Raw genomic sequence first — 55,086 nt, 5'->3', positions numbered from 1 at the left:
CAACCTGACCGCGCTGCGCGAGCTGGCGCTGCTGTGGCTCGCCGACCGCGTGGACGACGCGCTCGGTGCCTACCGTCGCCAGCACGACATCGCAGCGCCCTGGCCGACCAAGGAGCGGATCGTGGTCGCGGTCACCGGCGGCGAGGAGTCCGAGACGCTCGTACGCCGCGGGGCGCGGCTGGCACAGCGGGCGGCCGGAGCCGAGCTGATGGCGGTCCACGTGATCGCCACGGATGGCCTGCGCCGGGTCGACGAGTCGCGGATCGCGCGGGTCCAGCAGCTGGTCGCCTCGCTCGGCGGCAGCTTCCACTCGGTCGTCGGGGAGGACGTCTCGGGTGCCGTGGTCGACTTCGCCACCGGCGCCAACGCGACCATGATCGTCGTCGGCGTCTCGCGGCACGGCCGGATCAACCGGCTCTTCACCGGCAGCACCGGCGACCGGATCGCTTCGCTGGCTGGCTCGATCGACGTCCACCTGGTCACCCACGAGGAGGCAGCGCGGTCCGGACGGCGGCGTCCGCTGTTCTCCCCGCTGAGCCGGTCGCGCCAGACGGCCGGCTGGGTGATGGCGCTGCTGCTGCCCGCCGTGGTCACGGCGCTGCTGCTGCTCTCGACCGAGACCGACCAGCTGCCCCTCGTCGAGCTGTTGCTGCTGGCGGCGACGGTGCTGGTCGCGCTGGTCGGGGGGCTGCTGCCGGCCCTGACCGCGGCGCTGGTCAGCTTCCTCCTGCTCAACTGGTACTTCACGCCGCCGGTCGGACGGTTCACCATCGCGGAACCGACCAACCTGCTCGCGCTCCTGGTGTACGTCGCGGTGGCCGCGGGTGTCGCGACCGTCGTCGACCTCGCGTCGCGCCGGGCCGCCGACGCGACGCGGGCCCGCACGGAGGCGGCCACCATGGGGTCGCTCTCCCGCTCGGTGCTGACGGGGCAGGACACCGCGGAGGCCATCACCGAGCGACTGCGCGAGGTCTTCGCGCAGCGCGCGGTGTCGCTGCTCGCGAACACCGACGGCGGCTGGGTGGTGTTGGCCTCGAGCGGCGAGACCCCGGCGTGCTCGCCCGACGAGGGCGACACCCGGGTCACCGTCGACGACAGGCACGTGCTGGCGCTCTGCGGCGACCCGCTGCGGGCCAGCGACCAGCGGGTGCTGGAGGCCTTCGCCGTGCAGACCAGCCTGGTGCTGGAGTACCGGAGGCTCCGAGAGCGCGAGGACCGCGCGGCCGCCCTGGAGAGCGCCGACGCGACCCGCACCGCGATCCTGCGCGCGGTCTCCCACGACCTGCGCACCCCCCTGGCCACGCTGCGCACCGCCGTCGACGGGCTGGTCGGCGACCGCGGGCTCGACGACGAGGACCGCGCCGCACTGGTCGAGGCGGTCGGCTCCTCGGCCGAGCAGCTCGAGCGCCTCATCGACAACCTGCTCGACCTGTCCCGGCTGCAGACCGGGCTGCTCCACCCGGTCTTCCGCGAGCGCAGCCTCGACGAGGTGCTGCCGCTCGCAGTCGCGGGCCAGCCTCCCGGCGCGGTCACGCTCGAGGTCGAGGAGTCGACGCCCTTGGTGCACACCGACGCGGGCCTGCTCGAGCGGGTCGTGGCCAACCTGGTGTCCAACGCCGTGCGTGCCTCGGCCGGCAAGCCCGTGCGGGTGCTCGCCCACGTGCTGCCCGGCACCGTCGACATCATGGTGGTCGACCGCGGACCCGGCGTCCCCCCGGAGGAACGCGGACGGATGTTCGAGCCGTTCCAGCGCCTCTCCGACCGGTCGGCCGGTGGCCTCGGCCTCGGGCTCGCGGTCGCGCGCGGGCTGACCGAGGCGCTCGGCGGCACCCTGTCGGCCGAGGACACCCCCGGCGGCGGGCTCACCATGGTGCTCTCGCTGCCGCGGACCCGGCCCTCGCAGGACGCCGCATGAGCACACCCGGGGGCACCGGACGCCGGAAGTACCGCGTGCTCGTCGTCGACGACGAGCCCGCGCTGGCCCGCGCCCTCGCGATCAACCTGCGCGCGCACGGTTGGGAGGTCGTCACCGCCGCTGACGGGCGCTCGGCGCTCGACGCCGCCGCGACCACCCACCCCGACGTCGTCGTGCTCGACCTCGGGCTGCCCGACCTCGACGGCACCGAGGTGATCGCCGGCCTGCGCGGGTGGACGAGCGTGCCGATCGTCGTGCTGTCCGCGCGGCAGCACGGCGAGGACAAGGTGGAGGCGCTCGACCTCGGCGCCGACGACTACGTCACCAAGCCCTTCGCGATGAACGAGCTGATGGCCCGGCTCCGCGCCGCCGTACGACGGGGCGCGGCCGCCGCCCCCGAGGAGTCGGTCGTCGAGGTCGGCGACCTCTCGATCGACCTCGCCCGCAAGCGGGTCGCCCGGGCCGGCGAGGACGTCCGCCTGACCCCGACCGAGTGGGCCTTCCTCGAGCTGCTCGCCCGCAACGTCGGCAGGCTGGTCTCGCGCGAGCAGGTGCTGCGCGAGGTCTGGGGCCCGGCGTACGAGCACGAGACGCACTACCTCCGGGTGTACGCCGCGCAGCTGCGCCGCAAGCTCGAGGCCGACCCCTCCCACCCGCGGTACATCGTCACCACCAGCGGCCTGGGCTACACCCTCGAGCCCTGAACGCGTCGAACCGTCACTCAGATCGCTCGAACCGTCAGTTCGGGCAGCCCCACTGACGGCTCGACTGATCTGAGTGACGGTTCGGCTAGGAGGGGGTGAGGTGGAAGACGGGGATCTCGCGGTCGGTGAGGGAGGCGTAGTGGACGTAGTTGGGCCAGGTGGCGGTCATCACCGACCAGGCGCGGGTGCGGTCGTCGCCGGTGAGCAGGCGGGGGGTGACGGTGTGGGTGCGCCCGCGGAAGACGACACGGGCCCGGTCGGCGTCGCGGAGGTTGAGCACCCAGGCCGGCAGGTCGGGGGCGCCCCAGTTGGAGCCGGCGACCAGCCAGCCGCCCTCGTGGGGGACGCACAGCAGCGGGGTGGTCCGGTCGATCCCGGACCTCCTCCCGGGCACCGTGAGCGTCACCTCGGGCAGGCCGGCCAGCGTGAGCAGGTTGAACCGACCACGCGTCAGCCGCTGGATCAGCAGGTCGCCGCGCACGATCACCCCGGCGAACCGGTGCAGCCACGGCTGGCGGCCGACCACCACCGCCAGCCGGGTCATCGGGTTCATGGCCGGAGGCTACCGGCCGCCCGTGACCACCGAGGCTGCCTTCCCGGTCCCCCTTCTCAGTACCGGACCGGACCGGGGATGACCGGCGGCCCACCGGCGCCCACACTGACGAGGTGGTGTTCGACGAGACCGAGATCCGGATGGCCGAGCGGCGCATGGTCGCGGCGCTGGAGTCCGACGACCGCTTCGCGTGGGTCGCGGAGTACACCGACGACGCGGTCTTCGACGCCGGCGAGCCGGTGCGCGGCCGCGAGGCGCTGCTGGAGATGGCGGCGCACATGACCCCGCTGCGCGACGTCTCGATCACGCCGCTGCACACCGAGGGCAGCGGCGACCGGGCGGCCGTCTGGTGCGAGGCGACGTGGACCAGCGGGCCGGAGGACGCACGGCGCGAGGTGCAGATGCGCGGCATCCTGGTCTGGCGCCGCGAGCCCGACGGCGTGTGGCGCGTGGCGATCGAGCACCTGGCCTGACCCCGGCGGCGCCGCCTCACGGGCGCGCATGGGCGATCGCCTCCTCCTCCTCGGGGGAGAGTTGCTGCTCGCACTGCCACGACGCGACGCTCTTGGCGTAGGTGCGGGCCTCGCTGCGGCCGTGGATCGAGGTGAGCACGACCCCGTGGCCGGCGTCGTCGAGCAGCGCCAGCGACCACGAGAGGTGCCCGCCCATGTCGCCGAAGGCGTCGTAGCGCACCAGCGCGAGGTGGCGCAGCGCGTCCTGCGCCTCGAGCCGCAGCGCCGCGACCTCCTGGCGCAGCCCGTGCACGTCCTCGGGCAGGTCGTCGCCCGACGCCCGGCGCGCGGTGGACCCCCGCCAGGCCAGGAACGCGAGCACCGCGGCTACGGCGGCGAGCAGCAGGGCGAGGACGTCGAGCACCACGGTCGTGAGCCTATGACCGTCGGGTGGTCGTACGACGGCGGCGCGAGCGGGCGCGTGGGAAAATGCCGGGGTGAGCCCCGCAACCGCCCGCCGCATCGCCTACCAGGGCGAGCCGGGCGCCAACTCCCACCTCGTGTGCCGCGAGCAGTACCCCCACCTCGAGGCCGTCGCCTGCGCGTCGTTCGAGGACGTCTTCGCGACCGTGGAGAGCGGTGAGGCGGACCTCGCGATGATCCCGATCGACAACTCGATCGCCGGCCGGGTGGCCGACATCCACCACTTCCTGCCGCAGTCCGACCTGCACATCGTCGCCGAGCACTTCCTGCGCATCCAGTTCACGCTGATGGCGGTGCCGGGCGCGACGCTCGACACGATCAAGACCGTGCACAGCCACGTGCACGCGCTCGGGCAGTGCCGCAAGGTGATCCGCGAGCTCGGCCTCACCTCGGTCGTCTCCGGCGACACCGCCGGCGCCGCGCGCGAGATCGCCGAGGCACAGGACCCCACCCAGGCCGCGATCGCGCCGCCGCTGGCCGCCGAGATCTACGGCCTCGACATCCTGCGCGACGACGTCGAGGACGAGGAGCACAACACCACCCGCTTCGTCGTGCTGTCCCGCGACTACGTCGAGGCGCCGGCCGGGCAGGGCCCCGTCGTCACGTCGTTCGTCTTCAACGTGCGCAACCTGCCGGCCGCGCTCTACAAGGCGCTGGGCGGCTTCGCCACCAACGGCGTGAACATGACCAAGCTCGAGAGCTACATGGTCGGCGGGGAGTTCACCGCGACCCAGTTCCTCGCCGAGGTCGACGGCCACCCGAGCGACCCCGGCGTGGCCCGGGCGCTCGAGGAGCTCGCGTTCTTCACCACCGATGTCAAGGTGCTCGGGGTCTACCCGGCCGACCCGGAGCGCCGCGGCTGAGTAGATTCGCCGCGTGACCCACGACGGCGACCCCCGCACCGAGGACCTCGGCTTCGCGCGCGTCGACCTCGACCGCGCGGCGCGCACCGGCGACGCCGAGGTCGTGTACGGCGCCGGCAAGACCCCCGAGCAGGTCGTCGCGATCCTGCGCACCCTGCACGACCGGCACCCCGAGCGCGCGGTGCTGGCAACCCGTCTCTCCGACGAGGCGATGCAGGCCGCGGCCGGCACGGGCGCCGACGTCGACGAGGTGGCCCGGGCCGCCGTGCTCGGCCCGCTGCCGACCACGCAGGGGCTGGTGCGGGTGGTGAGTGCCGGCACCTCCGACGCGCCCGTCGCCCGCGAGGCCGCCCTGGCCGCCCGCGTGCACGGGGCCGAGGTCGACGAGGTGCGCGACGTCGGCGTGGCCGGCCTCCACCGCCTGCTCGCCGTCCACGACAAGCTCCACGACGCCGACTGCCTCGTCGTCGTCGCCGGCATGGAGGGGGCGCTGCCCTCGGTCGTCGGCGGGCTGACCGGCGTGCCGATGGTCGCGGTGCCCACGAGCGTCGGGTACGGCGCGTCGTTCGGCGGGCTGGCCGCGCTGCTGGCGATGCTCAACTCCTGCGCTCCCGGCGTGGTGGTGGTCAACATCGACAACGGCTACGGCGCCGGTGTGCACGCCGCCCGCGTCGCCCGCCGGGCCGCGCCCCGCGGGAGCGCGGGGTGACGCTCTGGGTCGACGCCTCCTCCGGCGCCAGCGGCGACATGCTGCTCGGCGCGCTGGTGGGCGCCGGGGTCCCGCTCGAGGTGCTGCAGACCGCCGTCGACGCGATCGCCCCCGAGCCGGTCGGCCTCCGGGCCGAGCAGGTACGCCGCGGCGCGCTGGCCGCCACCCGGGTGCACGTGGACGTCGACGACTCCGTCCACCACCGCACCTGGCGCGACGTCCGGGCCCTGCTCGAGGCGGCCGACCTGGCCGACGGCGTGCGCGCCACCGCCCTGGCGGCGTTCGGGCGGCTGGCGGTCGCCGAGGCGCGGGTGCACGGCACCGATCCCGAGGACGTCCACTTCCACGAGGTCGGCGCGCTCGACGCGATCGCCGACGTGGTGGGCGCCGCCGCCGGCTTCGAGCACCTCGGCCACCGCGACCGCGCGGTCGTGGTCTCACCGGTCGCGGTCGGCTCCGGGTCGGTGCGCTCCGCCCACGGCACCCTGCCCGTGCCCCCGCCCGCGGTCGCGGAGCTGCTCCGCGGCGTCCCGTCGTACGCCGGCCCGCCGGGCTCGCCCGCGATGGAGCTGTGCACCCCGACCGGCGCGGCCCTGCTCACCACCGTCGCGACCGGGTGGGGCCCGCAGCCGCCCCTGGTGACCACGGCGATCGGCGTCGGCGCCGGCGGACGCGACCCCGAGGGCCACGCCAACGTGCTGCGGCTGCTCGTCGGCGAGACCGCGCCGCACCACGCCCACCCCCACGGCACCGACGACCCCCTGCTGCTCGAGACCAACGTCGACGACCTCGACCCGCGGGTCTGGCCGGCCGTGATCGCGGCGCTGCTCGCGGCCGGCGCCTCCGACGCGTGGCTGACGCCGATCCTGATGAAGAAGGGGCGTCCCGCCCACACCCTCAGCGTGCTGGTCAGTGGGAGCCGTGCCGGGGCCGTGCGGGCGGTGGTGTTCCGCGAGACCTCGGCGATCGGGCTGCGCGAGCAGCCGGTGACCAAGCACGCCCTCGACCGCGAGATCGTGTCGGTCGAGGTCGGCGGGCAGCCGGTCGCGGTCAAGCTCGCCCGCCACGAGGGCGTCGTGGTCAACGCCCAGCCGGAGTACGACGACGTCGCCCGCGCCGCGGCCGCCCTCGGTCGTCCGGTCGCCGAGGTGCTGGCCGACGCCGCGGCGGCCAGCCGGCGCTTCGTCACCGGCTGACCGGAGCACGCGCCGGGCCGGCCAGTGGCGACGTGGCGAGCGCCACGCTGGACACCCGAGCCCACCCGGGAGGAGGCCGTGGCCGCACGGGAGTGAGCGACGTGGCTAGGCTGCGCGCATGGTCACCCCAGAGGTCCCGGGCGGGGAGGCGCCGCTCGGCGCCGACAGCGAGGTCGGTCGGCTGCGCACGGTCATGCTCCACCGGCCGGGCCCCGAGCTCAAGCGGCTCACGCCCCGCAACAACGACCGCCTGCTCTTCGACGGCATCCCCTGGGTCAGCCGCGCGCAGGACGAGCACGACGGCTTCGCCGAGGCGCTGCGGTCCCGCGGGGTCGAGGTCCTCTACCTGACCGAGCTGCTCACCGAGACCTTCGCCTCCGACCTCGCCCGCCACCACGCGATCACCACCACGCTCAACGGGCTGCACCTCGGCGACACGCTGCGCGACTACCTCGCGCGCTTCCTCGGCGAGTGCTCCCCCGCCGACCTCACCGGCTACCTCACCGCTGGCATCCGCAACGACGAGGTGCGCGGCGGCCAGGGCATCGTGACCGCGCTGCTGCCCAGCGACGACTTCCTGATCGACCCCCTGCCCAACCTGCTGTTCACCCGCGACTCCAGCGTGTGGGTGCGCGACCGGGTCGCGGTCACCTCGCTGGCCATGCCCGCGCGGCGCCGCGAGACGCAGCTGACCGAGCTGATCTACACCGAGCACCCACGCTTCGCCGGCACCCGGCGGATCCACGGCTGGCACCACGAGCACGTCGAGGGCGGCGACGTCCTGCTGCTCGCCCCGGGCGTGATCGCGGTCGGCGTCGGCGAGCGCACCACCCCGGCCGGTGTCGAACGGCTGGCGCGGCAGGCCTTCCACGCCGACCTCGCGCACACGGTGCTCGCCGTACCGATCGCGCAGGAGCGGGCCACGATGCACCTCGACACCGTCTGCACGATGGTCGACGTCGACAAGATCGTGATGTACCCCAACGTCGCCGACTCGCTGCGCGCGCACGCCGTCACCGTCGCCGACCGCAGCGGCGAGGGCGCCCACGAGCTGGTGCTCGACGTGGCGCCCGCCGAGCCGTTCCTGGTCGCCGCGGCGAAGGCGATGGAGATCGACACGCTCCACCAGATCGACACCGGCCTCGACCCCGTCACCGCCGAGCGCGAGCAGTGGGACGACGGCAACAACACCCTGGCCCTCGCGCCCCGGGTGGCCGTCGCCTACGAGCGCAACGTCGAGACCAACGACCGCCTCGAGGACGCCGGCATCGAGGTCGTGCGGATCGCCGGCTCCGAGCTCGGCTCCGGCCGCGGCGGGCCCCGCTGCATGTCGTGCCCGGTGTCGCGTGAACCCCTGCCCGTCGACTGACCGCGGACCTTCGCAGCGTCATACGCCCAGCCGGTCAGGACCGGCAAGGCGTATGACGTCCGCCCGGGCGCTCATCGCGACTTCCGGGCAAAGAAAGACCCGGCCGCTGTTGACGGGGGACACAACAACGACCGGGTGAAACCCAAAGTACAGGCCCGCCTCGGACAGACACAACCCGGGACCGCAGACTCGTCGCGGGCGCAAGACCTGGTCTAGGCCGAAACCTGTTCTACCGGTCTACTGGCGCAGCGTGACCTGCCGGTTGGCCAGCCCGGAGCGGGCGGAGCGCTCCTCGGGGGTCAACGGCGCGTCGCTGGTGAGGGCGTCGGCGAGCGCGGCGGCGAAGGCCTCGGCCGGCTCCTCCAGCGCCTCCGCACCGGTGCCGGGCTCGAGGTCCCACACCGGCACCAGCAGCCCGTGCGCGCGGAACATGCCGACCAGGCGCGAGTCGGGCACCAGCACGTCGCGTCCCGCCGCGTGCAGCCGGGCGAGGGCGTCGAGCAGCGGTCCCTCGGGCTCGGGCATCACCCAGCGCAGGTGCTCCTTGGCGCCCATGGCCGTCCAGTACGCCGAGGGGACCGAGGTCAGCTTGTCGGTCGGGGCCGCGGCGGCGTTGGCCTGCTCGAGCGCGGCGGCGACGCTGTCCTGGTCCTCGATGTCGGCGACCCAGAAGTCGAAGCCGCGGTGCACGGTCACCGCGAGCTCGTCGCCGGTCACGAGGTCCTGCAGGCGCGGGCCGTCGCCGGGCGGGTCGGTGAGGCCGACCGCGCCGGCCTCCCCGGCCTCCGCGGCCTCGAGCGCCCTGAGCAGCACGGCGCCGAGGTCGCGGGCGGGGTCGCCGAAGGCGTGCTGGACCTGCAGCCCGAGCCAGACCTCACCGCTCTCGCGCACCATCGCGGGCGCGGCCATCGGCAGCAGGGTGCACAGCTGCACCGTGCGCTCGGCGTACGCCGGGTCGGCGAGCGTCAGCGGGGCGGTGGCCGACGGCACGAGCTCGCGCATCGCGACGACGTCGCACTCCGACGGCATCCCCTCGAAGGGCCGCGACACGAACACGGCCGGCGCTCCCCCGGCCGCACCGTGGCACGCCTTGTAGCGCCGCCCGGAGCCGCAGGGGCACGGTTGGCGGGGGCCGACCTCACCGGGTGCGGTGGCGGCCTGCACCTGGTCGCGGGTCCTGGTCCGTGACTTCTTGCCCATGCCCGCACGCTATCCGTCGAGCAGGTCCCGCACGTACGCCGGGCGGTCGGTGATCACCGCGGTCACCCCCAGGCCGAGGCACAGGTCGAGCTCGGTCTCGGTGTTCACCGTCCACACGTGGATCGGCCGACCGGTGCGGACCAGGCTCTCGCCGAGCCGCGGGTGGTCGCGCAGCTCCTGGACGCCGGGGCCGAGCATCCAGTCGTCGCCGATCACCGGGCGCAGCATCGGCCAGTGGTGCGCCCGCTCGATCAGCTGGACCAGCGGGACGTCGGGGGCCAGGCGCTGCACCCGCTGCAGGGCGGTCCACGAGAAGCTCATCACCCGCACCGGGGTGCCGGACCGGTCCCAGCCGAACTCGCGGAGCAGCTCGAGCAGGCGGCGCTCGACCAGCCCGCCGTACCGTGTCGGGTGCTTGGTCTCGATCGCCAGCTCGACGCGCCGGTCGTGGTCGGCGACGGTCTCGAGCAGCCGGCGCAGCGTGAGCACCTTGTCGAGATCGGGGTCCTTGTCGGGGGCATCGTCGTCGAGCTCGGCCCACGGGTTCTTCCACGAGGCGAAGTCGAGCTGGTCGAGCTCGGCGAGGTCCATGGTCGAGACGACACCGGGGCGCGAAGCCGTGCGGCGCAGGTCGCGGTCGTGCACGCACACCAGATGGCCGTCGGCCGTGAGCCGGACGTCGCACTCGAGCGCGTCGGCGCCCTCGTCCAGCGCGGTGAGGTAGGCGCCGAGGGTGTGCTCGGCCCGGGTGTGGCTGGCTCCCCGGTGCGCCACGACCTGCGGCCGACGCGCGGCACCGCTGCTCATGACGGCATTGTGCCGCCCCGCCGGGTCAGCCGCGCGGACGCTGCTCGACGAGTCCGACCAGGTTGCCCTCGCTGTCGCGCACGAACGCCTGCCACTCGTCGGTGCCGGCCGGCCCCAGGGTGTCGTCGTCGTGCCCGAAGATCACGTGGGGCTCGCTCTCCACCTCGACCCCGGCGCCGCGCAGCCGCGCGACCGTGGCGTCGATGTCGTCGACGTCGAGGTAGAGCAGCGCGCTCGGTGCGACCCGGTCGAGCAGCAACCGGGTGCCGTCGAGGTCGAAGAAGACCAGGCCGGGAGGGTCGAACGACGCGCTCGGTGCCGCGCCGAGCAGGTCGGCGTAGAACGTCGCCGCCCGCTCGAGGTCCACCGCCCGCTGGGCCACCTGCACCATCCGCATGACACGCTCCTTCTTTGTGAGCATCCCTAACTGTTAGGGATGCTATACATAGGGCATGGCACCTCGCAAGCAGTCGCTCGCCGGCACTGCCGCCGACCTCAACTCGGCGGCGATCCACCTGCTGCGCGGCATGCGCGCCGCCGACCGGGCCTCGGGCCTCACGGCGGCCCGGCTCAGCGCCCTGTCGGTGCTGGTCTTCGGAGGGCCCACGACGCTCGGGCGACTGGCCGCGGCCGAGGACGTCACCCCACCGACCATGACCCGGATCGTGGACGGTCTCGTCGCGCTGGGCCTGGCCGAGCGAGCCGAGCACCCGGACAGCGCACGGTCGGTGCTCGTCGTCGCGACCGACGCCGGCACGGAGCTGATGCAGGCTGCGGCCGCCCGCCGGGTCGAGGTCATCGTCGCCGCGCTGCGCGCGCTGCCGACCGACGAGCGCCGGGCCGTGGTCGACGCCGCGCCGGCCCTGCGTGCGCTCGCGGACGACGTACCGCAGCGGGCACGGGCGCTGTTCCGGTCCTGAGCGCGGGGGTGCGACGATGACCCCGTGACGACCCGGGGATTCACGCTGGCCGCGCACGTGCCGGCGGCAGGGGTCGATGTCATCGACTTCCTGGCGGCGATCGAGGGGCACCGCGGGCTGCACCCGTTCCTCGAGTCCGCCGAGGTCGTCGACCGCGGCGTCGGCTCCGACGGGCCGTGGCAGGAGTATCGCGTGGTCGAGCGACCGTCGCTCGGCCCGTTCCGCTACCGGGTGCGGTTCCCGGCGACCGTCGTCCGCACCTCCCCCACCGCGCTGCGCAGCGAGGTGCGGCTCACCGGCTGCCACCTCGCCTCGACCACCACCGCGACCGACGAGCCGGGCGGGTGCCGGGTCGAGGAGCACACGGTGGTCACCTCGCCGCAGCTGCTGGTCGGGTACGTCGCGCGCCAGGCCCGGCGCGCCCACGCCCGCACGCTCGCGGGGCTGGCAGATCAGCCCTGGGTGCGCAGGTAGCGCCCGAAGTGCGGCACGGTGAAGGCGATCCGGCCGCGCTCCCCGGAGTAGATCAGCCCCTTCTTCAGCAGCGAGTCGCGCGCCGGCGAGAGCGACTGCGGCTTCTTGCCGAGCGCCGCGGCCACCTCGGCGGTCGGCACGCTGGCGACGTCGTCGAGCGGCTCACCGCCGGCGTCGGCGATGGCCACCGCGGTGTCGGCCATCGCCCGCAGGTAGTCGCGCTCGCCCGGGGTCGCCCGCTCGAACCGGCTGCCGAAGAAGCCGACCGCCAGCTCGGCCTCCGCCTCGGGTGAGGCGACCGCGACGTCCTCGGCGGTGATGGGGGCACGCGGCGCGAGGTCCCAGACGACCTTGCCGTAGGCCTGGATGAAGTAGGGGTAGCCGCCGGTCGCGGCGTACATCGCCGCCAGCGCGTCGTCGGTGTACGACGCGTCCTCCTCGGCCGCCGGGGCGGCCAGCGCGCGGTCGGCGGCCTCGCGCCCCAGCCGGTCGATGCGCGCGTAGCGGAAGAGCCGCTCGGAGTAGGACTTGCTCGCCGAGAGCACCGCCGGCAGGTGGGGCAGGCCGGCGCCGACCACGATCACCGGGAGCCCCGACTGGCTGAGCTCGTGGCAGGCCGCGCAGAGAGCCGAGACGTCGTCGGGGCCGAGGTCCTGCATCTCGTCGATGAACACCGCGACTCCCTTGCCGACGTCGGCCGCGAGCCCGCCGAGGTCGGTGAACAGCTCGACCAGGTCGATCTCGACGTCACCGGAGTCGGCCCGGCCGCGCACCGCCGGGGCGTCGATGCCCGGGCTCCACTGGTCGCGCAGCTTCGCCCCCGGCCCGGCCTCGCGCTGGGCGAAGGAGCGGACGACGCCGAGCACGTGGTCGACGGCGTCCTCCTGCGGGTGCCCGAGCTCGCGCACCGCCTGGTGCAGGGCGCTCGACAGCGGGCGCCGGAGGCGCTGGTCTGGCCGCGCCTCGAGCTTGCCGGTGCCCCAGCCGCGCCGTACGGCCGAGGAGCGCAGGGCGTTGAGCAGCACGGTCTTGCCGACCCCGCGCAGCCCGGTCAGCACCAGGCTCCGCTCGGGGCGCCCGCGTGCGACCCGCTCGAGCACCACGTCGAACGCCGCGAGCTGCTCGTCGCGTCCGGCCAGCTCCGGCGGGCGCTGCCCTGCCCCCGGCGCGTACGGGTTGCGGATCGGGTCCATGATCGAACCGTATCTGGCTCTCTAGCGCCCACCGTAGATTTCGGGAGCCGTGTCTGCGCTGACCCGCCGTTAGTTAACGGCGGGTCAGCATGGAATGTCGACAAACCACGGTGACCCGCCGTTAGTTGACGGCGGGTCAGCGTCAGGCGGGGGCGGCGGAGGCCGGGGGACGCTCGCCGTACCCGGTGTGGCCGGGGTTGGCCGGTCCGAGGCCGGTGCGCTCGGCGTACACGGTGGCGTAGGCGCGGTCGAGGCCGGCGCGGAGCATCGCGATCAGCTCGGGCACCTCGTCGACGGTGAGCCGGAACGACCCGGCGCACACGTTGTCGCGCCACAGCGAGAGGACCACCATGCCGGAGTCGTCGTGCCAGGAGACCCGGAGCGCGCGGTCGCCACCACGGGAGTCGAGGAAGATCGATCCCGTCGCCGGCAGCGGGCGGGTGGCCATGCTCCAGTCTGCCTCCGGTGTGGTGAGGCTGTCACGAGTTCACGAGCGGCTTCACCCACATCGGTCATGCCTAGACTGACCGCGTGCCCGAGCTGCCCGAGGTGGAAGCCCTGGCCCTCGACCTGCGGGGCCGGCTGCACGACCGCGCGATCGTGAAGCTCCACCTCGCCGCCTTCAGCGCCCTGAAGACCTTCGACCCGCCCGTCACCGCGCTCGAGGGCACCCTGGTCGAGGACGTCACCCGGCACGGCAAGTTCCTCGACATCGCCACCTCCGGGCTGCACCTGGTCATGCACCTCGCCCGCGCCGGCTGGGTGCGCTGGCGCGACGAGGTGCCGCCGGTGCCGCCGCGCCCGTCCACGAAGTCGCCCCTGGCCGCGCGGGTGGTGCTCGACTCGGGCGCCGGGCTCGACATCACCGAGGCCGGCACCCGCAAGAGCCTCGCGCTGTACGTCGTGCGCGACCCGCTCGACGTCCCCGGCATCGCCAGCCTCGGGCCCGACCCGCTCACCGAGGAGTTCACGCCCGCGGTGTTCCGCGAGATCCTCGAGCGCGAGGGGCGCAAGCAGCTCAAGGGCGTGCTGCGCCACCAGGGCACGATCGCCGGCATCGGCAACGCCTACTCCGACGAGATCCTGCACGCCGCGAGGATGTCGCCGTTCAAGCCGGCCGGCACGCTCACCGACGACGAGCTGACCACGCTGTACGACGCGCTGCGCACCACGCTGGGGGACGCCGTCGACCGCTCGCGCGGCCTGGCCGCCAGCGAGCTGAAGGGCGAGAAGAAGTCCCACCTCGCGGTGCACGGGCGCACCGGCCAGACCTGCCCCGTGTGCGGCGACGTGGTCCGGGAGGTCTCGTTCGCCGACTCGAGCCTCCAGTACTGTGCCACGTGCCAGACCGGCGGCAAGCCGCTCGCCGACCGGCGCATGTCCAAGCTGCTGAAGTGAGGTCAGGGGGACCATGCAGATCCCGGGGATCAAGGTCGAGGACCTCGCCGACCCGCTGCCGGAGGGGACGGTGCTCCTCGACGTGCGCGAGCCGGTCGAGTGGGAGCACGGGCACATCGAGGGCGCCGTCAACGTGCCCCTGATGCAGCTGCCGGCGCGCCTCGAGGAGCTGCCCGAGGGGCACCTGGTCGTCGTCTGCGCGGTGGGCGGGCGCTCGGGCCAGGCGGTCGCCTGGCTGGCGGTGCAGGGCCGCGAGGCCACCAACCTCGAGGGCGGCATGGTCGAGTGGGTGGCCGCCGGCCGCCCGATCGTCAGCGCGGTCACCGACACCCCCCACGTGCTCTGACCGCGGCCGGCACCCCCACGGCGTCCGCGCGGTTCGGGGCGGGGAGGCCTCAGACCGGGCCGCCGACGGCGTCGGTCGACGTGCCGCAGGTGAGCGCGAGGTAGGTGTCGAAGGCCTGGGTGTCGCGGCGCTCGTCGAGGCTCAGGTCGGCGTCGATGGCCTCGACCTCCGCCGTCGAGGCGTCGTCGGGGAGGTCGTGGATCGCGTCGAGGGTGAGCTCGAAGCCCTGGCGGGCGTCGGTGGGGATGTCGCCGGGGGTGCCGACGTCGGCGAGGCGCCGGGCCAGCTGCTTCACCAGTCCGGCGACCTCATGGTTGCTGGCCCCGCCCCCGAGCCGGTCGACACCGGAGTAGAAGTCGTGGACCTGCGCGCAGAACGTGTCGGGCGACGCGTCGGTCGGCGGCCGGCCGGCGTTGCACGCCACGGAGGTGACGGAGATGACGGCGAGGACGGCGAGGGTGAGCAGGGCCTGCTTCATCGGGTGCTCCTGGGGGACGGGTGGACACCCGGGTCATTCCCCGCGGGGGCGCGCTCCATGCCTGCCGGCCGCTCACCCGCCGGCGAACGCCTCCGGCAGCGGGAGGGCGAGCGCGTCGCGCAGCCGCGCGAGGTAGGTCTCCCGCGGCACCTCGACGACGCCGAGCGAGGCGAGGTGGGGGGTCTGCCACTGGGTGTCCAGCAGCCGCGCACCCGCGTGGTCGTCGCGCATCAGGTCGACGAGCCCGAGCAGCGCCACCTTCGAGGCGTCACGCTCGCGGTGGAACATCGACTCGCCCGCGAACAGCCCGCCGATGGCGACGCCGTACAGCCCTCCCACGAGCCGGTCGCCGCGCCACGCCTCGACCGAGTGCACCCAGCCGAGGCGGTGCAGCTCGACGTACGCCGCGTGGACCCGGTCGTCGATCCAGCCGGCGGCGCGGCGCGGGTCGCCGCAGGCCCGGATCACCTCGTCGCACGCGGTGTCGACCCGGATCTCGAGGTCGCGCGTCGAGCGGCGCAGCGAGCGGGTGACGCGCACGCCGTCCAGCGGCAGCACGCCACGCTCGACGGGGCTGAACCACCCCATCGGGTCGCGACGGCCCCCGGTCGGCATCGGGAACAGCCCGCGCCGGTAGGCGCTCAGCAGCGTGCCGGGGGCGAGGTCGGCGCCGAGACCGACCAGGTCGCTGTCGGGGTCCCAGGCCACCGGCGCGGGGAACTCCCACGGCGACGGCGGCGGCTCGGTGGGCACGCCCCGACGGTAGTGCCGGAGCGGTGGGTGCGGGTCCGTAGGATCGCGCCATGGGCCTGAAGGACACCGTCAGCCGGCAGCTGGCGCCGCACGTGCCGCGACTGGCGCCCGAGCTCACGACGACGTTCGTCCGTGAGGCGCTGTCGCGGGCGATCGCGGGCGTCGGTCCGTTCCCGCCCGCGGCGAAGGCCGCGGAGAAGCAGCTCGCCGAGCAGCACGGCGACGTCGACCGCGGCATCCACGAGGTGATCGAGAACCACGTGCGCTACGCCGGCGCCCAGGGCTTCGTGACCAACATCGGCGGCCTGGTGACCGCGGCGGTCGCGATCCCGACCAACGTCTCGGGTCTCGCGCTCATCGAGTGCCGCATGGTCGCGGGCATCGCCCACCTGCGCGGCTACGACCTCGACCACCCCAACGTGCGCGACGCGATCCTGCTCTGCATGCTCGGCGAGGACACCGTCGGCGACCTGCTGAAGAAGCGCAAGATCCCCGGCACCCCGCACACCCTGGCCACCCTCCCCGACTACGACCCCGAGCTCGACCGGCTGATCTCCGGCGAGGTCGCGAGCAACCTGCTGGCCAAGGTCGCCGGCAAGCGGGTGGCGGTCGCCGTGGCCCGGCGCACGCCCGTGGTCGGTGGGCTGGTCGGCGCGGGCGCCGACGGCTTCACGACCTGGCGGGTCGGCCGCTACGCCGACCGCGAGCTCCTGCCCCGCGCCCAGCGGTAGAGGCGCAGCAGGCCGCGGCCGGGCCGGCTGCGCTGCAGCCGCTTCACGATGCGGTGGCGCGCGCGGTACGTCGGGCGCAGGTGCGCCCGCTCGAGCTGGTGGAGGGCGTCGGCGAGCTCGGCCTGCAACCGGTCGCGCTCGCCGGTGAGCCGCGCGCTCTCGAGCAGCAGTGCCCGGATCGCGTCGACCCCGGCATCGGCCACGGCCGCCTCGTCGGGGTGATCGGGATCGACCCAGTCCGCCGACGGCTCGGCGCCGACGAGGTCGTCGAGGTCGCCGTGCACGTCGTACCCGCGCGGCTCGAGCTCCTCGACCCAGCTGCGCGACAGCTCGGTCACCCAGCCGCGGAGGTCGGGCGGCAGGGTCAGCCGCGCGGTGTCGGAGCGCAGCGACAGCGTCTGGTGGGCGAGCAGCTCGCGCACCAGCGGCCGGTAGTCGGGGGGCTCGAGCACCGAGTTGACCTTGAGGTTGATCCGCCGCACCAGCGCGGTCTCGGCGGCCCCGAGGGAGGCGTTCGTGCGCTCGCCCTCGAGGTCGAGGTCGATGCCGCGCAGGTCGAAGACGTCGAGGAAGCGCTCCCACAGCAGGTTCGGGGGCAGGCCCGGGGCCGGCACGATGACCAGGTGCACCCGCTCGGGCGGCAGGTCGGCGCCCCAGCGGTCGAGGATCTCCGGGATCTCCTGCACGCCCCAGAACCAGCTGGCGATCCGGCTCTTGCGCTCGGGGTCGCGCAGCTGCTCGAGGAAGCGGGCGTAGCTCAGCTCGCGGCGGTGCTTGACGTTCTCCTGCCACTCGGCCGGGATCTGCCGGGCCAGGTCACGCACCGAGAGCACCAGGTGCACCTCGGTGTCGGGGTCGAGCGAGGAGAGCGCGCGGTCGACCTGCGCGCGCGAGGCGTTGGCCAGGACCTCGTGGCTGATCACCGCGGTGCCGTCCCAGCGGTTGACCCGCCCCGCGAGGCGGTCCCACGCGCCGACGGCCTCGTGCTCGAGGCCGCCCCAGGGCAGCCGCATCAGGTCGAGCGCGGCGAGGAAGTGCGCGTCGTGGCGCTTGGCGGGGTAGAGCATCCCGTGCCGGCGCAGCAGCCGCTGGTTGCGGAACAGCACGTCCTGCAGGTACGACGTGCCGGTCTTGGGGGTCCCGACGTGGAGCAACACACGCCTGCTCACGTCCCCACCTCCGTCCCGTGCTCGTCGTGCTCGTCCAGCTCGTCGTCCTCCGGGTCCTCGCCGACGTCCCAGTCGGGCAGGCGCTCCGGGGCGGCTCCGGGCCGGCCGTGGCCCGCGCGCAGCGTGCGCAGCGCGAGGTCGAGCGCGGACTCCCGGCGCACCGGGCCGGTCATCGTCGACCCGGACGCCGCGGCGCCGGCGGGGGGGACCAGCGCCTGCGGATCGCCGTGCACAGCGTAGCCAGCACCGGCGAGGTCGGCGGCGAGGGCCTCCGCCCGTGCGCGGAGCCACGCCTGCCGCGGCGCCGGCACGGCGAGACCCGGGCCGGGGTCGTCGGCGATCCACGGGCGCAGCGTGCGCCGGAGCAGGTCACCGGCCTCCTCGGCCGGCACGAAGAGCCCGAGGAACGACGCCACCCAGCGCGCGAGCTCGGCCACGTGGGCCGCGGGGCGCTCGGGCCCCGGCAGGTCGCGGCGTACGCCGAGCAGCGCGGGGAGGGCCGACCGGTCGATGACGACGTGCAGGTCGCCGTGGAAGCCCGCCTCGTGCAGGCGCGCGCGGAGGGCACCCGGGTCGACCTGCGGCGGCAGCTCGTCACGGCGTTCGAGCGCGCGCAGCCAGTGCTCCCAGACCATGGTGCCACGCGCGAAGCAGCGCGCCCGCCACACGTCGGCCAGCGTGGTCGCGAGGTCGTCGAGCAGCACCACGACGGTCTCGCCGCGGCCGCGCGGCGGTCGCCCCATCTCCACGAGCCGGCGCTGCACCGGGTCGGTGAGCTCAGGGTCCCCCAGCAGGCGGTAGCCGCGCCGCCAGGGTCGGGGCCGGGCGGCCGTCCCGTCCGGGGGCAGCCCGGCCGAGGCGACGTCCTCGGCAAGCAGGCTGGCCGCCACCCGGAGCAGCTCGGGCGCGGGCAGCTCGGCGGGCTCGACCGGTCGCGGACCGAACCGCGAGCCGCGGTCGGCGCCGACCAGCTCGAGGTCGGGCTGGCCGCGGCCCGGGGCGCTCTGGCCGAGCACGCGGTCGGCGAGCACGCGGTCGGTGGGGCCGAGCTGGTTGAGCCGGCGCAGCACCTCGAGCTGCTGGGCGCCGGGCAGCACGTGGAGGTCGCCGGGAGCGCCCTCGGGGCCCTCCCAGGCGTGCCAGGGCTCGGTGCCGCCCGCGCGCAGGTGGGCGACCCAGCCCCAGGCGCGGGCCTCGCCCGCGGTGCTCCGGGCGGCCATGCTCACGACCCGCGCAGCCGCGCGGCGCGCTGCTTGATCCGCCTGCTCAGCTGCCGGTCCGGGTCGGGCCGGTCGGCGGCCTCCTGCGTCATCGTGGCCAGGGCGTCGAGGGCGACGCGCAGCCGCTTGCGGGCGGCCACCTTGTCGGGGTCGTCCCACTCCGCCCCGGGGTCCACCGGGGGCGGGCGCAGGTCCTCGGGGTCGCCGACGACGTCGACGCCGCTCTGCTCGAGGTACTCCAGCCAGCGCTCCGCGGCCTCGGTCACCCAGCCGTACGCGCGCGGGGGCAGCCGCACGGGCGGGGACGGCTTCTCCACCAGTCGCTCCTGGGCCAGCAGCTGCCGGATCAGCACGTCGTACTCGGCCTGGTGGTCGGTGCCGCGGTCGAGGCGGCTGTTGAGCTGGCGGATCACCTGGCTCTCGGCGACGCCGAGCGACTGGTTGGTGCGGGTGCTCTCGTGCGGCGCCCACGCGGGGTCGATGCCGACGACCGAGCAGAAGCGGCCCCACAGCGGGTCGGTGCCGCCGGGGGTGGCGTCGCGGCTCTTCGGCACCGTGACGACGTGCACCCGCTCGGGCGGCAGGCCGGCGCCCCAGGTGCCGAGCACCGACGGCAGGTCGAAGGCGCGGGAGAACCAGGTCTTGCCGCGGCGCGACTTGCGGAGGAACTTCGAGTAGGGCCAGCGGCGTCCCTGCTTGATGCTCTCCTGCCAGGCGGCGGGCAGCACGCGGGAGTAGTCGCGGGCGGTGTAGACGACGTGGAGCTCGGCGCCGGCGAGGTCGTCCATCGCGCGGGCCACCTGCTCGGGGCGCGCGGGCGCGAGGATCTCGTGGCTGATCACGACCGTGCCGGTGCGGCGGCGCACGCGCTTGACGAGCGCCTCCCAGCTGCCCGTGGTGTCGCCCGCGGCCGCGCCCCACTCGCGCCCGAGCAGGTCGAGCGCGGCGCGGAACTGGAAGAGCGCGGGGCTCACCAGTGGCGAGCGGGTGGGGAAGTGCACCCCGTGCCCGGCGAGGGTGTCGGCGTTGAGGGTGAGCCGGTCCTGGAGGTAGGTGGTACCGGTCTTGGGGGCCCCGACGTGCAGGTAGACGCGGCGGCTCATGCGGGCGATTCTGCCGTACCCCCCTCGACCGTCCCGCCCAGGGCACGGACCACCGCCGACGGGCTGGGCCGCCCCAGCTCGCCCGCGAGCCAGGTGCTGGTCGCCACGACCGCGTCGAGGTCCACGCCGGTCTCGATCCCGAGGCCGTGGAGCATCCACACGAGGTCCTCGGTCGCGAGGTTGCCGGTCGCGCTGTGCGCGTACGGGCAGCCGCCGAGACCGCCCGCGCTCGCGTCGTACGTCGTGACGCCGGCGCGCAGCGCGGCGTAGGTGTTGGCGAGCGCCTGGCCGTAGGTGTCATGGAAGTGCATCGCGAGGTGGTCGACGCCGAGGCCCGCAGCGGTGAAGGCGCCGAGCAGGGCGGTCACGTGGCCCGCGGTGCCGACGCCGATGGTGTCGCCGAGGCTGAGCTGGCTGGCGCCGAGGTCGAAGAGCCGTCGCCCGACGTCGACGACCTGGTCGATCGGGACCTCGCCCTCCCAGGGGTCACCGAAGCACATCGAGACGTAGGCCCGCACGTCGAGGCCGGCGTCGCGGGCGCGGCGCACGGTCGGCTCGAACATCGCGAACTGCTCGTCGAGGCTGCGGTTGAGGTTGCGCTGCGCGAACGTCTCGGTGGCCGAGCCGAAGATCGCGACGTGGCGGCAGCCGAGCTCGAGCGCCCGGTCGAGGCCGCGCTCGTTGGGCACGAGCACGGGCAGCTCGCGGGCACGGTCGCCGATCTGGTCGGTCAGCATCGTGAGCAGGTCGGCGGCGTCGGCGAGCTGCGGCACCCACCGCGGGTGGACGAAGCTGGTGGCCTCGACGACCGGAAGCCCGGCGTCGAGCAGCCGGCGGCAGAGCTCGGCCTTGACCGCGGTCGGCACGAGCGCCTGCTCGTTCTGCAGCCCGTCGCGCGGGCCGACCTCGTAGACCGTGACCCGCGCCGGCAGGCTCGGGTCGGGGACGGTGGCGGGGGCGCGCATCAGGCGGGGTCCTCGTGGGGCTGCACGGTGAACAGCGTGGCACCCAGCGCCACCTGGTCGCCGACAGCGGCGCCGACCCCGGTGACGGTGCCGGCGAAGGGCGCCTTGAGGCTGAGCTCCATCTTCATCGCCTCGAGGGTGCCGAGCACCACGCCCTCCTCGACGCGGTCGCCCTCGGCGACGCGGACGTCGAGGACGGTGCCGGGCATGGGCGCGGTCAGGATGCCGTCGCCGGTGCCGGCCGCCTCGGCGAGCCGGTCGGGTCGGGTGAACCGGTGGAGCTGCCCGTGCAGGCAGACCTCGACGAACCCCGGCTGTGCGTTGACCACCGCCCGGACGTGGGTGCCGTCGACGACCGCCTCGAGCACGTGGTCGGCGGCGCCGAGCTCGCGCAGCGGGACGCCGTCGACGGTGCCGGCGTTGCGGTCGACCCACACCTCGCGGTCGAGCTCGACCAGCGTCGCGGCCGGCGGACCGCCGAGACGGAAGCCGTCGGCCTGGAACGGGTGGCCGATGTCGAGCGAGGCGAGCAGCGCGGCGATCCAGGCGCCCAGCGCACGCGGCAGGTCGGCGTCGGGCGCGGGGAGCTCGTGGTGGTCGAGCCAGGCGGTGTCGATGGTCGCGTCGCGGAACTCGTCGGAGTCGACCAGCGCGCGCAGGAAGCCCGCGTTGGTGGTCAGCCCGAGGATCGCGGTGGAGTCGAGAGCCTCGACCAGTGCGCGGCGAGCGGTCTCGCGGTCGGGGCCGTGCGCGATCACCTTGCCGAGCATGGGGTCGTACGCCGTGGAGACGGTCTGCCCGGGCTCCAGGGCGTGGTCGACGCGGACGCCCTCGCCGGCCGGCCAGCGCACGATGCTCGCGGTGCCCGCCTGCGGCAGGAAGCCGCCGAAGCTGTCCTCGGCGTACACCCGGGCCTCGACGGCGTGGCCGTCGCGCCGTACGTCGTGCTGGGCGACGCCGAGCGGCTCCCCGGCGGCGACGCGGAGCTGGAGCTCGACGAGGTCGAGCCCGGTCACGGCCTCGGTGACGGGGTGCTCGACCTGGAGCCGGGTGTTCATCTCGAGGAAGTAGAACTCGCCGGTGTCGTCGTCGAGCAGGAACTCCACGGTGCCCGCGTTGGTGTAGCCGACGTGGCGCGCGAGGTCGACGGCCGCGGTGGTGATCGCCGCGCGCTGCTCGTCGGTGAGCGTGGGTGCGGGCGCCTCCTCGAGCACCTTCTGGTGGCGGCGCTGGGTCGAGCAGTCGCGCTCGTGGAGGTGGAGCACGGTGCCGTGGTGGTCGCCGATCACCTGCACCTCGATGTGTCGGCCGCGCTCGACGTACTTCTCGACGAGCATGGTGTCGTCGCCGAAGGCGCTCAGCGCCTCGCGCTTCGCGGCGGCCACCGCCTCGTCCATCTCGTCGGGCGAGCGGACGACGCGCATGCCCTTGCCGCCGCCGCCGGCCGCCGCCTTGACGAGCACCGGGAAGCCCACGCCGGCGGTCGAGTTACCGACGGGCACGACGGGCACCCCGGCGGCCACGGCGAGCTCGCGGGCGGCGTCCTTGCGGCCCATCTGCTCCATGACCGCGGCGCTCGGCCCGACCAGCGTGATGCCGGCGGTCGCGAGGGCCTCGGCGAAGACCGCGCGCTCGGAGAGGAAGCCGTAGCCCGGGTGCACGGCGTCGGCGCCCGCCTCGCGGGCCGCGGCGACGACCGCGTCGACGTCGAGGTAGCTCGGCACGCGCACCGTGCGGTCGGCCGCGCGCACGTGCGGCGCGTCGGCGTCGAGGTCGGTGTGGATCGCGACCGTGGTGAGGCCGAGGCGGTGGGCGGTGCGGAAGACGCGGAGCGCGATCTCGCCGCGGTTGGCGACCAGGAGGGTCTTCATCGCTACATCCTGAAGATGCCGTAGCTGGGCGCCGGGACCGGGGCGTGCGCAGCCGCGGCCAGCCCCATGCCCAGCACCCGGCGGGTGTCGGCGGGGTCGATGATGCCGTCGTCCCAGAGCCGGGCGGTGGCGTAGTAGGGCGAGCCCTGGGTCTCGTACTGCTCGCGGATCGGCGCCTTGAACTCGTCGTCGTCCTCGCGCCCGGCCACGGTCGCCAGGACGTTGGCGGCCTGCTCGCCGCCCATCACCGAGATCCGCGCGTTGGGCCACATCCACAGGAAGCGCGGGTCGTAGGCGCGGCCGCACATGCCGTAGTTGCCGGCGCCGAAGGAGCCGCCGATGACGACGGTGAACTTCGGGACCACGCTGCACGCCACCGCGGTCACCAGCTTGGCGCCGTCGCGGGCGATGCCGCGGTTCTCGTACTCGCGGCCGACCATGAAGCCGGTGATGTTCTGCAGGAAGACCAGCGGGATGCCGCGCTGGTTGCACAGCTCGATGAAGTGCGCGCCCTTGAGCGCGGACTCGCTGAAGAGGATGCCGTTGTTGGCGACGATGCCGACCTGGCGGCCCCAGATCTTCGCGAACGCGCAGACCAGCGTTTCGCCGTACAGGTGCTTGAACTCGTGGAACCGGCTGCCGTCGACGATCCGGCGGATCACCTCGCGCACGTCGTACGGCGTGCGGGTATCGGCGGGGACGACGTCGTAGAGGCTCTCGGGGTCCTCGAGCGGCTCCTCGACGTCGCCGACGGCCTGCGTCGGCGGGACCGGCAGCGTGTCGACGATGCTCCGCACGATGGCGAGCGCGTGGGCGTCGTCGTCCGCGAGGTGGTCGACCACGCCCGACGTGCGCGCGTGCACGTCGCCGCCGCCGAGCTCCTCGGCCGTGACGACCTCGCCGGTCGCGGCCTTCACCAGCGGCGGGCCGCCGAGGAAGATCGTGCCCTGCTCGCGCACGATCACGCTCTCGTCGGACATCGCGGGCACGTAGGCGCCGCCGGCCGTGCACGAGCCCATCACGCTCGCGATCTGCGGGATGCCGCGCGCGGAGAGGTTGGCCTGGTTGAAGAAGATCCGGCCGAAGTGCTCGCGGTCGGGGAAGACCTCGTCCTGCATCGGCAGGAACGCCCCGCCGCTGTCAACGAGGTAGACGCACGGCAGGTGGTTGTCGGAGGCGACCTGCTGGGCGCGCAGGTGCTTCTTGACCGTCATCGGGTAGTAGGTGCCGCCCTTGACCGTCGCGTCGTTGGCGACGACCACGACCTCGCGGCCGCTGACCCGGCCGATGCCGGTCACGATGCCGGCCGAGGGCACCGCGTCGGGGCCGCCGGGCGCGCCGTACATCCCGGTCGCGGCGAGGGGGCTCAGCTCGAGGAAGGGGCTCCCCGGGTCGAGCAGCCGGTCGACCCGGTCGCGCACCAGCAGCTTGCCGCGTCCGGTGTGCCTGGCCCGCGCGGCCTCGCTGCCCCCGCGGCGCGCCACGGCCAGCCGCTCGCGCAGCTCGGCCACCAGCCCGCGGAGGTCCTGCCCCGTGCCCACCTCGCTCACGCCCACGACCCGAGGTTAGCGTTCGTTAACCACCCCGTCCACCGCCGAGGTGGGAGAAATGGCGACGGGGGATCGCCATTTCTCCCACCTCGCGTCGCCATTTCTCCCACCTCGGCGTCCGGCGGGTTAGTGACGGTTAACCTGCGGGGGTGGCGACGGAGGTGGGGACGCGGCGGGAGCAGATCCTGGCGACGGCGGCGGAGCTGTTCGCCGCGCGGGGGTTCCACGGGGTGTCGGTGGCCGACCTGGGCGCGGCGTGCGGGATCTCGGGGCCGGCGCTCTACAAGCACTTCCCGAGCAAGGACGCCGTGCTCGCCGAGATGCTGGTCTCGATCAGCGAGGAGCTGCTCCGCGTCGGGCGCGAGCGGGTGGCGGCCGCCCCGGACGCCCGGGCCGCACTGGTGGCACTGGTCGAGTGGCACGTGGACTTCGCGGTCACCCACCGGCCGCTGATCGTCGTCCAGGACCGCGACTGGGAGTCGCTGCCCGACGACGCGCGCGAGCGCGTGCGCTCGCTCCAGCGGGAGTACGTCGACCTCTGGGCCGCCCAGGTCCGGGGGCTGTACGACGACCCGCCGCTCGGCCTCGAGCGCGCCCGGGCGATGGCCCACGTCGCCTTCGGGCTGATCAACTCGACTCCCCACAGCGGCCTGCTGCCGGACGACGAGCTCGCCGGGCTGCTCCGCGAGATGGCGCTGCGGGCCCTCGGCCCGGGTCTTGAGCCGCACCCGTAGCGTGCTGCCCATGAGCCTCCACGACGTGCGCATCGCCCGCCTGGACGGGACGCCCGCCACCCTCGGTGAGATCACCGGCGACAACGTGACGCTGCTGGTGAACGTGGCGAGCAGGTGCGGGCTGACCCCGCAGTACGCCGGCCTCGAGCGGCTGCACGAGACCTACGCCGACCGTGGCTTCACCGTGGTCGGCGTGCCCTGCAACCAGTTCGGCGGCCAGGAGCCCGGCTCGCCCGAGGAGATCGCCGAGTTCTGCTCGGCGACGTACGGCGTCACCTTCCCGATGACCGAGAAGGTCGACGTCAACGGCGACGACCGGCACGAGCTCTTCCGCCCGCTGGTCACGGTGCCCGACGAGCGCGGCCGCACCGGCGACGTCGAGTGGAACTTCGAGAAGTTCCTCCTCGGCGCCGACGGCACGGTGCTCGCTCGCTTCCACTGCGGCGTCGAGCCCGACGACGAGCGCCTGGTCGGCGCCGTCGACGGGGCCCTGGCCTGACCGGGGTCAGCTCGCCCGGTCGGTGACGTCCGCGGCGCCGTCGTCGCCCAGCTCGCGACGCAGGTCGCGCATGATCCGCGCGATCAGCCGCGAGACCTGCATCTGGGTCACACCGATCTCCTCGGCGATCTCCTGCTGGGTGCAGTCCTCGAAGAACCTCAGGAAGAGGATCCGGCGGTCGCGCTCCTTGAGCCGACGTACGACGGGCGCCAGCGCGACCCGCGCCTCGGCCGCCGGCTGGTCGGAGTCGACCTCACCGATGAGGTCGCCCAGGGTGCCGGCCGACGCGTCGTCGGTGCGGGTGACCGGGCGGTCGAGCGAGGTCGGCGTGAAGCACCCGTCGGCCCCGAGCGCCTCGATCACGTCGTCGAGGTCGGCCCCGAGGTGCTCGGCCAGCTCCGACGGCGTCGGCGACCGGCCCAGCCCCTGGACCAGCTCGGCCTCGCCGGCGGCGATCCGGGCCTGCGTCTCCTGCACCCGGCGGGGCGGGCGCACCGTCCAGCCGTGGTCGCGGAAGTGCTTCTTCAGCTCGCCCCGGATGGTCGGGACGGCGTAGGAGAGGAAGTCCTTGTGCCGCTCGGTGTCGAAGTCGCGGGCGGCCCGGGTCAGGGCCAGGTAGGCGACCTGGAGCAGGTCGTCCTCGTCGATGCCGCGGTGCTGGTAGCGGCTGGCGACGCTGCGCGCGACACCCATGTTGATGCGGACGGCGTAGTCGAGCCAGTCCTGGCGGTGCTCGGGTGCTGCGTCGTGGGCCGCCTGAAGGGCCTCAGCTGTTCGCTCGCTGCGTTGGCGGCGGGTCAGCGCGGGCTCGGTGCCGGGCGGCGCGGCATGGACGGTCGGGCTCATCATCACTCCTGCGGAGTTGTGAGCAGCCTGCCGAGGTTTGCAGCAAGGGCACACACGTGCACTGGTCCAGACAGTAGCGCACAGGCACTACGCGTGGAAGCGGTGGCCCACGAAAGGACCGCGCCGACGGTGAGGCCCCGCCTCCGAGTGGGTACCGTCAGCAGCGATGGCTCCCGAGATCCACCACCAACCCCCGCACTCGCTCCTGCTGCACGACGCGAGCACGTCCGCCGTGCGCCGGCTCGAGGCGCTGGTGGCCGAGGCGGTGGCGCGGGGCGACAAGGTGTTGCACCTGCACGTCGGCACCGACCAGGAGGCGCTCACGCGGCTGACCAGCTGGCTGCCCGAGCGGATCGCCGAGACCGGGCGCCTCGAGCTCATCGGGGTCGGGGGCGAGCACGAGGCCACGGGTGGCCGGCACGAGCGGGTCCTGGAGCGCTGGCGCGCGCGCGTGCACGAGGCCCACGACGCGGGGTACGCCGGGGTCACGATCAGCTCCGACTCCGGGGCACGGCTCGAGGTCGTCCAGGACCCCGACGAGCTGCTCGCCCTCGAGCGCGGCCTCCACGAGCTCGCCGGCGAGCCCGGCACCACCGTGCTGTGCTGCTACCCCCTCGAGGCGACCACGGCCGTGCGCGACGACCTGCCCGCACGCCTGGCCGCGGTGCACTTCGAGCGCACCCACGACGAGCTGTGGGCGGCGCGCGCCCGGGGCGGCATCCTGTGCCTCGAGGGCGAGCTGGAGGCCAGCAACGCCGACCGCGTGCGCGCGGTGCTCGAGGCCGCGCTCGCCGCCGCCATGCACACCATCGACCTGCGGGCCGTCACCTACGCCTCGCCGGAGGCGATCGACGTCCTGCGCACCCTGGCCGACGCCGCGGACGGGCACGGCGAGACCGTCCGACTGATCCGCGTGCCCGCGATCGTCGAGCGCGCGCTGGCCGTCAGCAACCTGCTCGTCCACCCCGGCCTGGCGGTCCACCCGACCGACCCGCCCGCGACGGACCCGGGCGACCCGAGCGGCAACCTCCGGGTGGCCGAGGTCTTCGGCGAGCTGAGCCGGCTCGAGGAAGCCACCAACGAGGCGGAGGCGACCGCAGGCCTCGCCCGCATCCTGGCGGACGTGATCCCCGCGGCCGACCACCTCAGCGTCACGGTCGGCGAGCCGGCCAACCCGCGGGTCATCGACTCGACCGACCAGGAGGCGCAGAAGCTCGACGGCCTGCAGATGCAGGCCGAGGAGGGTCCGTGCCAGTCCGCCTGGGAGACCGGGTCGATGGTGCACACCCCCGACCTGCGCACCGACGTGCGGTGGCCGATCCTCACCGACCTCAGCCGCGATGCCGACGTGATCAGCGTGCTGGCGCTGCCGGTGGCCGGCGAGGGGGGCACGGCCGGGGTGATCAACGCCTACTCCAGCAAGGCGGGCGCCTTCGGCCAGATCGACGTCGCCGTCGCCGAGCTCGCGGCCTTCGCGGTCGGGCAGGTCTTCCGCCACGTCAACCAGACCCGCGAGCTCAACGACATGATCGGCAACCTGCGCGCCGCCCTCACCTCACGCTCGGTCATCGACCAGGCCAAGGGCATCCTCATGTGGCGCCACGGCTACAGCCCCGACGAGGCGTTCGCGGCGTTGTCGACCGCCAGCCAGCAGCAGAACGTCAAGCTGCGCGAGCTCGCGGCCCTGCTCGTCGCCGAGGCCGTCGAGGACTGACCTCTCCCGCCCCCACCCCGCTGCTGAACGCCGGACCAACGCGGGCGGTTTGTCGCGTCGCGCGCCGGGTACTCGCGGGAGTGGCGCTGGTCACACGGTCCCGGACCGACGGTGCCGCAGCACCCGAGCACCCTGTCGGGTGCGTCCCGCAGGACCCGTGTCGCCTGATCGGCGAGAACCTGAGAGGAGCGCGACCATGTCCAAAGGCGTGGAGACCGGTCGCATCACCACCGACATCCCGGCGCGGCTCGACCGGCTGCCCTGGTCGCGGTGGCACTGGCTGGTCGTCATCGGCCTCGGCACCGTCTGGATCCTGGACGGCCTCGAGGTCACCATCGTGGGCTCGATGTCCGACGCCCTGGCGGACCCGAAGACGGGTCTGGGCCTCAGCAGCTACGACATCGGCGTGGCCGGCGCGGTCTACGTCGCCGGCGCCTGCATCGGCGCGTTGTTCTTCGGGCAGCTGACCGACCGGTTCGGCCGCAAGAAGCTGTTCCTGATCACCCTCGCCGTGTACACGACGGCCACCGTCCTGACGGCGTTCTCGATGAACCCGACGTGGTACTTCATCGCCCGGTTCTTCACCGGCGCCGGCATCGGTGGCGAGTACGCCGCGATCAACTCCGCGATCGACGAGCTGATCCCGGCCAAGTACCGCGGCCGCGTCGACGTCTCGATCAACGGCTCCTTCTGGGTGGGCGCCGCAGGCGGCGCGCTCCTCACCATCCCGCTGCTCGACCCCACCGTCATCGACCAGGCGTGGGGCTGGCGGCTGGCCTTCGGCCTCGGCGCGATCCTCGCCGTCGGCATCCTGCTGGTCCGCCGCAACGTGCCGGAGAGCCCGCGCTGGCTCTTCATCCACGGGCGTGAGGACGAGGGCGAGGCCATCGTCCGCGACATCGAGAAGACCGTCAGCGACGAGACCGGCAAGCGCCTCCCGTCGGTCTCGGAGAGCATCACCATCCGGCAGCGCAAGACGATCAGCATCCCGCTGATCGCCAAGACCGTGTTCACGCTCTACCCGCGCCGCACGGTGCTGTGCTTCTCGCTCTTCGTCGGGCAGGCGTTCCTCTACAACGCCTTCTTCTTCACCTACGGCGACACGCTCACGACCTTCATGGGCGTCGGACAGGTGGGCTACTACATCGCGGTCTTCGCGGTGAGCAACTTCCTCGGTGCGCTCATCCTCGGCCCCATGTTCGACAGCATCGGGCGCGTCAAGATGCTCACGATCACCTACTGCGGGTCGGGCCTCCTGCTCGGCATCACCGGCCTGACGCTCGACTCCTACACCGCCGTCACGCTGACGCTGATGGGCTGCATCATCTTCTTCCTGGCCTCGGCGGGCGCCAGCGCGGCGTACCTCACGGCCAGTGAGGTGTTCCCGATGGAGACCCGGGCGCTCTGCATCGCGTTCTTCTACGCGATCGGCACCGCGGCGGGCGGCATCGCCGGTCCGCTGCTGTTCGGCAAGCTGATCGACGACGCCACCAAGGGCGGCGAGGGCATCTCCGCGATCGCACTCGGCTACTACATCGGCGCGTTCCTGATGATCGCCGGCGGCATCGTGGCCGCGTTCCTCGGCGTCAAGGCCGAGGGCCGCTCGCTGGAGAGCATCGCCCGGCCGCTGACCGCCGAGGACTCCGACCACGACGACGCCGGCTCCGGTACGCCGCGCGCCGAGGCCGAGGTCGGCTCGGAGACTGCGACCCGCGCCCGCCCCACCCGCTGACCCCGACCCCACCCCCGCAGCAGAGGAGGACCTTCCCATGCCGATGCCCCCACCGAAGGCGAGCACCGAAGGCAGGCGTGACCGCCAGGTGTTCCACGAGATGGGCCAGCTGGTCCGCGCCGTCGAGGACAACGGCCCGCAGCACCCCGAGGAGCTCGCGCGGCTCGTCGGCGCGGCGTACTGGGAGGCGGGACGCTTCGACAGCGCGCTCGCCTTCGCCGCGGCCGACGGGCTGCTCGTGCGCGGCCCCGACGGGCGGCTCCAGGCCGCTCCCTGAGCGGCCCTGATCGGTGGCTGACCGGCAGTTGACCGGGCCGGTCAGCCGCCGACGGCCAGGGTCACCGGGACGACGGACGCCGCGCCCGCCTCGTGCAGCGCGCGCGCTGCGAGCGTGAGCGACCACCCGGTGACGACCTGGTCGTCGACGAGCAGCACGTCGCGGCCCTGCACACCCCCCGACGCCTCGGTGTCGGGGTCGAGGAGCAGCCGGTGTCGACGGCCGACGGCGGCCACCCGCTGCGCGGAGTTCGCAGCCCCCTGACTCGGGGCCACGGTCGGGTCCACGATCGCCCACCGGCCCACGACCGGGGCCTGCAGGTAGCGGGACAGCCCGCCGGCGAGGTCGGTCACGAGGACCGGCCGGGTGGCGGACTCGGCGACCACGATCGCGTCGACCCGGGGGCGCCAGTCGTCGAGCACGGTCACCATCGCCCGGGCCAGCGCCTCGGGCACCGGGCCGTCCGCGGCGTCGGGACGGAGCAGCGCGCGCAGGGCTTGGCCGTGGCCGAGGTCGGTCAGGCGCGCGATCGCACGGCCCTCGCCCGCCGGTGGCGCGATCTTCCCCTTGAGCCCGATGCCCAGCGTGGTCAGCGCGGTGGGCCACATCTTGCGGGGCTCGAGGGCCACGCCAGGTCGGGAGAGCCGCGCCTCCGCCTCGTCGAGGGCCGTCGTCGACACCGTCGCGGACAGGGTGAGCCCGCCGCAGTTGTCGCAGCGGCCGCACTCGGCGGCCTCCGGGTCGTCGAGCTGGTCGCGCAGGAACCACATCCGGCACCGGTCGGTGCCGAGGTAGTCGAGCATCGCCTGCTGCTCGCGCTCACGGGCCTCCGCGACGCGGCGGTAGCGCTCCTCGTCGTAGGCCCACGGCTGCCCGGTGGCCTCCCAGCCGCCGCGGACCCGGCGGACGGCCCCGTCGACGTCGAGCACCTTGAGCATGGTCTCGAGCCGGGTGCGGTTGAGCTCGACGCGGGTCTCGAGCGCGGCCGTGCTCAACGGCGTGCCGGCCTCGGACAGGGCCGCCAGCGTCTGGCGCACCAGCTCCTCGCGGGGGAAAGCGAGCGAGGCGAAGTAGTGCCAGATGTCGCGGTCCTCGACGGCCGGCAGCAGCACGACGGTGGCGTCGTCGGTGCCGCGGCCGGCGCGGCCGACCTGCTGGTAGTAGGCCACGGGGGACGACGGCGCGCCGAGGTTGACCACGAAGCCGAGGGTCGCGTCGAAGCCCATGCCGAGCGCGCTGGTCGCGACGAGCGCCTTGACCCGCCCGGCGAGGAGGTCCTCCTCGAGCGCGAGCCGCTCGGTGGCCTCGGTCTGGCCGGAGTACGCCGCGACGGCGTGGCCGCGGCTGCGCAGGTAGTCGGCGACCTCCTGGGTCGCGGCGACGGTCAGGCAGTAGACGATGCCCGATCCCGGCTGCTCGGCGAGGTGGTCGGCCAGCCAGGCGAGCCGTTGCTGGGGGGTGCGCAGGCGGACCACGCCCAGGCGCAGCGACTCGCGGTCGAGCGAGCCCCTGAGGACGAGGACGCGCTGGTGTCCGTCGGGGTCGAGCTGCTCGGCGACGTCGGCGGTGACGCGGGCGTTCGCGGTGGCCGTGGTCGCGAGCACCGGGATGCCCTCGGGGAGGTCCTCGAGCAGGGTGCGGATCCGGCGGTAGTCGGGTCGGAAGTCGTGGCCCCAGTCGGAGATGCAGTGCGCCTCGTCGACCACGAGCAGGCCGCAGGTGGCCGCGAGGCGGGGCAGCACCTCGTCGCGGAAGCCGGGGTTGTTGAGCCGCTCGGGGCTGACCAGGAGGACGTCGACCTCCCCGCCCCGGATCGCGTCGTTGATCGGTTCCCACTGCTCGATGTTGGTGGAGTTGATGGTGACCGCGCGGATGCCGGCGCGCTCGGCGGCGGCGATCTGGTTGCGCATCAGGGCCAGCAGCGGCGAGACGATGACGGTCGGGCCCGCCCCCTCGGCGCGCAGCAGCGCCGTGGCCACGAAGTAGACCGCCGACTTGCCCCACCCGGTGCGCTGCACGACCAGGGCGCGCCGCCGGTCGACGGCGAGGGCCTCGATCGCCGTCCACTGGTCGTCGCGCAGCACGGCGTCGTCGCGGCCCACGAGCGCCCGCAGCTGCGCCTCGGCGCGGGCGCGCACGTCGGCGGCTGTCGTGGTCTCGGTGTCCATGTCCGGCCTGTCTACCACCCGTGGCCGACGGTCCCGCGCCGGCATCCACAGGCCCGGCGTACCGTCCCGCCGCGGCGCGGCCCCCGACGCACGACCCCACGAGCACCTACGGTCGTGTCATGGACACGACGAAGCGGGCGCTGCCGGTCCTCGGCATCGCGGTCGCCTGCCTGCTGGTCGGCTCGGCCGGCGGCGCGGTGGCCGGGCGGCTGGTCACCAGCGCCGACATCAAGGACGGGACCGTGCGGTCCGCCGACCTGCAGAACCACTCGGTGCAGCCGATCGACCTCGGGAAGAAGACGACCGCCCGGCTCGGGACCGTGACCGGCTACAAGGTCAAGAAGGTCACCGGCGACCTCGTGGCCAACGGCGACCAGGACGGGTTCGGGGTCACCTGCCCGCAGGGGCGGGTGCTGCTCGGGGCCAGCGGCTACTGGCTCAACGACGACCGGGCGCCGCAGGTCTACCAGGTCGACGCGGACACAGCCGCGATCCTCGGCACCAACCGCTGGAGCGGCGGTGACGACAGCCTCACACTGATCGTGGCCTGCGCCAAGGCCGGTCCGGGGGCGCTGCGAGCGAAGGTGCTCGGCCGGACGCCGGTCAAGCCGGTCGGCTGAGGCCCGACCCGCGTCGTCTGCAGCGCCCGGCCGGGGCGACCGCGAGCGGCGCCCGGTCGCTCAGGCGGCCGGGCCCTGCTCGCGCACCTCGGCCACGCGGCCCATGGCGTCGCGCAGCTCGGCGAGCCAGTCGCCCTCGTGCTGCCCGACCAGCCGCACGCACCAGGCCAACGCGTCCGCGCGCGACCGCGCCACGCCGGCGTCGACCAGCGTGTCGAGCACCCGCCGCTGCGGCTGGCGCAGGCGGGTCATCACCGGCGCCGACACGTGGGTCCAGAGCACCTCGCGCTCCCCGACGACGAGGCCCCACGAGACCTTGCGCTCGAAGCGGTGCTCGGCCTCGCGGGCGATGGCCATCCGCTGGTCGCGCGTCTCCTCGCGGAACGCCGAGGCCCGGCCGGCCCGCGCCTCGTCGAGCGCGGCCGCACTGGGCGCGTCGCCCTCGCCCGGCAGCTCGACGTCCGGCACCGTCAGCACGACCGTGATCTCCTCGCGGTCCACCGTGACCCGCGGCGGGGCCACCTGCCACTCCTGCGGGAGGCGGCCGGCGAACCAGCCCTGCACCCGCTCCTGCTGCTCATCAGTAATCATGTAATCATGATTACACACCAGCCAAGGCCGGGCTGGACATGGTCGTGGCCGCGCTCGGCGCGGCGGAGGATCGAGACATGAACACCCGACATCTCCGCTCCGCACCACTCCTGCTCGTGGCCGCCGGCGCGCTGGCGCTCAGCTTCACCGGCGGCGCGGTCGCCGGCGGGATGATCACCGGTGCCGACATCAAGGACGGCACGGTCACCACCACCGACATCGGGAACCACTCACTCCTGACCCGCGACCTCACCCCGGGCACCGTCGCCGCGCTGAAGGGGGTCACCCAGGTCGGCATCCGGACCGGCTCGACCCCTGTCGCCGCGGGCGACCCCGTGCACGAGACGCTCAACTGCCCCCACGGCAGGTACCTGCTCTCGGCGAGCGCCTTCTGGGGCACGTCCAACGCCGCCGTGCAGGTCGCCTACGCCGAGGCGCTCACCGGCGCGAGCTTCTACTCCGACCCGCTGCCGGGCGACGACACCCTGCAGACCCAGGTCATCTGCGCCAAGCTCGGCTGAGCGCTCCGGACCTCACCAGATCCGCACGCGCTCCGCGGGGTCGAGCCAGAGGCCGTCGCCCTCACGGGTGCCGAACACCTCGTGGAACTCGTCGAGGTTGCGCACGATGTTCGCGCGGAACTCCGCGGGGCTGTGCGGGTCGATGGTGAGGAACTGCAGCTCCTGCTCCTTGCGCCGCTTGGTGCGCCAGCAGTAGGCCCAGTTGAGGAACAGGCGGCGACGGGCGTCGTCGTCGGCCTGGCCGCCGCGGGAGATCACGTACGCCTTGTGGCCGATGGTGAGGCCGCCGAGGTCGCCGATGTTCTCGCCCACGGTCAGCTGGCCGTTGACGTGCTCGCCGGGCAGCGTGCGCGGCTCGAAGCCGTCGTACTGCTCGACCAGCGCCTTGGACTTGACCTCGAAGGCCGCCTTGTCGTCGGGCGTCCACCAGTCCTCGAGGTTGCCCTTCGCGTCGTACTGCGCGCCCTGGTCGTCGAACCCGTGCCCGATCTCGTGACCGATGACCGCCCCGATGCCCCCGTAGTTCTCCGCCGGGTGCGCGTCGGGGCTGAAGAACGGCCGCTGCAGGATGCCGGCCGGGAAGCAGATCTCGTTGGTGCCGGGGTTGTAGTAGGCGTTGACGGTCTGCGGCAGCATGAACCACTCGTCGCGGTCGACCGGCGAGCCGATCTTGCGCAGCTGGCGGTCGGTCTCGAAGGCGGAGGCGGCCGCGACGTTGCCGAGCAGGTCGCCGGGGGTGACGACGAGCTCGGAGTAGTCGCGGAAGGTGTCGGGGTAGCCGATCTTGGGGCGGAAGGTGGCCAGCTTCTCGTAGGCCCGCTGCTTGGTCTCCTCGGTCATCCAGTCGAGGTCCGCGATCGAGCGGCGGTAGGCCTCGAGCAGGTTCGCGACCAGCTCGTCCATCTGCGCCTTGGACTCCGGCGGGAAGTGCCGCGCGACGTACTCGCGGCCCACGGCCTCGCCGATCGCCCCCTCGACGAGGCTGACGCCCCGCTTCCAGCGGGCCCGCAGCTCGGGAGTGCCGTTGAGGGTGCGTCCGTAGAAGTCGAAGTTGACCTCCACGAAGTCGTCGGTGAGGTACGCCGCCGCGGCGCGCAGCACGTGGCTCTGCAGCCACTGCCGCCAGTCCTCGATCGGCACCTCCTCCAGCACGGTCGAGAGGTGGGCGAGGTACGACGGCTGGCGCACGCAGACCTCGGCCAGCACCGAGTCGGTGTCGACGTGCGGGCCGCTGAGGTTGGTGACCCACGCGTCCCAGTCGAAGGCCGGGCACAGCTCGCGGAGCTCGTCGCCGGTCATCAGGTTGTAGGTCTTCTGGACGTCGCGGGTCTCCGCGCGCTCCCAGTGGCCCTGCGCCAGCCGGGTGTCGATGGCCAGGACCGTCCGCGCCGCCCCCGCCGGGTCGGGATGCTCGGCGAGACCGAGCAGATCGGTGAGGTAGCCGACGTACTTCTCCCGCACCTCGGCGAACTTGTCGTCGCGGTAGTAGGACTCGTCGGGCAGGCCGAGCCCGCCCTGCACGACGTGGAAGAGGTAGCGGTCGGAGTTGCGGTCGTCGGTGTTGACGTAGGAGCCGAACAGGCCGTGGCCGCCGATCCGCTCGAACTCGCCGAGGAACGCCGCGAGGTCGCGCACGTCGCGCAGCGCCTCGGTGGCGTCGAGCAGCGGCCGCACCGGGCGCAGGCCGAGGCGGTTGATCGCCTCCTCGTCCATGAACGAGGCGTAGAGGTCGTGGATCTTGCGCTGGTCGTCGTCGAGGTCCGCGGGGTCGGCTGCCGCGAGGCCCTCGATGATCGCGCGCACCTGCGCCTCGGCGACGTCGGCGAGCTGGACGAAGGGGCCCCAGCTCGAGCGGTCGGAGGGGATCTCGGTCTCGGCCAGCCACCGGCCGTTGACGTGACCGAAGAGGTCGTCCTGGGGGCGGATGTCGTGGTCCATGCCCGCCTGGGCGTCGTCGAGTGTCGTCACGGGGGCCACCTTACGATCCCGGCGCGCCCGGCGGGGTCAGGCGTCATCCTCGCGCACCCGGACGACGGACTTGCCCAGGGTCCGGCGCGCGTCCATGTCGGCGAGCGCGCGGCCGAAGTCGTCCAGCGCGTACGACGCGCCGATCGGCGGGCGCAGCGCGCCGGCCGCGAGGAGCGGGGCGAGCGCGTCCCACTGCTCGTGCATGTAGCCCGGACGCGCCATCGCGTAGGCGCCCCAGCCGACGCCGCGGACGTCGGTGTTGTTGAGCAGCAGGCGGTTGACCTTGACCTCGGGGATGCCCTGCCCGGAGGCGAAGCCGACGACGAGCAGCCGGCCCAGCGGCGCCAGCGCACGCAGGGAGTCGGTGAAGACCTCTCCGCCCACCACGTCGAGCACGACGTCGGCACCCTCGCCCCCGGTGAGCTCGAGCACGGCGTCCTTGAAGCCGTCGAGCAGCACGGCCTCGTCGGCGCCGGCCTGCCGCGCGAACGCCGCCTTCTCCTCGGTGCTGGTGACGGCGACGACCCGGGCGCCGAGTCCCTTCGCGACCTGGATCGTCGCGGTGCCGACGCCGCCGGCGCCGCCGTGCACGACGACGGTCTCGCCCTCCCGCAGGCCGCCGCGCTCGACGAGGGCGAACTGCGCCGTCAGGTAGTTCATCGGCAGCGCCGCACCCTCGTCGTACGAGACGTCGTCGGGGAGGCTGAACACCGACATCGGCGGTGCCACGACCAGCTCGGCCGCCCCGCCGTACGGCAGGACGCCGGCGACGCGCTCCCCGACCCGGTAGCCCTCCGGTCCGCTGACCACGGAACCGGCGAAGTCGACGCCGAGCGTGAACGGCGGCTCGGGGCGCAGCTGGTACTCACCGCGGCTCAGCAGCAGGTCGGGGAACGAGATGCCGACCCGGTGGACCGCCACCAGCACCTCGTCCGCGCGCGGCTGCGGGTCCGGCACCTCCACCACGCGCACGTCGTCGGGACCGGTGGGCGTGAGGACCTGGACGGCGCGCATGGGGACGATGGTGGCAGACGGACGTGGGGCTACCGCACCGCCACGAGCGCCGCGAGCTCGAAGTGCATGGGGTCGGTGTAGCGCCAGGTGCCGCCCCACGAGAAGCCCCACTTCTCGAAGATCGACACCACGCCGCGGTCCATCTCGCCGACGGTGCCGCGCTGGTTGCCGGGCACGTTGAAGTCCATGGCCAGGCCGAAGGAGTGGTTGGAGAGCGTCGTGGTGCCGGCGATGAAGCGCGGCACGTAGCAGCCGGCGTACTCCGAGGGGTGCAGCTCGTCGGCCAGCCCGCGCGCCTGCACCTCCGTCAGCGCGGCCTCGAGCTGCGGGAAGATCGCGGTGTTGCACGTCATCGAGCCGATGATCGGCATGGTGCGGGTGCTGATGTGCGAGGCCACCCACGAGGGCTCGGGCGCGATCCGCCCGCCGCCGAGCACCGTGTAGTTGAACGTGCCCACGGCCTCCGCGATGCCGCCGCCGGTGAAGACGGCGGTCTGCTGGACGCTGGTGTCGAGGCCGAATCGGGCCGCGGTGTCCTGGCGCTGCACCGACGCGTCGTCCCCGACGATCCGCTCGATCGGGCCGCGCAGCGAGACCGGCGCCGCCAGGCCGGTGTTCACCAGCAGCGCGTTGCTCTCGGGCATGCCGAGGTCGGCGCCCCACGACCGGTTGACCACGGCGTCGACCTGCTCGACCTGCGGCGCGTAGGCGCCGATGTGCAGGGTCGGTGCGGCGGCGCTGCTGCCGAGGGTGAGCTCGTCGGCGTCCTTGCCGAGGCGCTTGGCGAGCTCCGGGGTCACCGCCACCTCCCCGCCGGCGACCCGGTCCCAGGCCTCCTGCAGCGTGGCCGAGGCGTCGGGGGTGAACCGCCGGTAGCCGGCGGGATCCACGACGGCCACGTTCACCGCGCGGTTCTCCAGCGTGACCTGCGAGAGGCCGATCGGCTCGACCGCTGCGACGTCGCGCAGCCGCTTGATCCGCTGCACCACCGAGGCCGGCAGGTCGTGCTTGCTGACCACGAGGAGGTCCGCGTAGTAGCGCGCCCCGGTCAGCCGGCCCGGCGGGTCGACGGCGTGGTCGGTGGCGGTCGCGGTCGAGACGGCCGGGGTGCTGGGCACGGCGCCGGTCCGGTCGGTGCCGGGCCCGCCACCCGGGTCGGCGTCGGCGCCGCCGCACGCCGCCAGGGCGAGAGCGAGCACGCCGCCGCCCACGGCCGCGACCACCCGACGCCCCCTCGTCCCACCCACGCGACAAGGGTAGGTCGAGGGCCTGCGGGGCACCGGCGATCCGGGAGGCAGACGTTCGACGACCCCGGACCGACGTCGACATGTGGGGTTGCGGTCCGGGGTCGCCTGAATGCTCCCGACGGGGGATTCGGGGCAGGGCGCGAGCGCCCGGGCCTCATTGAACCGACACGCGCGGTCTGCCGTCCCGGGATTGACAACTTCTTGGCCGAGGCCACACCGGATGAGGCTTTTCTGGACTGGTCCAGCGGGGTCAGGGACCGGTCGGCGCACCCTCCCCGACGGGTCGCTCGAGCACGTCCGAGCGGATCATCGTCCACGAGACCGCGGCCCCGATCGAGAGCAGCACGGCGCACGCGACGACCGCCCGGGTGTAGCCGGTGTCGAACGCCGTGGGGTCGGCGTACGCCTCCCCACCGAGGCCGACCGCCACGGGCAGCGCGGCGATCGCGAGCAGGGAGCCGGCCCGGGCCAGTGCGTTGTTGACGCCGCTCGCGACGCCCGCGTGGTGCTGCGGCGCGGCGGCCAGGACGGTCGCCGTGAGGGTGGCGACCAGCAGCGCCAGCCCGAGGCCGAAGACGACCAGGCCGGGGACGACGTCGGCCAGGTAGCCGGAGACCCCGGCGGTGTCGGGCCCGACCCGCAGCAGGAGCAGCGAGCCGGCCGCCATGACCAGGGGACCGAAGGTCATCGGGATCCGCGGCCCGATCCGGGCACCGAGCCGGCCCCCCGCCGTCGCGAGGAGCAGCATGCAGATCGTGACCGGCAGCGTGGCGATCCCGGCCGCGAACGCCGAGTAGCCCGAGACGGTCTGCAGCTCGATGACGAGGAAGAAGAGCACGGCACCGAGGGCGCCGTACACGACCAGCGTCATCGCGTTGGCGGCGCTGAAGGTCCGGCTCGCGAACAGGCCGAGCGGGAGCAGCGGCTCGCTCACCCGCTGCTCGACCAGGACGAACGCACCCATCGCCCCGATCCCCACCAGGCCGGCCACGACCGCCGCGGAACCGCCCCACTGGATCAGCCCGTACGTCAGCCCCGCGAGTGCCAGGGTCACCAGCACCGCCCCCGCCAGGTCGAAGCGCTGCGGCGGCGAGGGGTCGCGCGACTCGGGGACGTAGCGCCGCGCCAGCACCACCGTGAGCACCGCGAGCGGGAGGTTGATCCAGAAGATCCAGCGCCACGACGCCTGGTCGACCAGCAGCCCGCCGACGAACGGCCCGACTGCCGCCGCGATGCTGCCCAGCGCCGACCAGGCGCCGATCGCCGGCGCGCGGTCCTCGGGGCGGAACGTCGTCTCGAGGATCGCCAGGCTCCCGGGGGTGAGCAGCGCCGCTCCGACGCCCTGCAGCAGGCGCGCCGCGACCAGCACCTCCGGCGTCGGCGCCAGGCCGCACAGGGCCGAGGCCAGCGCGAACCACACGGTGCCGACGACGAAGACCTTGCGCCGCCCGAACCGGTCGCCCAGCGACCCGCCGAGCAGGATCAGGCTGGCCAGGGAGAGCAGGTAGGCGTTGGTGATCCACTGCAGCTCGGCCAGGGTGGTGTCGAGCTCCTCACCGATCGTGCGCAGCGCGATGTTGACGACGGTGCCGTCGAGCAACGCCATGCCGGACCCGATGGTGGTGGCGGCGATGACTCCGCGCCCGGGGGCGCCACCCATCCGCAACGTCCCCGGCGCCGAATCGACCACGTGTCCGAGAGTAGGCCGTGCACCCGGCCCGCGGCCGTCACCAGAGGGGGCGGCGTGAGCCGCCCACGCACCATCGAGCTGCGCCTCGAGGAGCACGTGGACCGACTCGGGGCCGAGCACCCGCCGATCGACCTCGACTCGGTCGACTTCGACGTGCGTTCCCCGCAGCTGCTCGACGAGCGCTTCGGGCACGTGCTCGACTACATGGCGCGGGTCGAGCTCGAGGTCGACCGCAACGTGCTCGAGCTGACCACGATGCTCCCCGACCCACCCGACGTCGACCGTCGCTTCTACGCCGAGGTCTGGCAGCCGCAGGAGGTCCGGCACGGGCAGATCCTCGACGAGCTCCAGGTGCGCCTGGGCCGCGAGCCCGCCGTCGCCGACACCGCCCACGTGTCGGTCAAGTTCCGCGTCCTCGGCGCGCTGGCCCACCTCTCGCCGGTGCAGGACGTCGTCCGGATGCTCTACTACCTCACCGGCATCGCGACCGAGCGTTCCGCCGTGCTCGCCTACACCCTGCTCCACGACGGCGTCCTGGACCTCGGCGAGACCGCGATCGCCCGGACGGTGGTGGCACCGATCCGGCGACAGGAGCCCGGCCACTTCGCCTTCTACACGATGTCGGCGCGCGGCCTCGCCGAGCAGCTGTCGGCCTGGCAGACCTGGCTGGTACGGCGCATGCGTCGCAGCTCGTTCGCCCCGGTCGGCGCGAACGACGAGCAGCAGAAGGCCGACTTCGGCGAGGTCATGGCCGCCCTCGGCATCGACCGGGACGTCGAGTCGTTCGCGACCCAGATCTCCCGCGTGGAGCGGGAGCTGCTCTGGGCCCGCGACCGGGGGCTGCGCCTCCCCGACCACGTCGTCGCGGCCTTCCGCGAGGCCGTGGAGCTCGCCCACGAGCGCCGGCACGACTGACCGTCGCGCCGGCGGACCGCGCCACGCCCTCGACGGGCACGGAGGACTGGTCCGGGCACGGAGTTGCTTGACTTCTGATGATTAGAACTCTAACAATAGCCACCCACGGAGCATCCGCCACCACCCGAAGGGGAATCGACATGACCACGCTCGCCGTTCGACACACCGTGCAGGACTTCGCCACCTGGAAGGCCGGGTTCGACGGGCACGACGGTGCCCGCCGCGACCACGGGTCGACGGGTTACCGCGTGCTCCACGAAGGCAACAACGTCCTGGCCCTGATCGACTTCCCGGACACCGCGTCGGCGCAGGCGTTCCGGTCCGACCCGGCTCTGCGCGAGGTGATGCAGAAGGCGGGCGTCGTCGGTGCGCCGGACATCAGCACGTGGACCGAGGACTCCGAGGAGCGGTACTGAGCGCCGACCGCTCTCCCGGAACGAAGGGCTCCCGGCGCGGGGGCCCTTCGACGCGCGCGCCCCGCAGCGCCTTCGAGCGGGAGTTCCCCGGGGGCAGCGAGTCCGCCAACGCCTGCAGCCTGGCGCTCGCCCGGACCGGGGAGGGCATGCTCACGGCCATCGACAAGGCCCTGCGTCACCACCACCTGTCCCGGGCAGGGCGCGAGGCCCTGGCGGTGCTGGAGGGAGCCGAACGACCCCTCTCCCCGACCGAGATCGCCGGCCGGCTGATCGTGACCACGGCCAGCGTGACGTCCCTGCTCGACACCCTCCAGCGACGGGGGCTGGTCGAGCGCCGACCGGACCCGACCGACCGTCGCAAGCTGCTCGTGGTGATCACCGACGAGGGGCGGGCCCTCGTCGACCAGTTCCTCCCCGAGGTCGTCGCCCTGGAGACCGCCGCGCTGGCCGGCCTCTCCGAGCCACAACGCGCACAGCTCCTCGAGCTGCTGGGAGTCGTGGAGGCAGGTCTCGGCGCCCTGGCACACGACGACGTGGTGCAGTCGGCACGGCCCCGGAGCACACCGGGCCGCGGCTGACGCGACGGCCGGTCAGCGCAGCACGCGCGCGGCCACCCACGCGATGTCGGCGCCGGTCTCCTCCGGCGAGCCGGAGGGCTGCATGACGTGGCTGAGCACGACCCGGACGACCAGGTCGATGGCGACGTCGAGGTGGTCGTCGTCGAGCGGCAGGGCGTACGGCGCGACCCGCTCGCGCACCACGGTCTTGGCGACGGCGAGCAGGCCCTCGGCGTGGGTCGTCAGCAGCGGCAGCAGCTCGGTGTCCGCGCCGTGCGTGGCCGACACGACCGCGTGCAGCAGGGGGTTGTCGCGGGCCAGCTCCAGCACGCGGCGGGTCGCATCGCCGATCGCGGCCACGAGGTCGGTCGGGTGGTCGTCGAAGGCGGCGGTGACCACGGCCAGGAACCGCTCGAGCTCGGCGAGGATCATCGCCTCGGCCAGGGCGTTCTTGGTGCCGATCTCGTTGTAGACCGTCTGCCGGCTCACGCCGACCCGGTCGGCGAGCCGGGCCATGGTCACCTGCGACCAGCCGACCTCGCTGGTCATGCCGACGGCGGCGTCGACGATCCGCTCGCGCAGTGACAGCGAGACCGGCGCGTGCATGCGGTCAATCTAGCTGCGGTGCCCTACCCTCGATGGCCGAGATCGCATCCATGGGGTGAATGTTGTCGCACGCACACCGTGTCAGGGCCGGGGTCACCGCGGCCGTCGCCCGTGTCACCAGCCGGGTCGTCGTCCCGACCGTGGCACTGGCGCTGGCCCTGTCACTCCCGTCGGGGGCCGTGCTGCCACCGTCGGGGGCCTCGGCCGCGGTCACGCCACCGCCGGCAGCCGCGCGGGGCACCGACGCCCGGCCGAACATCCTGCTGATCACGAGCGACGACCAGCGCGACGACGAGATGCCGTGGATGCCCTTCACCCGGCGGCTCATCGGTCGCACCGGTGTCGACGTCACCGACTTCATCAGCCCGCACCCGCTCTGCTGCCCGGCGCGCGCGGAGATCTTCACCGGTGAGTACGCCCACAACAACGGCGTGCGCCACAACGGCGGCCCGTACGGCGGCTGGCAGGCCTTCGTCGACGCGGGCAACAGCGACGAGCACCTCGGCGTCTGGCTCCAGGACGCCGGTTACCGCACCGCGTTCGTCGGCAAGATGCTCAACGGCTACGACCGCAGCGCGGCGGTGCTGCCCGGTTTCGACCACTGGAACCCGACCGTCGCGGCTCCCTACGCCTACTACGGCACCACGTTCTTCGACGACGGCCAGCCCCGGCAGTACCGCGACGACTACGTCGCCGACGTCGCGGCGGACTACGCACACGACTACATCCGGGAGTTCAGTGCGCAGCAGGCCCCGTGGTTCCTGTGGATCTCCCACGTCGGTCCGCACGACGCGCACCGCAACGGGGTCGACCGGGCGCCGATCCCCGCCGAGCGGCACGCCGACCTCTTCCCCGACGAGGTGCCCCCGAGCCTCGCCAGGGACTCGTTCAACGAGCCGGACACCGGTGACAAGCCGTCGGAGGTCCGCACGGGGAAGGTGCGCAAGCGGGCGATCACCGCGGAGTTCCGGGCCCGCATCCGCTCGCTCCAGGCGATCGACGAGGCCAACCGGGCCGCGGTCCGCCAGCTGCGCCGCCTCGGTGAGCTCGACGACACGATCATCGTCTACACCTCGGACAACGGCTACCTGCTCGGCGAGCACCGGCTCACGGGCAAGAACGTGCCGTACGAGGAGGCGCTGCAGGTGCCGTTCCTGGTCCGTGGTCCGGGACTGCCGCGGGGCGAGGAGCTCGACGAGCGGCTGACCATGGTCGACGTCGCGCCGACCTTCCTCCACGCCGCCGGGGTCCTGGCCGACGTGCGCGCCGCCGGCCACACCGACGGGATCGACATGTGGCCGGTGCTCACGGGCCGGAGGTCGGCGCCCTCGACGCACCTGACCCAGGCCGGCACGAGCAGCCCCGAGGTGCAGGCGGCGTTCGGCTGGTGGTGGCGGGGCGTCACCACCGACCGCTGGTCCTACACCCGCTGGTGGACCGGCGAGACCGAGCTGTACGACCGCTCCGCGGACCCGCTGCAGCTCGACAACCTCGCCGACGACCCGACGTACCGCAGCGTCCGTCGCGAGCTGCAGGACCGCCTCGACGTCCTCGGGTCGTGCGCCGGTCCGGCCGCGTGCAACCAGGACCTGGGGGCCGAGCCCCAGCCCTGATCCGCGTCAGGCGATCTCGCTGGTGGAGAGTGGCTGGAAGTCGACCTTCTCGCGCACGCCGCAGTCGGGGCAGCACCAGTCGTCGGGGATGTCGGCCCAGGCGGTACCGGCCGCGAACCCTTCGAGCTCGTTGCCGGCCACGACCTCGTAGGTGTACCCGCAGCCGGGGCACCGGGCGGCCAGGACCTCCTCCGCGACGGTGACGCCCGCGGGGGCGGCCGTCGGGTCGGCCGTCGGGTCGGCCGGGGCGGCGTGGCCGTCGGCGGGAGGTGCGGCCGTGGGCGCGCCGTACCGGGCGAGGTACTTCTCGCGCTTGCGCGGGCTGATGTTGGCGCGGCTGACGTCGCCGCCGACGTGGGCGAGCACGCGCGGGTCCATCACGCGGCGCCAGACGGCGGGGACGGCGGCCAGCACGATCATCCCGGCGTACCCGGTCGGGAGCACCGGCGACTCCTCGAAGTCGCGCAGCGCCTGGTAGCGCCGGGTCGGGTTGGCGTGGTGGTCGCTGTGGCGCTGCAGGTGGTACAGCAGCACGTTGGTGGCGATGTTGTTGGAGTTCCACGAGTGCGAGGGGTCGACCCGCTCGTAGCGCCGGCGCTCGCCGGCACCGACCTTCTGGCGCAGCATCCCGTAGTGCTCCATGTAGTTGACGACCTCGAGCAGCGAGAAGCCGACCACGGCCTGGATCACCAGGTAGGGCAGGATCCCGACGCCGAGCCAGGCGACCAGCGCGCCCCACAGCACGGCCGACATCAGCCAGGCGTTGAGCACGTCGTTGCCCAAGCGGAAGGGGTGCTGGTCGCGGCGGGCGTACCGCCTCTTCTCCAGGCGCCACGCGGACTTCAGCGACCCGACGACCGTGCGCGGCCAGAACTGGTAGAAGTTCTCGCCCAGGCGCGAGCTGGCGGGGTCCTCCGGGGTGGCGACGCGCACGTGGTGGCCGCGGTTGTGCTCGATGTAGAAGTGGCCGTAGAAGCTCTGCGCGAGGGCGATCTTGGACAGCCAGCGCTCGTGGCTCTCCTTCTTGTGGCCGAGCTCGTGCGCGGTGTTGATGCCGATGCCGCCGATGCAGCCGATCGAGACCGCCAGGCCGATCTTGTCGATCGTGGCGAGGTCACCGTTGCCGAACGGGTCGCCGTGCACCATCAGTGCGAAGGCGCCGACGAACCCGAGGTACTGGATCGGGAGGAACAGGTAGGTGATCCACCGGTAGTAGCGGTCCTGCTCCAGCGCCTCGATCACGTCGTCGGGCGGGTTGGACCGGTCGAGGCCCGCGAACAGGTCGACCGCCGGCACGATCACCAGGATCACGACCGGGCCGATCCAGAAGAACCCGCCGAACCCGGTGAGCGCCCACGCGCCGTAGCCGATGAAGGCGAGGGACGGGACGACGAGCCCGATCAGCCACAGGTAGCGCTTGCGGTCGCGCCACGAGTCCGTCGACCCGGTGGGCACGGTGCTGTTCGGGACGCCGGTCGGGCTGGTGGGCGTGCCGGCTCGCGGGGCCGGGGTGTTCGGCGGCATGGACACCTCCTGCTGGTTTTACAAAACCATAGGGTTTGTAAACCTGCGTGGCAAGGGTCTTGCTCCACGTCACCCCGGCCCGGCGGTGCGGGTCGGGTCAGGCCGCGAGGTGCGCGTCGACCTTCGCGTGGTAGCGGCGCCCGACCTTGCCGCCGGCCATCGCGGCGAGCGCCGTGACGACGAGCACCGCCAGGGCGGTGATCACGCCGCCGCTGGTCACCTGGTCGGTCGGGATCGGCAGGCGGGGCAGGTCGACGCGGTCGAGCACGTCGTACTGCGTGCCGAAGGCGACGCCGAGGACCACGGCGAGTGCCGTGACCAGGAGCCCCAGGAACCAGACGCCGAGGCCCTGGCGGCCGCCGTCGAAGCGCGACATCCGGCCCGCGACGTAGCCGCCGGCGTAGTAGCCGAGGGTCAGCACGACGAGCAGCACGATCGCCGCGACCAGGCTGATCGACCCGGCGGCCTGCTCGGCGTCGTCCTGGGTGATCGAGGTGTTCTGGTCGACGGCTGCGACGACGGCGCCGATCAGGCCGGTGAGCAGGACGGTCATGCCGACCGCGACCATCCAGCCGAAGAAGGCGGCGCCCCAGTTCATGCCGCCGAAGCGCTCGTGGGCGGTCGGGCCGGGGTCGACCACCCGCTCGGTGCGGGTGGTCGAGCCGTCGTCGGCCCGGTAGGGCGTGCGCTCGCCGTCACGCTCGGTGTAGGGAGTCGGGCGGCTGCTGGTGGACGTGGTGGCGACGTCCTCGTCGCGGGAATGCTTGGACACGGGGGCTCCTCCTCAGAGTCGAACCCCTGTCTCCTACCCGTTCGGGAGCTGTTCCACGCCTCGCGTCGGTGGGCGGGGCGCTGGGAGGGGTGGGTGCAATTCGCGGGTCAACCCGTGAATTGCTCCTTGTCGGACCGAGATAACCGTCAGTCAGTGACCATTTCACGGGTTCACCCGCGAAATGGGAGGCAGGGGTGACGCGTGTGACTGGCCGCACCCGCGAGCGGGGATCGGTCAGCCGCGCCGCCGCTTCAGCTCCTCGTTGATCGCGGGGAGGATCTCGTGCATGTCGCCGATGACTGCGTAGTGGGCCTTGCTCACCATCGGGGCCTCGGCGTCGGTGTTGATGGCGAGGATGGTCTTCGAGCTCGCGCAGCCCGACCAGTGCTGGATGGCGCCGGAGATGCCGCAGGCGACGTAGAGCTCGGGGCTGATCCGGCTGCCGGTCTGGCCGACCTGCTCGTGGTGGGGGCGCCAGCCGAGGCTGGTCACGACGCGCGAGACGCCGATCGTGCCGTGGAGCAGCTCGGCGAGCTCCTCGACGTCGGCGAAGCCCTCGGACCCGCCGGCACCGCGGCCGGCGCCGACGACGACGCGGGCCGACTTCAGGCTGCCCGACAGGTCGGGCGGCGGTGCCTCGCGGGAGACGACGCGCGCCACCAGGTCGGCCTCGGCGACCTCGGGCGAGGTCGCGACGACGCGCGCCGGGTCGCCGCCGGACTCCCCGGCCTCGACCGCGTGCCCGGCCACGGAGAAGATCGCCGGGCGTTGGCCCAGCCGCATCTCCTCGATCACGGCGCCGCCCACGACCTGGCGGGAGACGACGAACGGCGAGAGGCCGTGGAAGGCGATGGCGTTCGCGGCCATCGGGACGCCGAGACGGGCGCCCAGGTGGGCCAGGACCTCGTTGCCACGGGGGGTGCCGGCCGCGGTCACGACCACGGCGCCCGCGGCCTCGCGCACGGACTGCACCGCGGCGGCCCACGCCGCTCCGGAGTACGCCGCGAACTGCTCGCCGCTGGCGTGGTGGAGGTCGCGGACGCCGTGCGCGCCGACCTGCGCGGCCAGCGACTCGATGCTCAGGCCCTCGGGCAGGTCACCGACCACGACCGCGTCGATCGGGACGCCGCCACCCTCGGCCGACAGCGTGCGGGCGAAGGCCAGCGTCTCCAGCGACACCTCGACCGCGCCGGCGGCGTCGGTCTCGAGGAGCACGACGATCATCGGGTCACTCCCAGCTTCTCGAAGAGGTCGACGACGGCAGCGGCGGCCGCGGGACCCTCGCCCAGGATCTCCACCCGGCTCGGCGTCGGCGGGGGCAGCACCAGCCGCACCCGCTCGGGGCCGACCGGCTCGGCGCTGGGCGTGCGCTCCTCGACGGGCACCTTCTTGGCCTTCATCCGGCCCGGCACGGTCGGGTAGCGCGGCTCGACGCCGCCCTCGAGGATCGTCACCACGGCGGGCAGCGGCACCCGGAAGGTCTCCGGCCCGTCGGGGCCGTCGCCGCGGGCCGTGACAACGCCGTCGGCCACCTCGACCGTCGCGACGCCGTTCACGACCGGGCGGCCGAGCTCGTAGGCGAGCCGGATGCCGACCTGGAAGTCACCGCTGTCAGCGGCGTCGTTGCCGAGCAGCACGAGGTCGTGGCTGCGGCCCTCCGCCTCGTGCGCCCGGACCACGGCCGCGATCTCGCGGGCGACGTCGGCCGGGCCGAAGGCGGCGGGGTCCGCGACGACGTGCGTGGCGGCCGTGCAGCCGACGGCCAACGCGCCGCGCAGCTGCTCGACGGCCTCCTCGCTGCCGAGGGTGAAGGCGGTCGCCTCCCCACCGGTCGCCGCGGTCACCTGCACGGCGAGCTCGACGGCGCAGTCCTCGTGGGCGCTGACCGTGAAGCCGGCGTAGCGACCGTCGACGGACTGGGCGTCCTCGGTGAGGACCACCTCGCCGCTGGAGTCGGGGACCCGCTTGACGCAGACCAGGACGTTGGTCACCGGGTCACCGCATCCGCTCGTTGGCCGGGTCGAGGAGCGGCGTCGCGTCGACGGAGCCGACGGTCACCGGGTAGAGCTCCTCCATGTAGGACACCGCGAGCTGGTTGCCGATCACGGCCTCCTCCGGAGGCAGGTAGGCCAGCAGCACGTGCTTGCCGAGCGACGGCGCCGACCCGGCGCTGGTGACGTAGGGGTGGTGGCCGTGGCCGTCGGTCAGCGTTCCGCCGTCGCGGGTCAGGATCGGCTCGCCGCCGAGCATGTAGCGCCTGGTCCCGGACGCCGAGGTGTGGTCGTCGACGGTCAGGGTGCAGAGCACGGTCAACGGCTGTTCCTCGCGCTGGCGGAGGTAGTCCTCCTTGCCGATGAAGTCGGCCGCCTTGACCTTGGGCCGCTGCATGCCGGCCTCGACGATCGTGCGCTCGGCGTCGAGCTCCGCGCCGTACGCCCGGTAGCCCTTCTCGATGCGGCCGGTGGTGCCGTAGACCCCGATGCCGACCGGCACCACGCCGTGCGGCGAGCCGGCGTCGAGGAGCTGCTGCCACAGGGCGGCCGCGTCGTCCATCGACACGTAGAGCTCCCAGCCGAGCTCGCCGACGTAGGAGATCCGCGAGGCCAGCACCGGGACGCCCCCGACGGTGACCTGGCGGCAGCTGAGCATCCCGAAGCCCTCGTGCGAGACGTCGTCGGAGGTCAGCGCGGAGAGCACGTCGCGCGCCCGCGGGCCCCACAGGCCGATCGTCGAGATCTCGTCGGTGCGGTCGGTGAGCGTCGTCCGCCCGTCGTCGGGCAGCTGCGCGGTGAACCACGCGCGGTCGGCCATGCCGTGCGCACCGCCGGTGACCACGCGGAAGTGGTCGTCGCCGAGGCGCATCACGGTCAGGTCGGAGCGGAAGCCGCCCTTGGCGTCGAGCACCGGGGTGTAGATCACCTTGCCGACGGCCACGTCGCACTGCGCGACGCAGGTGCGCTGCACCGTGTCGAGCGCGCCGGGACCGACGATGTCGAGGACCTGGAACGCCGAGAGGTCGATCACCGCGCCCGCGTCGCGCATCCGCAGGTGCTCGGCGTTGATGATCGGGCTCCACCACCGCGCGTCCCACTCGTGCTCGCGCGGCATCACGCGGTCGCCGTACTCCTCGAGCAGGGCGGCGTTGGACTCGTACCAGAACGGGCGCTCCCAGCCGGCGGTCTCGAAGAAGACCGCGCCGAGCTTCTTCTGCGACTCGTGCATCGGCGAGAGGCGCTGGTCGCGGTCGGACTCGTACTGCTCGGCCGGGTGGATGATGCCGTAGGTCTTGATGAACGACTCGGTGGTCCGCAACTTGGTGTGCTCGCGACGCTTCTGGTGCGGGTGGAAGCGGGCGATGTCGCTGTGCGCGAGGTCGATCTCGGAGTGGCCGTCGGTCATCCACTCGGCCACGGCGCGCCCGACGCCCGGGCCCTCCTTGATCCACACGGCGGCGGCGCTCCAGAGGCCCTTGACCTCGCTCTCGCCGAGGATCGGCGCGCCGTCGCAGGTGAGCGACAGCAGGCCGTTGATGGCGTAGCGGATCTCCGCGCCCTCGGCGCCGAGCAGCTCGGGCATCAGCTCGTAGGCCTGCTCGAGCTGCGGGTCGAAGTCGTCCTCGGTGAAGGGCATCTCCGTCGGGGAGAGCTTGGCCTGTTCGATCGAGGGGATGTCTTCGGGCTCCATCAGGATCGCGCGGTGCGCGTAGGAGCCGACCTCCATGTCGGCGCCGTGCTGGCGCTCGTAGCAGAAGGTGTCCATGTCGCGCACGATCGGGATCGAGATCTCGCCCTCGAGGCCCGACAGCTGCGGGCAGGGACCGACCGAGATCATCTGGTGCACGGCCGGGGTGAGCGGGATCGAGACGCCCGCCATGTCGCCGATCTTGGGGCTCCAGACGCCGCAGGCGATGACGACGTGCTCAGCGTCGATGTCGCCGCCGTCGGTGCGCACCCGGGTGATCCGGCGCCGGCCGGTGGCGTCCTCCTCGGTGTCGAGGCCGGTCACCTCGACGTTGGGGACGACGGTCAGCGCGTCGAGCTCCATCGCCCGCTCGCGCATGATCGTGCCGGCGCGCAGGGAGTCGACCACGCCGACGTCGGGCTGCCAGAAGGCGCCGATGAACTGGTCGGTCTCGATGAAGGGCACCTTCTCCTTCACGAACTCCGGCGACACCAGCTCACCGGTGATGCCCCACGCCTTCGCGCTGGACATGCGCCGGCGCAGCTCCTCCATCCGCTCCTCGGTGCGGGCGAGCTCGAAGCCGCCGGACTTCGTGAAGACGCCCATCTCCTCGTACTGCTCCACCGAGTCGAGCGTGAGGTCGGTGATCTCGCGCGAGTGGTCGGTGAGGAAGATGAAGTTGGACGCGTGGCCGGTCGACCCGCCCGGGTTGGGCAGCGGGCCCTTGTCGATCTGCACGATGTCGCGCCACCCGAGCCTGGCCAGGTGCCAGACGAGGCTGTTGCCGACGATGCCGGCGCCGATCACCACGACCTTCGCCGAGGACGGGACTCCACTGCTCATGCTGCCCTCCCGGGGCGTGTCCTGATCTTGTTGCACATCGCGCAACACGGTGCGTATGGCGGAACAGCGAAAGCATCACCGCCGTGCCCGACGCCTGTCAAGGCGCGCGGAGCCGGAAATGACGAGACCGGGCCGCCCCTCGCGGGGCGGCCCGGTCAGCGCGTCAGTTGCCGAGCCAGGCGTCGACCTTGTCCTGGTTGTCGTCGATCCACTTCTGGGCGGCTTCCTCCGGGTCCATGCCGTCCTCGGAGATGTACTTGGCGACCACGTTCTGGTCGTCGTTGGTCCACTCGAAGTTCTGGACCAGGTCCACACCCGGGCCGCCCTCGTCGGCCCAGCTGGTGGAGACGACCTTCTTGAGCGTGGTCTCCGGGTAGTCGCAGTCGGTGGCCTCCGGCGGCTCCTGGCAGCCGTCCTCGTAGGGCGGCAGGTCGACCTTGGCCAGCGGCAGGTCGGCGAAGAGCCACTGCGGCTCGTAGAAGTAGCCGATCATGAAGTCCTTGTTCTCCTCGGCGCGCTGGAAGGCCGTGATGCTGGCCGCCTCCGAGCCGGAGAAGACAACCTCGAAGTCCAGGCCGAGGTTGTCGATGATCGCCTCGTCGAACTGCACGTACGACGGGTCGGCGCCGAGGAACTGGCCCTTGTCGCCGGTCTCCGACGTCGCGAAGTCGGAGGCGTACTTGTTGAGGTTGTTCCAGTCCAGGATGTCCGGGTGGGCCTCGGCGAGCCACGGCGGGACGTACCAGCCGATGATGCCGACGTTGCCGTTGGGCCCGAAGTCCTCGGCGCTGCCGTCACCGGACTCGGCGAAGAACTTCTTCTCCAGGTCGGGGTGGCCCCAGTCCTCGATGACGACGTCGACCTCGCCGGTGCCGAAGCCCTGCCAGGAGACGTCCTCCTTGAGGTCCTTGTAGTTGACCGTGCAGCCGAGCTGCGACTGGGCCACGGTGCCGACGACGTACGCGCTGGCCTCGTAGCCGACCCACGGGTTGACCGCCATGTTGATCTCGCCGCAGTCGCCCCCCGCCGCGGCGGCCTGGCTCTCGTTGGCCTGGGTCTCCTCGTCGATCGACGAACCACCGCACGCTGCCAGCGACAGCCCGGCCACAGCCGTCACTGCCAGGAGGCGGGTGCCCCTTCTCCAACTGATCCGCATTCCTACCTCCGTTGTGTGTTGCGGTGCGTCCCCCACCCGGCCGTCACGCCATGATCCGGCGACGGGTCGGGTTGATCTTCTTGGCGGCGCGGAACGTCTCCTTGTCGACGGCCGCCGCGGCCCGCATGATCCGGTCGATCATGATCCCGAGCAGGACGATCGTGATGCCGGCCGCGGCGCCGCGGCCCCACTCCTCGGAGCGGGACACGCCGAGGACGACGTCGTAGCCGAGCGCCCCGCCGCCCACCAGACCACCGATGACCACCATGGCGAGCACGTAGAGCAGGCCCTGGTTGGCGGCCAGCACGATGGAGCCGCGTGCCATCGGGATCTGGACCTTGGTGATCTCCTGCCAGGTCGTCACCCCCGTCGAGCGCGAGGCCTCGATGGTGCTGGGCGACACGGCTTTGACTCCGTCGGCCACGAGCTTGATCGCTACCGGTGCGGCGTAGATGATCGCCGCGATGATCGCCGCGAAGCGGCCGGGCAGGAACAACGCCACCGCGGGGATCAGGTACACGAAGGGCGGGATGACCTGCCCGGTGTCGAGGATCGGCCGCAGCACCACGTCCACGCGCGGACGCCTGGCCATCCAGACCCCGAGCACCAGCGCCAGGACCATCACGATCGCCGTGGCCACGAGCACCATCGAGAGCGTGATCATCGCGTCGTGCCAGAGGTCGAAGAACCAGATGCCGGCCAGGCAGATCACCGTCGGGACCAGCGCCTTGTTGCGGCCGAAGACCCACGCCAGCGCGAGGATGCCGGCCGCGGCGAGCCACCAGGGCGACTCGGCCAGCAGCGACTGGAGCGGGTCGAGGACCTTCGTCGTGACCTGGTCCTTGACGGCACCGGTGGCGGAGTCGAAGTTGTTGATCACCCAGTCCGCGAACTCGTTGACGCGGTCCTCCAGCCAGGGGCCGGCGTCCGTCTCGGGGAACTCCGCCGCCCAGGGGAAGTAGCGCGACATCCACACCGCGACCAGCGCGGCGACACCCGTGACGCCGAGGACGATCCAGCGCATGCGCCTGTCGCCACCACCGCCACGCGCCACCTTCTCGGCGCGCTGGCTGGCGGCGGTGGTGGTGCGGTCGAGCATCACCGCCATCACCACGATCAGCATGCCGGGCACGAAGGCGCCGCCGATGTCGGTGCGGATCAGCGCCTGCAGCACGGGCTTGCCGAGGCCGGGCCCGTCGACGTACGCCGCGATCGTGGCCATCGAGAGCGCGGCCATGATCGTCTGGTTGAGGCCGACCACGATCGTGGCGCGGGCCATCGGGATCTGCACCTTGAACAGCCGCTGCCAGAAGGTCTGCCCGGCGGAGTCGGTCGCCTCGACGGTCGTCGGGGAGACGCTCTTGATGCCGTAGGCCGCGATCCGGATGATCGGCGGCAGGGCGTAGATCAGCGTGCACACCACCGCGCCCGCGGGACCGATGCCGAAGAACAGCACGATCGGCAGCAGGTAGACGAAGGTCGGCAGCGTCTGCATCAGGTCGAGCAGGACCGTGATCGGCTTCTCGGCCCGGCTGCTGCTGGCGGTCCAGATCGCGAGGGGCATCCCGATGATGACGGCGACGGCGACCGCCACGAAGGTGACGATGAGCAGGTCCATCGCGTCGCTCCAGTAGCCGAAGAGGCCGAAGGAGACGAAGGAGAGAGCGACCAGCACCGCGATCCGGACGTTGGCGATGGCCAGCCCGATCCAGGTGGCGATGGCGGTGACGCCGAGCCAGCCGATCTGCGGCACCGGACGCGGGTAGTCGGGCACGGAGATCAGGTGGGAGAACCAGTCGAAGACGTCGTTGAACGTCGCCCCGATGGCGTAGGTGAGCTGGATGACCGGGCTGGTGTCGCGCCCGGCGATCACGTCGTCGCGGAAGCCGGCCAGGTTGAGCATCAGGTCGGTCTGCTCCCGGATCGGCCGGGCGAGGGTGTCGACTCCCTCGAAGAGGAGGAACAGCACGTACCAGACCACGACGACCCCGAGCGCCAGCCACCACTTCGAGATGACGCGCGGCTCCCGGAGCGGCGGCTCCTGCGACGGATCCGGCGCTGCCGGCGGCCGGTCGAGCGTGGCGGTGGTCATGCCGGCTCCGACGTGGCTTCCTCGGCGACCACGACCCGGAGGATCGCGTCGTCGTCGACGATGCCGACCAGCTGCCCGTCGTCGACCACCCGCACCGGGTGCTCGGAGGCCAGCGCCGCGCGGGCGGCCTGGCGCACGATCGTGTCGGAGGTCATCACCGGGCCCTCCATCGAGTCGTCGGGTCGCGGCTCGCGCATCACCCACCGCAGCGTCAGCACGTGCGAGCGGGGCACCTCGGAGACGAAGTCGCGGACGTAGTCGTCGGCCGGCGCACCCACCACCTCGTCGGGCGCGCCGATCTGCACGATCTCCCCGTCGCGCATGATCAGGATCCGGTCGCCGAGCTTGAGCGCCTCCTGCAGGTCGTGGGTGATGAACACCATCGTCTTGCCGAGCTCGTGGTGGAGGCGGATCACCTCGTTCTGCATGTCGCGGCGGATCAGCGGGTCGAGCGCCGAGAACGGCTCGTCGAAGAGCAGCATCTGCGGGTCGCCCGCCAGCGCGCGGGCCAGGCCGACGCGCTGCTGCATGCCGCCGGAGAGCTGGTCGGGGTAGGAGTACTCGTAGCCGTCGAGGCCGACCAGGCCGACCACCTGCTCGGCCTTCGCGCGCCGCTCCTTCTTCTTCATGCCGCGGATCTCGAGGCCGTAGGCGACGTTGTCGATCACCTGCTTGTGCGGCAGCAGGCCGAAGTGCTGGAAGACCATCGACACCCGCGAACGGCGCAGGTCGCGCAGCTGCGACTCGCTGGCCTGGGTGACGTCGACGCCGTCGATCTCCACCGTGCCGGCGGTGGGCTCGATCAGAGGAGAGTCCCCTGTGGTGGTGGGGTTTGAGGTCCAACGGCGGGGCTGCGTGACGTAGGCGG

54 protein-coding genes (1 of these 54 only partly in view) are annotated in these 55,086 nt (G+C 73.2%); 23 read left to right on the top strand and 31 right to left on the bottom strand.

The genetic code is table 11. The features are described 5' to 3' along the window. Nucleotides 1-1,915 carry the 3' portion of an ATP-binding protein gene (locus ACFPGP_RS02715; RefSeq protein ID WP_378586543.1) on the top strand. The gene continues 605 nt to the left of window position 1, outside the view, so the window shows 1,915 of its 2,520 coding nt (coding positions 606-2,520); the start codon falls outside the window, past its left edge; its stop codon occupies nucleotides 1,913-1,915. Continuing rightward, nucleotides 1,912-2,619: a response regulator gene (locus ACFPGP_RS02710; protein ID WP_378586541.1), complete on the top strand. Its 708-nt coding sequence runs from the start codon at nucleotides 1,912-1,914 to the stop codon at nucleotides 2,617-2,619. The genes ACFPGP_RS02715 and ACFPGP_RS02710 overlap by 4 nt, the downstream gene beginning before the upstream one ends. Before the next feature lie 85 nt (nucleotides 2,620-2,704). Here the strand turns inward: ACFPGP_RS02710 and ACFPGP_RS02705 are convergent, their stop codons facing one another. Then, nucleotides 2,705-3,172: a nitroreductase family deazaflavin-dependent oxidoreductase gene (locus ACFPGP_RS02705; protein WP_378586538.1), complete on the bottom strand. Its 468-nt coding sequence runs from the start codon at nucleotides 3,170-3,172 to the stop codon at nucleotides 2,705-2,707. A gap of 113 nt (nucleotides 3,173-3,285) precedes the next feature. Between ACFPGP_RS02705 and ACFPGP_RS02700 the strand changes: the two genes are divergently transcribed. Then, nucleotides 3,286-3,645, top strand: coding sequence for a YybH family protein (locus tag ACFPGP_RS02700; RefSeq protein WP_378586536.1), 360 nt, complete (start codon nucleotides 3,286-3,288; stop codon nucleotides 3,643-3,645). 16 nt (nucleotides 3,646-3,661) lie between these two features. Here the strand turns inward: ACFPGP_RS02700 and ACFPGP_RS02695 are convergent, their stop codons facing one another. Then, nucleotides 3,662-4,051: a DUF4446 family protein gene (locus ACFPGP_RS02695; protein WP_378586534.1), complete on the bottom strand. Its 390-nt coding sequence runs from the start codon at nucleotides 4,049-4,051 to the stop codon at nucleotides 3,662-3,664. Nucleotides 4,052-4,121: 70 nt separating this feature from the next. Here ACFPGP_RS02695 and ACFPGP_RS02690 point away from each other — a divergent pair, with 70 nt between their 5' ends. From ACFPGP_RS02690 to ACFPGP_RS02675, 4 genes are all read left to right on the top strand, one after another. Beyond that, nucleotides 4,122-4,970, top strand: a complete 849-nt coding sequence (locus ACFPGP_RS02690) for a prephenate dehydratase (RefSeq protein WP_378586532.1) — start codon at nucleotides 4,122-4,124, stop codon at nucleotides 4,968-4,970. A 13-nt stretch (nucleotides 4,971-4,983) separates the two neighbouring features. Beyond that, nucleotides 4,984-5,679, top strand: coding sequence for a nickel pincer cofactor biosynthesis protein LarB (larB, locus tag ACFPGP_RS02685; protein WP_378586529.1), 696 nt, complete (start codon nucleotides 4,984-4,986; stop codon nucleotides 5,677-5,679). Continuing rightward, entirely contained in the window at nucleotides 5,676-6,875 is a 1,200-nt protein-coding gene (gene larC, locus ACFPGP_RS02680; protein ID WP_378586526.1) for a nickel pincer cofactor biosynthesis protein LarC, read from the top strand. The genes larB and larC overlap by 4 nt, the downstream gene beginning before the upstream one ends. Before the next feature lie 118 nt (nucleotides 6,876-6,993). Further along, nucleotides 6,994-8,244, top strand: coding sequence for an arginine deiminase (locus tag ACFPGP_RS02675; RefSeq protein ID WP_378586523.1), 1,251 nt, complete (start codon nucleotides 6,994-6,996; stop codon nucleotides 8,242-8,244). 237 nt (nucleotides 8,245-8,481) lie between these two features. Here ACFPGP_RS02675 and ACFPGP_RS02670 read toward each other — a convergent pair whose 3' ends face one another. From ACFPGP_RS02670 to ACFPGP_RS02660, 3 genes are read right to left on the bottom strand one after another with little or no spacing between them, the layout of a single operon-like run. Next, nucleotides 8,482-9,444 (bottom strand): DUF5926 family protein, encoded by a 963-nt coding sequence (locus tag ACFPGP_RS02670; protein ID WP_378586520.1) that lies wholly within the window; start codon nucleotides 9,442-9,444, stop codon nucleotides 8,482-8,484. 9 nt (nucleotides 9,445-9,453) lie between these two features. Then, nucleotides 9,454-10,251 carry a glycerophosphodiester phosphodiesterase gene (locus tag ACFPGP_RS02665; protein ID WP_378586518.1) on the bottom strand — a complete coding sequence of 266 codons (798 nt, stop codon included), beginning with the start codon at nucleotides 10,249-10,251 and terminating at the stop codon, nucleotides 9,454-9,456. Between the two features lie 25 nt (nucleotides 10,252-10,276). Then, nucleotides 10,277-10,648 carry a VOC family protein gene (locus tag ACFPGP_RS02660; protein ID WP_378586515.1) on the bottom strand — a complete coding sequence of 124 codons (372 nt, stop codon included), beginning with the start codon at nucleotides 10,646-10,648 and terminating at the stop codon, nucleotides 10,277-10,279. 55 nt (nucleotides 10,649-10,703) lie between these two features. Here ACFPGP_RS02660 and ACFPGP_RS02655 point away from each other — a divergent pair, with 55 nt between their 5' ends. Both ACFPGP_RS02655 and ACFPGP_RS02650 read left to right on the top strand, forming a co-directional pair. After that, nucleotides 10,704-11,171, top strand: a complete 468-nt coding sequence (locus tag ACFPGP_RS02655) for a MarR family winged helix-turn-helix transcriptional regulator (RefSeq protein ID WP_378586512.1) — start codon at nucleotides 10,704-10,706, stop codon at nucleotides 11,169-11,171. Nucleotides 11,172-11,195: 24 nt separating this feature from the next. After that, nucleotides 11,196-11,645, top strand: a complete 450-nt coding sequence (locus ACFPGP_RS02650; RefSeq protein ID WP_378586510.1) for a hypothetical protein — start codon at nucleotides 11,196-11,198, stop codon at nucleotides 11,643-11,645. Here ACFPGP_RS02650 and ACFPGP_RS02645 read toward each other — a convergent pair. Further along, entirely contained in the window at nucleotides 11,624-12,838 is a 1,215-nt protein-coding gene (locus ACFPGP_RS02645) for an ATP-binding protein (RefSeq protein WP_378586509.1), read from the bottom strand. The genes ACFPGP_RS02650 and ACFPGP_RS02645 overlap by 22 nt on opposite strands. A 142-nt stretch (nucleotides 12,839-12,980) precedes the next feature. Further along, on the bottom strand, nucleotides 12,981-13,286 hold the full coding sequence (locus tag ACFPGP_RS02640) for a hypothetical protein (protein ID WP_378586507.1): 306 nt from the start codon (nucleotides 13,284-13,286) through the stop codon (nucleotides 12,981-12,983). Nucleotides 13,287-13,369: 83 nt separating this feature from the next. Between ACFPGP_RS02640 and ACFPGP_RS02635 the strand changes: the two genes are divergently transcribed. Together ACFPGP_RS02635 and ACFPGP_RS02630 are read left to right on the top strand one after the other, a co-directional pair. Continuing rightward, nucleotides 13,370-14,236, top strand: a complete 867-nt coding sequence (locus ACFPGP_RS02635) for an Fpg/Nei family DNA glycosylase (RefSeq protein ID WP_378586504.1) — start codon at nucleotides 13,370-13,372, stop codon at nucleotides 14,234-14,236. 13 nt (nucleotides 14,237-14,249) lie between these two features. After that, the gene (locus ACFPGP_RS02630; RefSeq protein ID WP_378586502.1) at nucleotides 14,250-14,582 is read left to right on the top strand and encodes a rhodanese-like domain-containing protein; all 333 of its coding nucleotides are present in this window, start codon (nucleotides 14,250-14,252) and stop codon (nucleotides 14,580-14,582) included. A gap of 49 nt (nucleotides 14,583-14,631) precedes the next feature. Here the strand turns inward: ACFPGP_RS02630 and ACFPGP_RS02625 are convergent, their stop codons facing one another. Both ACFPGP_RS02625 and aat read right to left on the bottom strand, forming a co-directional pair. Beyond that, nucleotides 14,632-15,060, bottom strand: coding sequence for a hypothetical protein (locus ACFPGP_RS02625; protein WP_378586500.1), 429 nt, complete (start codon nucleotides 15,058-15,060; stop codon nucleotides 14,632-14,634). Between the two features lie 72 nt (nucleotides 15,061-15,132). Continuing rightward, nucleotides 15,133-15,813 (bottom strand): leucyl/phenylalanyl-tRNA--protein transferase, encoded by a 681-nt coding sequence (gene aat / locus ACFPGP_RS02620; RefSeq protein WP_378586498.1) that lies wholly within the window; start codon nucleotides 15,811-15,813, stop codon nucleotides 15,133-15,135. Between the two features lie 50 nt (nucleotides 15,814-15,863). On the opposite strand from aat, the gene ACFPGP_RS02615 reads away from it, so the two are divergent. Beyond that, complete coding sequence (locus ACFPGP_RS02615) at nucleotides 15,864-16,544, top strand: EcsC family protein (protein WP_378586495.1); 681 nt, start codon at nucleotides 15,864-15,866, stop codon at nucleotides 16,542-16,544. Here the strand turns inward: ACFPGP_RS02615 and ACFPGP_RS02610 are convergent. The 6 genes from ACFPGP_RS02610 to ACFPGP_RS02585 are packed head-to-tail and all read right to left on the bottom strand — an operon-like array spanning nucleotide 16,505 to nucleotide 24,428. After that, nucleotides 16,505-17,713, bottom strand: coding sequence for a hypothetical protein (locus ACFPGP_RS02610; protein WP_378586493.1), 1,209 nt, complete (start codon nucleotides 17,711-17,713; stop codon nucleotides 16,505-16,507). The two genes, ACFPGP_RS02615 and ACFPGP_RS02610, sit on opposite strands and share 40 nt — an antisense overlap. Then, a complete protein-coding gene (locus ACFPGP_RS02605; protein WP_378586491.1) occupies nucleotides 17,710-18,933 on the bottom strand; it encodes a hypothetical protein in 1,224 nt (407 codons plus the stop codon). Before ACFPGP_RS02605 ends, ACFPGP_RS02610 begins: the two co-directional genes overlap by 4 nt. Nucleotides 18,934-18,935: 2 nt before the next feature. Continuing rightward, nucleotides 18,936-20,036 carry a hypothetical protein gene (locus tag ACFPGP_RS02600; RefSeq protein WP_378586489.1) on the bottom strand — a complete coding sequence of 367 codons (1,101 nt, stop codon included), beginning with the start codon at nucleotides 20,034-20,036 and terminating at the stop codon, nucleotides 18,936-18,938. After that, nucleotides 20,033-21,001 (bottom strand): hydroxymethylglutaryl-CoA lyase, encoded by a 969-nt coding sequence (locus ACFPGP_RS02595; RefSeq protein WP_378586487.1) that lies wholly within the window; start codon nucleotides 20,999-21,001, stop codon nucleotides 20,033-20,035. The genes ACFPGP_RS02600 and ACFPGP_RS02595 overlap by 4 nt, the downstream gene beginning before the upstream one ends. Further along, on the bottom strand, nucleotides 21,001-22,872 hold the full coding sequence (locus ACFPGP_RS02590) for an acetyl/propionyl/methylcrotonyl-CoA carboxylase subunit alpha (RefSeq protein WP_378586485.1): 1,872 nt from the start codon (nucleotides 22,870-22,872) through the stop codon (nucleotides 21,001-21,003). Before ACFPGP_RS02590 ends, ACFPGP_RS02595 begins: the two co-directional genes overlap by 1 nt. Before the next feature lie 2 nt (nucleotides 22,873-22,874). After that, the gene (locus tag ACFPGP_RS02585) at nucleotides 22,875-24,428 is read right to left on the bottom strand and encodes a carboxyl transferase domain-containing protein (protein WP_378586484.1); all 1,554 of its coding nucleotides are present in this window, start codon (nucleotides 24,426-24,428) and stop codon (nucleotides 22,875-22,877) included. Between the two features lie 143 nt (nucleotides 24,429-24,571). Between ACFPGP_RS02585 and ACFPGP_RS02580 the strand changes: the two genes are divergently transcribed. Then, complete coding sequence (locus ACFPGP_RS02580; protein WP_378586482.1) at nucleotides 24,572-25,156, top strand: TetR/AcrR family transcriptional regulator; 585 nt, start codon at nucleotides 24,572-24,574, stop codon at nucleotides 25,154-25,156. A 10-nt stretch (nucleotides 25,157-25,166) separates the two neighbouring features. Further along, nucleotides 25,167-25,655, top strand: coding sequence for a glutathione peroxidase (locus ACFPGP_RS02575; RefSeq protein WP_378586480.1), 489 nt, complete (start codon nucleotides 25,167-25,169; stop codon nucleotides 25,653-25,655). A gap of 6 nt (nucleotides 25,656-25,661) precedes the next feature. Here ACFPGP_RS02575 and ACFPGP_RS02570 read toward each other — a convergent pair whose 3' ends face one another. After that, on the bottom strand, nucleotides 25,662-26,501 hold the full coding sequence (locus ACFPGP_RS02570; RefSeq protein ID WP_378586477.1) for a sigma-70 family RNA polymerase sigma factor: 840 nt from the start codon (nucleotides 26,499-26,501) through the stop codon (nucleotides 25,662-25,664). A gap of 166 nt (nucleotides 26,502-26,667) precedes the next feature. Here ACFPGP_RS02570 and ACFPGP_RS02565 point away from each other — a divergent pair, with 166 nt between their 5' ends. From ACFPGP_RS02565 to ACFPGP_RS02555, 3 genes are all read left to right on the top strand, one after another. Further along, nucleotides 26,668-28,215, top strand: coding sequence for an ANTAR domain-containing protein (locus tag ACFPGP_RS02565; protein ID WP_378586475.1), 1,548 nt, complete (start codon nucleotides 26,668-26,670; stop codon nucleotides 28,213-28,215). Between the two features lie 196 nt (nucleotides 28,216-28,411). Beyond that, nucleotides 28,412-29,947, top strand: coding sequence for an MFS transporter (locus tag ACFPGP_RS02560; protein ID WP_378586473.1), 1,536 nt, complete (start codon nucleotides 28,412-28,414; stop codon nucleotides 29,945-29,947). A gap of 37 nt (nucleotides 29,948-29,984) precedes the next feature. After that, entirely contained in the window at nucleotides 29,985-30,224 is a 240-nt protein-coding gene (locus ACFPGP_RS02555) for a hypothetical protein (protein WP_378586470.1), read from the top strand. 41 nt (nucleotides 30,225-30,265) lie between these two features. Here ACFPGP_RS02555 and ACFPGP_RS02550 read toward each other — a convergent pair whose 3' ends face one another. Next, nucleotides 30,266-32,392: a DEAD/DEAH box helicase gene (locus tag ACFPGP_RS02550; protein ID WP_378586467.1), complete on the bottom strand. Its 2,127-nt coding sequence runs from the start codon at nucleotides 32,390-32,392 to the stop codon at nucleotides 30,266-30,268. 119 nt (nucleotides 32,393-32,511) lie between these two features. Between ACFPGP_RS02550 and ACFPGP_RS02545 the strand changes: the two genes are divergently transcribed. Further along, nucleotides 32,512-33,012 carry a hypothetical protein gene (locus ACFPGP_RS02545; RefSeq protein ID WP_378586464.1) on the top strand — a complete coding sequence of 167 codons (501 nt, stop codon included), beginning with the start codon at nucleotides 32,512-32,514 and terminating at the stop codon, nucleotides 33,010-33,012. A 60-nt stretch (nucleotides 33,013-33,072) separates the two neighbouring features. Here ACFPGP_RS02545 and ACFPGP_RS02540 read toward each other — a convergent pair whose 3' ends face one another. Continuing rightward, the gene (locus ACFPGP_RS02540; RefSeq protein WP_378586461.1) at nucleotides 33,073-33,603 is read right to left on the bottom strand and encodes a hypothetical protein; all 531 of its coding nucleotides are present in this window, start codon (nucleotides 33,601-33,603) and stop codon (nucleotides 33,073-33,075) included. Nucleotides 33,604-33,680: 77 nt separating this feature from the next. On the opposite strand from ACFPGP_RS02540, the gene ACFPGP_RS02535 reads away from it, so the two are divergent. Further along, on the top strand, nucleotides 33,681-34,124 hold the full coding sequence (locus ACFPGP_RS02535) for a hypothetical protein (protein WP_378586458.1): 444 nt from the start codon (nucleotides 33,681-33,683) through the stop codon (nucleotides 34,122-34,124). Between the two features lie 12 nt (nucleotides 34,125-34,136). Here the strand turns inward: ACFPGP_RS02535 and ACFPGP_RS02530 are convergent, their stop codons facing one another. The 4 genes from ACFPGP_RS02530 to ACFPGP_RS02515 form a co-directional block, all read right to left on the bottom strand. Next, the gene (locus ACFPGP_RS02530; protein ID WP_378586455.1) at nucleotides 34,137-36,092 is read right to left on the bottom strand and encodes a M13 family metallopeptidase; all 1,956 of its coding nucleotides are present in this window, start codon (nucleotides 36,090-36,092) and stop codon (nucleotides 34,137-34,139) included. 36 nt (nucleotides 36,093-36,128) lie between these two features. Next, nucleotides 36,129-37,106, bottom strand: coding sequence for an NADPH:quinone oxidoreductase family protein (locus tag ACFPGP_RS02525; protein ID WP_378586453.1), 978 nt, complete (start codon nucleotides 37,104-37,106; stop codon nucleotides 36,129-36,131). 29 nt (nucleotides 37,107-37,135) lie between these two features. Beyond that, the gene (locus ACFPGP_RS02520) at nucleotides 37,136-38,353 is read right to left on the bottom strand and encodes a M15 family metallopeptidase (RefSeq protein WP_378586451.1); all 1,218 of its coding nucleotides are present in this window, start codon (nucleotides 38,351-38,353) and stop codon (nucleotides 37,136-37,138) included. 250 nt (nucleotides 38,354-38,603) lie between these two features. After that, nucleotides 38,604-40,043: an MFS transporter gene (locus ACFPGP_RS02515; protein WP_378586448.1), complete on the bottom strand. Its 1,440-nt coding sequence runs from the start codon at nucleotides 40,041-40,043 to the stop codon at nucleotides 38,604-38,606. Between the two features lie 54 nt (nucleotides 40,044-40,097). Here ACFPGP_RS02515 and ACFPGP_RS02510 point away from each other — a divergent pair, with 54 nt between their 5' ends. The 3 genes from ACFPGP_RS02510 to ACFPGP_RS02500 all read left to right on the top strand — a co-directional run bounded on the left by ACFPGP_RS02510 (nucleotide 40,098) and on the right by ACFPGP_RS02500 (nucleotide 41,952). Then, complete coding sequence (locus tag ACFPGP_RS02510; protein ID WP_378586445.1) at nucleotides 40,098-40,958, top strand: GTP-binding protein LepA; 861 nt, start codon at nucleotides 40,098-40,100, stop codon at nucleotides 40,956-40,958. 140 nt (nucleotides 40,959-41,098) lie between these two features. Continuing rightward, a complete protein-coding gene (locus ACFPGP_RS02505) occupies nucleotides 41,099-41,374 on the top strand; it encodes a hypothetical protein (protein WP_378586442.1) in 276 nt (91 codons plus the stop codon). Nucleotides 41,375-41,520: 146 nt separating this feature from the next. After that, entirely contained in the window at nucleotides 41,521-41,952 is a 432-nt protein-coding gene (locus tag ACFPGP_RS02500; protein ID WP_378586440.1) for a MarR family winged helix-turn-helix transcriptional regulator, read from the top strand. A gap of 12 nt (nucleotides 41,953-41,964) precedes the next feature. Here the strand turns inward: ACFPGP_RS02500 and ACFPGP_RS02495 are convergent, their stop codons facing one another. Further along, nucleotides 41,965-42,537: a TetR/AcrR family transcriptional regulator gene (locus ACFPGP_RS02495; RefSeq protein WP_378586438.1), complete on the bottom strand. Its 573-nt coding sequence runs from the start codon at nucleotides 42,535-42,537 to the stop codon at nucleotides 41,965-41,967. A gap of 59 nt (nucleotides 42,538-42,596) precedes the next feature. On the opposite strand from ACFPGP_RS02495, the gene ACFPGP_RS02490 reads away from it, so the two are divergent. Further along, entirely contained in the window at nucleotides 42,597-44,150 is a 1,554-nt protein-coding gene (locus tag ACFPGP_RS02490; RefSeq protein WP_378586435.1) for a sulfatase family protein, read from the top strand. Between the two features lie 6 nt (nucleotides 44,151-44,156). Here the strand turns inward: ACFPGP_RS02490 and ACFPGP_RS02485 are convergent, their stop codons facing one another. From ACFPGP_RS02485 to ACFPGP_RS02450, 8 genes are all read right to left on the bottom strand, one after another. After that, entirely contained in the window at nucleotides 44,157-45,674 is a 1,518-nt protein-coding gene (locus tag ACFPGP_RS02485) for a fatty acid desaturase (protein WP_378586432.1), read from the bottom strand. 97 nt (nucleotides 45,675-45,771) lie between these two features. Continuing rightward, nucleotides 45,772-46,446: a hypothetical protein gene (locus ACFPGP_RS02480; protein ID WP_378586429.1), complete on the bottom strand. Its 675-nt coding sequence runs from the start codon at nucleotides 46,444-46,446 to the stop codon at nucleotides 45,772-45,774. A gap of 234 nt (nucleotides 46,447-46,680) precedes the next feature. Beyond that, nucleotides 46,681-47,670, bottom strand: a complete 990-nt coding sequence (locus ACFPGP_RS02475; RefSeq protein ID WP_378586426.1) for an electron transfer flavoprotein subunit alpha/FixB family protein — start codon at nucleotides 47,668-47,670, stop codon at nucleotides 46,681-46,683. Further along, nucleotides 47,667-48,437, bottom strand: a complete 771-nt coding sequence (locus tag ACFPGP_RS02470; RefSeq protein ID WP_378586423.1) for an electron transfer flavoprotein subunit beta/FixA family protein — start codon at nucleotides 48,435-48,437, stop codon at nucleotides 47,667-47,669. Before ACFPGP_RS02470 ends, ACFPGP_RS02475 begins: the two co-directional genes overlap by 4 nt. 4 nt (nucleotides 48,438-48,441) lie before the next feature. Beyond that, nucleotides 48,442-50,970 (bottom strand): GcvT family protein, encoded by a 2,529-nt coding sequence (locus tag ACFPGP_RS02465; protein ID WP_378586420.1) that lies wholly within the window; start codon nucleotides 50,968-50,970, stop codon nucleotides 48,442-48,444. A 163-nt stretch (nucleotides 50,971-51,133) separates the two neighbouring features. Continuing rightward, nucleotides 51,134-52,087 carry an ABC transporter substrate-binding protein gene (locus ACFPGP_RS02460; protein ID WP_378586417.1) on the bottom strand — a complete coding sequence of 318 codons (954 nt, stop codon included), beginning with the start codon at nucleotides 52,085-52,087 and terminating at the stop codon, nucleotides 51,134-51,136. Between the two features lie 82 nt (nucleotides 52,088-52,169). Continuing rightward, nucleotides 52,170-54,218, bottom strand: a complete 2,049-nt coding sequence (locus tag ACFPGP_RS02455) for an ABC transporter permease (protein WP_378586414.1) — start codon at nucleotides 54,216-54,218, stop codon at nucleotides 52,170-52,172. Continuing rightward, nucleotides 54,215-55,086: ATP-binding cassette domain-containing protein (locus ACFPGP_RS02450; protein WP_378586411.1), on the bottom strand; the 872-nt coding region annotated here is incomplete at its 5' end. The genes ACFPGP_RS02450 and ACFPGP_RS02455, both read right to left, overlap by 4 nt.

Source organism: Nocardioides taihuensis (genome assembly GCF_042657275.1).
Classification (GTDB): domain Bacteria; phylum Actinomycetota; class Actinomycetes; order Propionibacteriales; family Nocardioidaceae; genus Nocardioides; species Nocardioides taihuensis.
The sequence above is the reverse complement of the archived record's forward strand: the minus strand, read 5'-3'. Positions and strand labels throughout refer to the sequence as shown.

What these genes read in the sequence shown, in the direction of transcription:
- ACFPGP_RS02505 (WP_378586442.1), top strand. Translation starts at nt 41,099, where the DNA reads ATGACCACGCTCGCCGTTCGACACACCGTGCAGGACTTCGCCACCTGG.
- ACFPGP_RS02660 (WP_378586515.1), bottom strand. Translation starts at nt 10,648, where the DNA reads ATGCGGATGGTGCAGGTGGCCCAGCGGGCGGTGGACCTCGAGCGGGCG.
- ACFPGP_RS02670 (WP_378586520.1), bottom strand. Translation starts at nt 9,444, where the DNA reads ATGGGCAAGAAGTCACGGACCAGGACCCGCGACCAGGTGCAGGCCGCC.
- ACFPGP_RS02655 (WP_378586512.1), top strand. Translation starts at nt 10,704, where the DNA reads ATGGCACCTCGCAAGCAGTCGCTCGCCGGCACTGCCGCCGACCTCAAC.
- ACFPGP_RS02550 (WP_378586467.1), bottom strand. Translation starts at nt 32,392, where the DNA reads ATGGACACCGAGACCACGACAGCCGCCGACGTGCGCGCCCGCGCCGAG.
- ACFPGP_RS02485 (WP_378586432.1), bottom strand. Translation starts at nt 45,674, where the DNA reads ATGCCGCCGAACACCCCGGCCCCGCGAGCCGGCACGCCCACCAGCCCG.
- ACFPGP_RS02710 (WP_378586541.1), top strand. Translation starts at nt 1,912, where the DNA reads ATGAGCACACCCGGGGGCACCGGACGCCGGAAGTACCGCGTGCTCGTC.
- ACFPGP_RS02675 (WP_378586523.1), top strand. Translation starts at nt 6,994, where the DNA reads ATGGTCACCCCAGAGGTCCCGGGCGGGGAGGCGCCGCTCGGCGCCGAC.
- ACFPGP_RS02600 (WP_378586489.1), bottom strand. Translation starts at nt 20,036, where the DNA reads ATGAGCCGCCGCGTCTACCTGCACGTCGGGGCCCCCAAGACCGGTACC.
- ACFPGP_RS02495 (WP_378586438.1), bottom strand. Translation starts at nt 42,537, where the DNA reads ATGCACGCGCCGGTCTCGCTGTCACTGCGCGAGCGGATCGTCGACGCC.
- ACFPGP_RS02575 (WP_378586480.1), top strand. Translation starts at nt 25,167, where the DNA reads ATGAGCCTCCACGACGTGCGCATCGCCCGCCTGGACGGGACGCCCGCC.
- ACFPGP_RS02545 (WP_378586464.1), top strand. Translation starts at nt 32,512, where the DNA reads ATGGACACGACGAAGCGGGCGCTGCCGGTCCTCGGCATCGCGGTCGCC.
- ACFPGP_RS02665 (WP_378586518.1), bottom strand. Translation starts at nt 10,251, where the DNA reads ATGAGCAGCGGTGCCGCGCGTCGGCCGCAGGTCGTGGCGCACCGGGGA.
- ACFPGP_RS02540 (WP_378586461.1), bottom strand. Translation starts at nt 33,603, where the DNA reads ATGATTACTGATGAGCAGCAGGAGCGGGTGCAGGGCTGGTTCGCCGGC.
- ACFPGP_RS02570 (WP_378586477.1), bottom strand. Translation starts at nt 26,501, where the DNA reads ATGAGCCCGACCGTCCATGCCGCGCCGCCCGGCACCGAGCCCGCGCTG.
- ACFPGP_RS02630 (WP_378586502.1), top strand. Translation starts at nt 14,250, where the DNA reads ATGCAGATCCCGGGGATCAAGGTCGAGGACCTCGCCGACCCGCTGCCG.
- ACFPGP_RS02475 (WP_378586426.1), bottom strand. Translation starts at nt 47,670, where the DNA reads ATGATCGTCGTGCTCCTCGAGACCGACGCCGCCGGCGCGGTCGAGGTG.
- ACFPGP_RS02535 (WP_378586458.1), top strand. Translation starts at nt 33,681, where the DNA reads ATGAACACCCGACATCTCCGCTCCGCACCACTCCTGCTCGTGGCCGCC.
- ACFPGP_RS02465 (WP_378586420.1), bottom strand. Translation starts at nt 50,970, where the DNA reads ATGAGCAGTGGAGTCCCGTCCTCGGCGAAGGTCGTGGTGATCGGCGCC.
- ACFPGP_RS02615 (WP_378586495.1), top strand. Translation starts at nt 15,864, where the DNA reads ATGGGCCTGAAGGACACCGTCAGCCGGCAGCTGGCGCCGCACGTGCCG.
- ACFPGP_RS02455 (WP_378586414.1), bottom strand. Translation starts at nt 54,218, where the DNA reads ATGACCACCGCCACGCTCGACCGGCCGCCGGCAGCGCCGGATCCGTCG.
- ACFPGP_RS02625 (WP_378586500.1), bottom strand. Translation starts at nt 15,060, where the DNA reads ATGAAGCAGGCCCTGCTCACCCTCGCCGTCCTCGCCGTCATCTCCGTC.
- ACFPGP_RS02555 (WP_378586470.1), top strand. Translation starts at nt 29,985, where the DNA reads ATGCCGATGCCCCCACCGAAGGCGAGCACCGAAGGCAGGCGTGACCGC.
- ACFPGP_RS02490 (WP_378586435.1), top strand. Translation starts at nt 42,597, where the DNA reads ATGTTGTCGCACGCACACCGTGTCAGGGCCGGGGTCACCGCGGCCGTC.
- ACFPGP_RS02595 (WP_378586487.1), bottom strand. Translation starts at nt 21,001, where the DNA reads ATGCGCGCCCCCGCCACCGTCCCCGACCCGAGCCTGCCGGCGCGGGTC.
- ACFPGP_RS02525 (WP_378586453.1), bottom strand. Translation starts at nt 37,106, where the DNA reads ATGCGCGCCGTCCAGGTCCTCACGCCCACCGGTCCCGACGACGTGCGC.
- ACFPGP_RS02705 (WP_378586538.1), bottom strand. Translation starts at nt 3,172, where the DNA reads ATGAACCCGATGACCCGGCTGGCGGTGGTGGTCGGCCGCCAGCCGTGG.
- ACFPGP_RS02605 (WP_378586491.1), bottom strand. Translation starts at nt 18,933, where the DNA reads ATGGCCGCCCGGAGCACCGCGGGCGAGGCCCGCGCCTGGGGCTGGGTC.
- ACFPGP_RS02640 (WP_378586507.1), bottom strand. Translation starts at nt 13,286, where the DNA reads ATGGCCACCCGCCCGCTGCCGGCGACGGGATCGATCTTCCTCGACTCC.
- ACFPGP_RS02500 (WP_378586440.1), top strand. Translation starts at nt 41,521, where the DNA reads ATGCTCACGGCCATCGACAAGGCCCTGCGTCACCACCACCTGTCCCGG.
- ACFPGP_RS02560 (WP_378586473.1), top strand. Translation starts at nt 28,412, where the DNA reads ATGTCCAAAGGCGTGGAGACCGGTCGCATCACCACCGACATCCCGGCG.
- ACFPGP_RS02645 (WP_378586509.1), bottom strand. Translation starts at nt 12,838, where the DNA reads ATGGACCCGATCCGCAACCCGTACGCGCCGGGGGCAGGGCAGCGCCCG.
- ACFPGP_RS02565 (WP_378586475.1), top strand. Translation starts at nt 26,668, where the DNA reads ATGGCTCCCGAGATCCACCACCAACCCCCGCACTCGCTCCTGCTGCAC.
- ACFPGP_RS02590 (WP_378586485.1), bottom strand. Translation starts at nt 22,872, where the DNA reads ATGAAGACCCTCCTGGTCGCCAACCGCGGCGAGATCGCGCTCCGCGTC.